The sequence below is a fragment of the Paenibacillus albidus genome (genome assembly GCF_014644435.1).
Lineage (GTDB): Bacteria > Bacillota > Bacilli > Paenibacillales > Paenibacillaceae > Paenibacillus_AQ > Paenibacillus_AQ albidus.
In genome coordinates, this window is record NZ_BMKR01000034.1 from 1 (window position 1) to 57,671 (window position 57,671).

At 52.3% G+C, this 57,671-nt stretch carries 56 protein-coding genes, 1 riboswitch and 2 other annotated features (1 of these 59 running past the window's edge); of the genes, 8 read left to right on the forward strand and 48 right to left on the reverse strand.

Going from position 1 to position 57,671, the window contains the following annotated elements; translation table 11 throughout:
- Window positions 1-485 precede the first annotated feature (485 nt).
- The 26 genes from IEY53_RS26630 to IEY53_RS26755 all read right to left on the reverse strand — a co-directional run bounded on the left by IEY53_RS26630 (window position 486) and on the right by IEY53_RS26755 (window position 23,952).
- Window positions 486-2,039 (reverse strand): LysM peptidoglycan-binding domain-containing protein, encoded by a 1,554-nt coding sequence (locus IEY53_RS26630; protein ID WP_189030415.1) that lies wholly within the window; start codon window positions 2,037-2,039, stop codon window positions 486-488.
- Between the two features lie 283 nt (window positions 2,040-2,322).
- The gene (gene ilvE / locus IEY53_RS26635; RefSeq protein ID WP_189030416.1) at window positions 2,323-3,204 is read right to left on the reverse strand and encodes a branched-chain-amino-acid transaminase; all 882 of its coding nucleotides are present in this window, start codon (window positions 3,202-3,204) and stop codon (window positions 2,323-2,325) included.
- 4 nt (window positions 3,205-3,208) lie between these two features.
- Window positions 3,209-4,096, reverse strand: coding sequence for a prephenate dehydratase (gene pheA, locus IEY53_RS26640; protein WP_189030417.1), 888 nt, complete (start codon window positions 4,094-4,096; stop codon window positions 3,209-3,211).
- Window positions 4,093-5,073 carry a homoserine kinase gene (thrB, locus tag IEY53_RS26645; protein ID WP_189030418.1) on the reverse strand — a complete coding sequence of 327 codons (981 nt, stop codon included), beginning with the start codon at window positions 5,071-5,073 and terminating at the stop codon, window positions 4,093-4,095. The genes pheA and thrB overlap by 4 nt, the downstream gene beginning before the upstream one ends.
- Before the next feature lie 48 nt (window positions 5,074-5,121).
- Window positions 5,122-6,408, reverse strand: coding sequence for a homoserine dehydrogenase (locus tag IEY53_RS26650; protein WP_189030419.1), 1,287 nt, complete (start codon window positions 6,406-6,408; stop codon window positions 5,122-5,124).
- Window positions 6,409-6,465: 57 nt separating this feature from the next.
- Window positions 6,466-6,903: an ACT domain-containing protein gene (locus IEY53_RS26655; RefSeq protein ID WP_189030421.1), complete on the reverse strand. Its 438-nt coding sequence runs from the start codon at window positions 6,901-6,903 to the stop codon at window positions 6,466-6,468.
- A gap of 163 nt (window positions 6,904-7,066) precedes the next feature.
- Complete coding sequence (locus IEY53_RS26660; protein WP_189030423.1) at window positions 7,067-7,852, reverse strand: zinc ribbon domain-containing protein; 786 nt, start codon at window positions 7,850-7,852, stop codon at window positions 7,067-7,069.
- Window positions 7,853-7,929: 77 nt separating this feature from the next.
- Window positions 7,930-8,733: a helix-turn-helix domain-containing protein gene (locus IEY53_RS26665; protein WP_189030425.1), complete on the reverse strand. Its 804-nt coding sequence runs from the start codon at window positions 8,731-8,733 to the stop codon at window positions 7,930-7,932.
- Between the two features lie 20 nt (window positions 8,734-8,753).
- Complete coding sequence (locus IEY53_RS26670) at window positions 8,754-9,920, reverse strand: SPFH domain-containing protein (protein WP_189030427.1); 1,167 nt, start codon at window positions 9,918-9,920, stop codon at window positions 8,754-8,756.
- A gap of 231 nt (window positions 9,921-10,151) precedes the next feature.
- Entirely contained in the window at window positions 10,152-11,462 is a 1,311-nt protein-coding gene (gene obgE, locus IEY53_RS26675) for a GTPase ObgE (protein ID WP_189030429.1), read from the reverse strand.
- 15 nt (window positions 11,463-11,477) lie between these two features.
- Window positions 11,478-12,218 (reverse strand): Spo0B domain-containing protein, encoded by a 741-nt coding sequence (locus tag IEY53_RS26680; protein ID WP_189030431.1) that lies wholly within the window; start codon window positions 12,216-12,218, stop codon window positions 11,478-11,480.
- A 215-nt stretch (window positions 12,219-12,433) separates the two neighbouring features.
- Window positions 12,434-12,745, reverse strand: coding sequence for a 50S ribosomal protein L27 (gene rpmA / locus IEY53_RS26685; protein ID WP_042130564.1), 312 nt, complete (start codon window positions 12,743-12,745; stop codon window positions 12,434-12,436).
- A 19-nt stretch (window positions 12,746-12,764) separates the two neighbouring features.
- Window positions 12,765-13,100, reverse strand: a complete 336-nt coding sequence (locus IEY53_RS26690; protein ID WP_189030433.1) for a ribosomal-processing cysteine protease Prp — start codon at window positions 13,098-13,100, stop codon at window positions 12,765-12,767.
- Between the two features lie 12 nt (window positions 13,101-13,112).
- Window positions 13,113-13,424: a 50S ribosomal protein L21 gene (gene rplU / locus IEY53_RS26695; protein ID WP_189030434.1), complete on the reverse strand. Its 312-nt coding sequence runs from the start codon at window positions 13,422-13,424 to the stop codon at window positions 13,113-13,115.
- A gap of 14 nt (window positions 13,425-13,438) precedes the next feature.
- Window positions 13,439-13,527 (reverse strand) — a sequence feature (ribosomal protein L21 leader region).
- Window positions 13,528-13,595: 68 nt separating this feature from the next.
- The gene (locus IEY53_RS26700; protein ID WP_189030524.1) at window positions 13,596-14,837 is read right to left on the reverse strand and encodes an Rne/Rng family ribonuclease; all 1,242 of its coding nucleotides are present in this window, start codon (window positions 14,835-14,837) and stop codon (window positions 13,596-13,598) included.
- Window positions 14,838-14,892: 55 nt separating this feature from the next.
- Window positions 14,893-15,735 carry a M50 family metallopeptidase gene (locus IEY53_RS26705; RefSeq protein WP_189030437.1) on the reverse strand — a complete coding sequence of 281 codons (843 nt, stop codon included), beginning with the start codon at window positions 15,733-15,735 and terminating at the stop codon, window positions 14,893-14,895.
- On the reverse strand, window positions 15,728-16,594 hold the full coding sequence (locus tag IEY53_RS26710) for a M23 family metallopeptidase (RefSeq protein ID WP_189030438.1): 867 nt from the start codon (window positions 16,592-16,594) through the stop codon (window positions 15,728-15,730). The genes IEY53_RS26705 and IEY53_RS26710 overlap by 8 nt, the downstream gene beginning before the upstream one ends.
- 169 nt (window positions 16,595-16,763) lie before the next feature.
- Window positions 16,764-17,558, reverse strand: a complete 795-nt coding sequence (gene minD, locus IEY53_RS26715) for a septum site-determining protein MinD (protein ID WP_189030440.1) — start codon at window positions 17,556-17,558, stop codon at window positions 16,764-16,766.
- 5 nt (window positions 17,559-17,563) lie between these two features.
- Entirely contained in the window at window positions 17,564-18,226 is a 663-nt protein-coding gene (gene minC, locus IEY53_RS26720; protein WP_189030442.1) for a septum site-determining protein MinC, read from the reverse strand.
- 78 nt (window positions 18,227-18,304) lie between these two features.
- Window positions 18,305-18,835, reverse strand: a complete 531-nt coding sequence (mreD, locus tag IEY53_RS26725) for a rod shape-determining protein MreD (RefSeq protein ID WP_189030443.1) — start codon at window positions 18,833-18,835, stop codon at window positions 18,305-18,307.
- A complete protein-coding gene (gene mreC / locus IEY53_RS26730) occupies window positions 18,835-19,713 on the reverse strand; it encodes a rod shape-determining protein MreC (RefSeq protein WP_189030444.1) in 879 nt (292 codons plus the stop codon). Before mreC ends, mreD begins: the two co-directional genes overlap by 1 nt.
- 57 nt (window positions 19,714-19,770) lie before the next feature.
- Window positions 19,771-20,805 (reverse strand): rod shape-determining protein, encoded by a 1,035-nt coding sequence (locus IEY53_RS26735; protein ID WP_189030445.1) that lies wholly within the window; start codon window positions 20,803-20,805, stop codon window positions 19,771-19,773.
- Between the two features lie 39 nt (window positions 20,806-20,844).
- A complete protein-coding gene (radC, locus tag IEY53_RS26740; protein ID WP_189030446.1) occupies window positions 20,845-21,534 on the reverse strand; it encodes a RadC family protein in 690 nt (229 codons plus the stop codon).
- Between the two features lie 15 nt (window positions 21,535-21,549).
- Window positions 21,550-22,161: a Maf family protein gene (locus tag IEY53_RS26745; RefSeq protein WP_189030447.1), complete on the reverse strand. Its 612-nt coding sequence runs from the start codon at window positions 22,159-22,161 to the stop codon at window positions 21,550-21,552.
- Between the two features lie 34 nt (window positions 22,162-22,195).
- Entirely contained in the window at window positions 22,196-22,441 is a 246-nt protein-coding gene (locus tag IEY53_RS26750) for a DUF4321 domain-containing protein (RefSeq protein ID WP_189030448.1), read from the reverse strand.
- Window positions 22,442-22,614: 173 nt separating this feature from the next.
- Window positions 22,615-23,952, reverse strand: coding sequence for an SPOR domain-containing protein (locus tag IEY53_RS26755; protein WP_189030449.1), 1,338 nt, complete (start codon window positions 23,950-23,952; stop codon window positions 22,615-22,617).
- A gap of 203 nt (window positions 23,953-24,155) precedes the next feature.
- Here IEY53_RS26755 and IEY53_RS26760 point away from each other — a divergent pair, with 203 nt between their 5' ends.
- A complete protein-coding gene (locus IEY53_RS26760; RefSeq protein ID WP_373293942.1) occupies window positions 24,156-25,133 on the forward strand; it encodes a diaminopimelate dehydrogenase in 978 nt (325 codons plus the stop codon).
- Between the two features lie 93 nt (window positions 25,134-25,226).
- Here IEY53_RS26760 and IEY53_RS26765 read toward each other — a convergent pair whose 3' ends face one another.
- The 6 genes from IEY53_RS26765 to IEY53_RS26790 form a co-directional block, all read right to left on the reverse strand.
- Entirely contained in the window at window positions 25,227-26,426 is a 1,200-nt protein-coding gene (locus IEY53_RS26765; protein WP_189030450.1) for a glycosyltransferase, read from the reverse strand.
- Window positions 26,427-26,590: 164 nt separating this feature from the next.
- Complete coding sequence (locus IEY53_RS26770) at window positions 26,591-26,806, reverse strand: GGDEF domain-containing protein (RefSeq protein ID WP_189030452.1); 216 nt, start codon at window positions 26,804-26,806, stop codon at window positions 26,591-26,593.
- The gene (locus IEY53_RS26775) at window positions 26,769-26,906 is read right to left on the reverse strand and encodes a hypothetical protein (protein WP_189030454.1); all 138 of its coding nucleotides are present in this window, start codon (window positions 26,904-26,906) and stop codon (window positions 26,769-26,771) included. The genes IEY53_RS26770 and IEY53_RS26775 overlap by 38 nt, the downstream gene beginning before the upstream one ends.
- 373 nt (window positions 26,907-27,279) lie before the next feature.
- Window positions 27,280-28,656 carry a UDP-N-acetylmuramate--L-alanine ligase gene (murC, locus tag IEY53_RS26780; protein WP_189030456.1) on the reverse strand — a complete coding sequence of 459 codons (1,377 nt, stop codon included), beginning with the start codon at window positions 28,654-28,656 and terminating at the stop codon, window positions 27,280-27,282.
- A 7-nt stretch (window positions 28,657-28,663) separates the two neighbouring features.
- Window positions 28,664-30,040 (reverse strand): bifunctional folylpolyglutamate synthase/dihydrofolate synthase, encoded by a 1,377-nt coding sequence (locus IEY53_RS26785; RefSeq protein ID WP_189030458.1) that lies wholly within the window; start codon window positions 30,038-30,040, stop codon window positions 28,664-28,666.
- Window positions 30,041-30,045: 5 nt separating this feature from the next.
- Window positions 30,046-32,682: a valine--tRNA ligase gene (locus IEY53_RS26790; RefSeq protein WP_229696380.1), complete on the reverse strand. Its 2,637-nt coding sequence runs from the start codon at window positions 32,680-32,682 to the stop codon at window positions 30,046-30,048.
- A 417-nt stretch (window positions 32,683-33,099) separates the two neighbouring features.
- Window positions 33,100-33,381, reverse strand: a binding site (T-box leader).
- Window positions 33,382-33,556: 175 nt separating this feature from the next.
- Here IEY53_RS26790 and IEY53_RS26795 point away from each other — a divergent pair.
- Together IEY53_RS26795 and IEY53_RS26800 are read left to right on the forward strand one after the other, a co-directional pair.
- On the forward strand, window positions 33,557-34,147 hold the full coding sequence (locus tag IEY53_RS26795; protein ID WP_189030462.1) for a TetR/AcrR family transcriptional regulator: 591 nt from the start codon (window positions 33,557-33,559) through the stop codon (window positions 34,145-34,147).
- A gap of 1 nt (window position 34,148) precedes the next feature.
- On the forward strand, window positions 34,149-34,853 hold the full coding sequence (locus tag IEY53_RS26800) for a YqeB family protein (RefSeq protein ID WP_189030464.1): 705 nt from the start codon (window positions 34,149-34,151) through the stop codon (window positions 34,851-34,853).
- 79 nt (window positions 34,854-34,932) lie between these two features.
- On the opposite strand, the gene IEY53_RS26805 is transcribed toward IEY53_RS26800, so the two are convergent.
- The 3 genes from IEY53_RS26805 to IEY53_RS26815 form a co-directional block, all read right to left on the reverse strand.
- Window positions 34,933-36,300, reverse strand: a complete 1,368-nt coding sequence (locus IEY53_RS26805) for a LysM peptidoglycan-binding domain-containing protein (RefSeq protein WP_189030466.1) — start codon at window positions 36,298-36,300, stop codon at window positions 34,933-34,935.
- A 117-nt stretch (window positions 36,301-36,417) separates the two neighbouring features.
- Window positions 36,418-37,281: a glycosyltransferase gene (locus IEY53_RS26810; protein WP_189030468.1), complete on the reverse strand. Its 864-nt coding sequence runs from the start codon at window positions 37,279-37,281 to the stop codon at window positions 36,418-36,420.
- A 5-nt stretch (window positions 37,282-37,286) separates the two neighbouring features.
- Window positions 37,287-37,862: a glycosyltransferase family 4 protein gene (locus IEY53_RS26815; RefSeq protein ID WP_189030470.1), complete on the reverse strand. Its 576-nt coding sequence runs from the start codon at window positions 37,860-37,862 to the stop codon at window positions 37,287-37,289.
- A gap of 215 nt (window positions 37,863-38,077) precedes the next feature.
- Between IEY53_RS26815 and IEY53_RS26820 the strand changes: the two genes are divergently transcribed.
- Window positions 38,078-38,608: an NAD(P)H-dependent oxidoreductase gene (locus IEY53_RS26820; RefSeq protein WP_189030472.1), complete on the forward strand. Its 531-nt coding sequence runs from the start codon at window positions 38,078-38,080 to the stop codon at window positions 38,606-38,608.
- 61 nt (window positions 38,609-38,669) lie between these two features.
- Here the strand turns inward: IEY53_RS26820 and IEY53_RS26825 are convergent, their stop codons facing one another.
- The 9 genes from IEY53_RS26825 to hemA form a co-directional block, all read right to left on the reverse strand.
- Window positions 38,670-39,029: a winged helix-turn-helix transcriptional regulator gene (locus IEY53_RS26825; RefSeq protein ID WP_189030474.1), complete on the reverse strand. Its 360-nt coding sequence runs from the start codon at window positions 39,027-39,029 to the stop codon at window positions 38,670-38,672.
- Window positions 39,030-40,017: 988 nt separating this feature from the next.
- Window positions 40,018-40,953, reverse strand: a complete 936-nt coding sequence (locus tag IEY53_RS26830; RefSeq protein ID WP_189030528.1) for an RluA family pseudouridine synthase — start codon at window positions 40,951-40,953, stop codon at window positions 40,018-40,020.
- A 53-nt stretch (window positions 40,954-41,006) separates the two neighbouring features.
- On the reverse strand, window positions 41,007-42,311 hold the full coding sequence (gene hemL / locus IEY53_RS26835) for a glutamate-1-semialdehyde 2,1-aminomutase (protein WP_189030476.1): 1,305 nt from the start codon (window positions 42,309-42,311) through the stop codon (window positions 41,007-41,009).
- Window positions 42,312-42,346: 35 nt separating this feature from the next.
- Window positions 42,347-43,345: a porphobilinogen synthase gene (gene hemB, locus IEY53_RS26840; protein ID WP_189030478.1), complete on the reverse strand. Its 999-nt coding sequence runs from the start codon at window positions 43,343-43,345 to the stop codon at window positions 42,347-42,349.
- A gap of 58 nt (window positions 43,346-43,403) precedes the next feature.
- Window positions 43,404-44,957, reverse strand: a complete 1,554-nt coding sequence (gene cobA / locus IEY53_RS26845) for a uroporphyrinogen-III C-methyltransferase (RefSeq protein WP_189030480.1) — start codon at window positions 44,955-44,957, stop codon at window positions 43,404-43,406.
- 5 nt (window positions 44,958-44,962) lie between these two features.
- Complete coding sequence (gene hemC, locus IEY53_RS26850; protein WP_189030482.1) at window positions 44,963-45,943, reverse strand: hydroxymethylbilane synthase; 981 nt, start codon at window positions 45,941-45,943, stop codon at window positions 44,963-44,965.
- 2 nt (window positions 45,944-45,945) lie between these two features.
- Window positions 45,946-46,593 (reverse strand): precorrin-2 dehydrogenase/sirohydrochlorin ferrochelatase family protein, encoded by a 648-nt coding sequence (locus tag IEY53_RS26855; RefSeq protein ID WP_189030484.1) that lies wholly within the window; start codon window positions 46,591-46,593, stop codon window positions 45,946-45,948.
- A gap of 6 nt (window positions 46,594-46,599) precedes the next feature.
- Window positions 46,600-47,427, reverse strand: coding sequence for a cytochrome c biogenesis protein CcsA (gene ccsA / locus IEY53_RS26860; protein ID WP_189030486.1), 828 nt, complete (start codon window positions 47,425-47,427; stop codon window positions 46,600-46,602).
- A gap of 5 nt (window positions 47,428-47,432) precedes the next feature.
- On the reverse strand, window positions 47,433-48,824 hold the full coding sequence (gene hemA / locus IEY53_RS26865; RefSeq protein WP_189030488.1) for a glutamyl-tRNA reductase: 1,392 nt from the start codon (window positions 48,822-48,824) through the stop codon (window positions 47,433-47,435).
- Window positions 48,825-49,292: 468 nt separating this feature from the next.
- On the opposite strand from hemA, the gene IEY53_RS26870 reads away from it, so the two are divergent.
- Complete coding sequence (locus IEY53_RS26870) at window positions 49,293-50,471, forward strand: YhgE/Pip domain-containing protein (protein WP_189030490.1); 1,179 nt, start codon at window positions 49,293-49,295, stop codon at window positions 50,469-50,471.
- Window positions 50,472-50,519: 48 nt separating this feature from the next.
- Complete coding sequence (locus IEY53_RS26875) at window positions 50,520-51,128, forward strand: TetR/AcrR family transcriptional regulator (RefSeq protein WP_189030492.1); 609 nt, start codon at window positions 50,520-50,522, stop codon at window positions 51,126-51,128.
- A 36-nt stretch (window positions 51,129-51,164) separates the two neighbouring features.
- Here the strand turns inward: IEY53_RS26875 and IEY53_RS26880 are convergent, their stop codons facing one another.
- Both IEY53_RS26880 and IEY53_RS26885 read right to left on the reverse strand, forming a co-directional pair.
- The gene (locus IEY53_RS26880) at window positions 51,165-51,917 is read right to left on the reverse strand and encodes a hypothetical protein (RefSeq protein ID WP_189030493.1); all 753 of its coding nucleotides are present in this window, start codon (window positions 51,915-51,917) and stop codon (window positions 51,165-51,167) included.
- Between the two features lie 27 nt (window positions 51,918-51,944).
- Window positions 51,945-52,868, reverse strand: a complete 924-nt coding sequence (locus tag IEY53_RS26885; RefSeq protein ID WP_189030494.1) for an ABC transporter ATP-binding protein — start codon at window positions 52,866-52,868, stop codon at window positions 51,945-51,947.
- A 640-nt stretch (window positions 52,869-53,508) separates the two neighbouring features.
- Window positions 53,509-53,611, forward strand: a riboswitch (purine riboswitch).
- Between the two features lie 141 nt (window positions 53,612-53,752).
- Here IEY53_RS26885 and IEY53_RS26890 point away from each other — a divergent pair.
- Together IEY53_RS26890 and IEY53_RS26895 are read left to right on the forward strand one after the other, a co-directional pair.
- Window positions 53,753-54,319, forward strand: coding sequence for a phosphoribosyltransferase family protein (locus IEY53_RS26890; protein WP_189030495.1), 567 nt, complete (start codon window positions 53,753-53,755; stop codon window positions 54,317-54,319).
- 41 nt (window positions 54,320-54,360) lie between these two features.
- Entirely contained in the window at window positions 54,361-55,872 is a 1,512-nt protein-coding gene (locus tag IEY53_RS26895) for an IMP dehydrogenase (protein WP_189030496.1), read from the forward strand.
- 333 nt (window positions 55,873-56,205) lie between these two features.
- Here IEY53_RS26895 and IEY53_RS26900 read toward each other — a convergent pair whose 3' ends face one another.
- Together IEY53_RS26900 and IEY53_RS26905 are read right to left on the reverse strand one after the other, a co-directional pair.
- The gene (locus IEY53_RS26900; RefSeq protein ID WP_189030497.1) at window positions 56,206-56,679 is read right to left on the reverse strand and encodes a hypothetical protein; all 474 of its coding nucleotides are present in this window, start codon (window positions 56,677-56,679) and stop codon (window positions 56,206-56,208) included.
- Window positions 56,676-57,671, reverse strand: partial view of a S9 family peptidase gene (locus tag IEY53_RS26905; protein WP_189030498.1) — the final stretch only. The gene runs 1,035 nt beyond the window's last position; only the last 996 of its 2,031 coding nucleotides appear in the window; the start codon falls outside the window, past its right edge — the gene reads right to left on this strand; its stop codon occupies window positions 56,676-56,678. The genes IEY53_RS26900 and IEY53_RS26905 overlap by 4 nt, the downstream gene beginning before the upstream one ends.

Genomic DNA, 57,671 nt, shown 5'->3' on the forward strand with positions numbered 1-57,671 from the left:
TTTTGAAACATCTGACGAGAATTTGCATTCTCTACCGATTCATCTCCAGCATTTGCATGCGATGAGAATCCTCTTTGTTTGGATTTCACTTTCGTGAATTCCCACTCACTCGTTGTTCAGTTTTCAAAGATCAAGCTCGTTGTTAGCGGCGATTAGCTCGTCACCAGCAACTCTTATAATATATCATGTCCGGTTGATTAATGCAAGACTTTTTTTTCAGAAGGCCTTTGAATTCTTCAACCAACCCATTCGTAATTAAGCCAAATTATCTTCAGCTCATTTCGACTGGATGTATAATATAACATGTTTACTCTCACATGCACAACCCTTATTTATTACTATTTTTTTACATGGTGCATTCAACCCAAATTATCGCTTTTACAAGCCCTTCTGCCTACTCCAGGGAAATAAAACGTACAGGACCTGTATCGCGATGATACAAGCCTGCACGCATAATCAGCTCTGAATTCCCTATTGGATATCGTTTAGTTCGAGATCCATGGATTTTTACGTTTTTTTGCCGGAGCAAGGCGTGCATTATGATTTGCCTGTTTTGCTTTTGCATTTTTAAAGGTGGAGTTCTCACTTTGACTTGAGATTTTAGCTTTTGGAGCAGTGCTCTTGGCGGTCCCGCGTTTGGTTTTTGCTTTCCCTTCGCTTGCCTGGCCTGAGGCTCCTGGTTCACTCACTCCCGAAACACCCTCCGCAATGCCTGCGGGCTCTTGGAATTCAGGTACACGGTTGTGATGGCCGGAGTTCATCATAGCAGGATATTCAGGTATAGGCAGAATATTGGATACCATGGGGCTGCCATACATTCCGGCCTGTGGCATTGGAACAAATCCCTGGTTCGGAAATCCCTGGTTCGGTTGAGGCATTGAGGCAACGTAAGGGGAGATCATACCAGGAGCCGCATTACCCGGAAGCTGCCCGTATGCAGACATTTCATGTGAATAGGGTTGAAAAGACTGCATCGGCATCCCGCTGCCGCAACCGCAAGAGGGCCAGGGAAGATTCGGCTGCCCCCCGCCATATTGCGGTGAAGTATTTTCCGGAAATCCATGGTTTTCATTCATGCCGGCTATTGTCCCCGGGTAGCCAGCATTAGCCGCATACATATTATCAGGGTAGTAATAAGGAGCGGAGTAATCAGGCATATACGCCATAGGCTGCACAAAATGGGGAGCGGAATTCATGTTCATGTTCATATTGTCTGGCATGGACTCATAAAAAGGGTAGGTAGGCGGGCAATCATAGAAATTAGGGTTTTCCGCCAACCCTGGATACCCGGCATTGCTGCCACAATACGGCTTCTTCTCCTCGGCCCAGCTCACAGGACTATTCTCAGTCTTGGGTGCCTCCTTGTAGGCAACAGCCTGCTCGGCAGGAACAGAGATTTGTACAAACAGGCTTTGCGTTTCCATGTGCATCTTTTCTTCAACCGGAGCTATCTCAACCGGAAGATTTGGCATTGGCTCAGGCATAGGCACGGGCACAGGAGCTGGGGCAGGTTTGACCTCCATCGCCTCTACTTTTGGAACCGGAGCCACTTGAACGGGAGCCGGTGGCGGTGCGGGAACTGGAGCAGGAGCAGGGACAACTGCCGCTTCCGGCTGTTCCTTGGGACCCGTGTACACTTTTCCTCCCGGCAGAATTTTAGCGGAACCCCCAGGTGAAACACTTTCTGCCTGGAGTGGAGAAGGCGAATTTTTTTTAGGAACATTCACTACTTCTCCTACCAATAGCGCATTAGGATTCTTTAACTGGGGATTGGCATCAATCATTTCCTTCAGTGCAATGCCCCAAGCTTTGGAAAGCTTCCACAAGCTGTCCCCTTGTTTTACTGTGTGCTTGTAATACACTTCACTGCTGTCAGGTACCGGTACGGGGACTGTAGGAATTTTCACTTTGGCGCCTACCGACAACACATCCTCGTTACTGATCTGCGGGTTGGCCTCAATCATTTTGAGCAGCGGCACTCCGTACTTTTGCGATAATGCATACAGCGTATCTCCTTGTTTAACAATGTGTATTTTCACGCAGCATTAACCTCCTAAAGTTTTGTGGAGTCTTGCATTCTTTACAGCTGAACCAGTACCATACACCCAAAAACATCACACTCTGGTAAATATCGCTTTTGGGCATAGGTATATGCGGTACAGCCGCCTCCTTCGTTACTACATCTTATGCAGCCCATGGGCGATTGACATCCCTGGAATAAAAAAAATCCTTTCATGGTTGCATGAAAGGATTTTTGGTGCGATTCAAAAACTCATTTCATGATCTGCATGAAAGGATTTTTGGTGCGATTCAAAAACTCATTTATTCCCAAACCTTATAGCCGTCTTTATCCACAATGTTGCGGAATTCTTCGAGCAGCTTCAGGGTGATTGGACCCGCATGGCCTTCGCCGATAATCCGTCCGTCAATCTCCCGTGCAGCTATAACCTCAGCCGCTGTGCCTGTGAAGAAAACCTCGTCTGCAATATACACATCGTGCATCGTGAACGGCTCTTCCTTCAGTTTAATGCCCAGCTTCTCACACAATTCTATAATAGCCAGGCGTGTGATTCCTTCGAGTGCTCCCAGGTAGCAAGGAGGAGTGAAGACCACTCCATTCTTGATAATGAAAATATTATCGCCCGAGCCTTCTGTAACATATCCCTGAGCGTTCATCATGATCGCTTCATCAGCCTCTGCCAGATTGGATTGAATCTTGACGAGGATGTTGTTCAAGTAGTTCAGTGATTTGATCTTCGGATTGAGCGCATCCGGGATATTGCGGCGCTGCGAGACAGAGACGGCACGCAGTCCATTCAAATAAGCCTGTTCAGGATAGATGGCCAGTTGCTCCACAATGATGATTACGCTCGCTTTGGGGCAGCGGCGCGGGTCCAGACCCAGGTTGCCGGGGCCACGGGATACGATCAGGCGGATATAGCCGTCACGCATCTCATTCAGGCGGATCGTCTCAGCCATGGCTTCAAGCATTTCGTCGTAGGTCAGAGGAATATCCAGCATAATGGATTTGGCCGAATCATATAGCCTGTCCAGATGCTCCTTGCACTTGAATATATTGCCGCCATAAATACGGATGCCTTCAAAAATACCATCACCATACAAGAACCCGTGATCAAAAACGGATACCTTTGCATTTTCTTTCGTTACGTGTTGCCCATCCAAATAGATCCATTGCTCAGCCATGAATTTACTGCACCTCCGCTTTCTCTTCCTCATAGGTGTATGTGGGATACGATCCCAGAATCCGCACCTGACAGCCCAAAGCCTTGATTTCTTCAATGGCTCCCGGCAGCAGGACCGATTCTATCGGTTCCAGCACATCAATATAGAAATAATAAGTACCCAACTTCTTTTTCGTCGGCCGTGACTCAATCCGGGATAAGTTCAGCTTCCGCCAGGAAAAAGCGGCAAGCACCTGATGCAGCGCTCCAGGAAAGTCCTCAGGCAGCGTCACCAGCAGACTTGTCTTGTCCCCGTTGCTTTTACGCGCCAGTGCAACAGGTTCAGGACCAACCAGCACAAACCGTGTGAAGTTATTGTTGTGATCCGTAATGCGGCGGGCCACAATCTCAAGGCCGTGCGTAGCTGCCCCCAGTGTGGTGCCAATGGCCGCCCAGCCTTTGCCGGGGTTGTCCTTAACAATCTCCACAGCTCCGGAGGTGCTTCCCGTAGGCTCAAGCTCCGCCCAAGGAGCATGCTCGCGGATATACTGTCCGCACTGTGCCGTAGCTACCGGATGCGAGAGGATTCGGACGATCTTGGAATAATCCGTCTTACCGTCAGCACCCTTGAACTCCTGGGGATGACCGATCAGATTCTGGATCGAGGGGAATATCCACTCCGCCTGCATCGGCAGATTGACTTCATTAATAAGCCAGTCAATATGCAAGCTTACAGATCCTTCTATGGTATTCTCAATCGGGATAACGCTGTAATCCGTTGTGCCGCCGGCTGTGGAGAGAAATACCTCTGATATCAGCTTATGATGCACCAGATCAACAGACTCTCCGCCCAACAGATGCAGCAGCGCTTCGTGCGATACCGAACCCTGCGGCAAAACCGCTATTGATTTCATGGCCGTAGTTCTCCTTTTATCATATCCAAAAATGATTCTTTTTGCATCCCGTTTCTTTCAAGCCGCTCTGCTGTCACACCGGAAGTATCCGGCAACAGCCAGCAGGTCCGTGCCGTGATCCCCTGCGCCAGCATGCTCTCCTTCAGAAAAGCTTCAAGTTCGCCCTTCCGGCTCTCGTTGCGGTCGACCAGACACAACAGTGTAGGGCCGGCGCCACTGAGTGCAATGCCCAGCGCTCCATGGTCAGGCGCTTCGGCGAGCAGCTTTTCCATTCCAGGTACCAGAGGAGCACGGTAGGGCTGATGCAGACGGTCCTGCATCGCTCTGCCGATCAGATCCAGGCGCCCGGTGGACAGCGCAGCTGTCAGCAGCGATGTACGGCTGATATTATATACAGCGTCACTGACACTCACCTCACGCGGGAGAACTCCCCTCGCTTTGGAGGTAGACAGTTCGAACTCGGGGATTACCACCAGCACTTCCAGCTCTGTCGGCGGCTCTATCCGGATATAATCCGCGTGCTCTCCGTCCCACACCGCAGTGATAATGCCTCCGAAGAGGGAAGCCCCCACGTTGTCGGGGTGTTTTTCAAGTGCGGAAGCCATGTCGAACAGCTTGGCATGGCTAAGCGGAGAACCAATCAGTGCATTGGCCGCAGCCAAAGCGCCTACAATCGCCGAAGCACTGCTGCCCAGGCCCCGCGTAAGCGGAATCTCCGAGTACATGGAGATGGACAGCTCAGGCACAGATACCCCGGCTTCCGCAAACACCAGTTGAGCCACCTGATAGAGCAGGTTGCTCTTATCCCGAGGCAATCCGTTCATCTCATCGCCATGCAGATAAAATACCGTCTCCGCCGCTTCCTCCATCTCAATCCAGGCGTAGAGCGAAAGCGCCATGCCCAGCGTGTCAAATCCCGGACCGAGATTGGCGGTGCTGGCCGGAACCTTAACTCTTGACCTTCCATAGTTGCTCATAACAGGTGCGATCTCCTTATGATTTATTGCCGAATAGCTCTCGCTGATCTAGCCTTCCACCCGATAGTGACTCTTAACACGGCGGATAACACTGAGTTCCTCAAAATGCTTCAGCACTTTATTCATACTCGCTTTGCTGGCATCATGTGTAACAATTATAATCTCGGCATTGGTATTATTGGGATTGGCTTGCTGGACAACCGAATCCAGACTGACGTCATACTCTGCAAATACCTGCGTGATTTTGGCGAGCACCCCTGCCTTGTCGTCTACATGGAGCAGCAGGAAATTTTTGAACAGGATATCTTCGTCACTCTTCAGCTTCTTCTGCTTGTAAGGCACTATCTGCTTGAGTCCATTAACGCCCAGCTTCAGGTTCTTCACAACAGCCACCAGATCGGCCACCACCGAGGTTGCCGTAGGCATCGCTCCCGCTCCTGCACCATAAAACATCGTCTCCCCAACCGCTTCACCGAAAACATAAACGGCATTGAACACGCCATTGACGGAAGCAATCGGATGACTGTTACGAATCATGGTTGGCTCTACACTGATGCTAAACTCCTCATTCTGGCGTTCGGCAATGCCAAGCAGCTTCATTTCATAACCCAGACGTTTGGCAAAAGCAATATCTTCCTTGCTCACGCCGGAAATTCCCTTGACGCTGACATCACTCAGTTCTACATTGGTCCGGAAGCCAAGGGTGCTGAGGATCGCCATTTTGCGCGCCGCATCCAGTCCCTCTACATCAGAGGTAGGATCTGATTCTGCATACCCCAGCTCTTTCGCTTCTTTCAGCGCATCGTCATAGGACGCGCCTTCCTGGCTCATCTTAGTCAGTATGTAGTTAGTGGTTCCATTAACAATCCCCATGATCTTCATGATTTTGTCCGAGGAGAATCCCTCAATAAGTGTACGGATGATTGGAATGCCCCCGGCTACACTGGCCTCGTAAAACACATCGCATTGCTTCTCCTGCGCCTTAGCCAGAATTTCCGACCCGTGCAGCGCCATTAAATCCTTGTTGGCGGTTACGATATGTTTGCCGCGCTCCAGCGCCTCCAGAATATACTCCTTCGTCCCCGCAATTCCGCCCATCACCTCAACAATCACATCAATCTCAGGGTCACGGATGACATCCCAGGGATCTGTTGTGATTTTGGAAGGATCAACTTCAATATCCCGCGGCTTCTCGGTATTCTTCACGGATATACGCTCAATAATGATGGGAGATCCGACCTGGCTGCTTAAATCCTCCTGATTTCCCTCCACAATACGGACCACGCCCGTACCTACTGTTCCCAGACCCAGCAATCCAACTTTAACCGGCTTCATCTGTATCCTCCTTGTAATGTTGCGAAGCAAAGGGCTTCGTAAGATAACATTTAGTGATTAGCCCTGCCCTACGATTAGGGCCCGTTTCACCCCGGAAATCTCCTTGAGGCTGTCCAGCATATCCCCGATTTCTTCATTCAGATGGGAGATTTCTACGGACAAGACCACATTCGCCCGCCCTTGCAGCGGAATACTCTGATGGATGGTCAGCACGTTCGCGCCATGTCCCGCCACAGAGCCCAGCACCTTGGACAACATGCCGGATTCATGCTCCAGATCAAGGGAGATCGTAACGATACGTTCCCGCTCCAGCTGGTGAATCAGGTGAATTCCATCCTTATATTTATAAAAAGCGCTGCGGCTGAGCCCTACCTGCTCAACCCCTTCATGCACCGTCTTCGCATCTCCGGCCTCAAGCAGCTGCTTAACCTGCATTGTCTTGAGTACGGCATCAGGCAAAATGTCCTCCCGGACCAAATAATAGCGTTCTTTCACGAACGTCCTCTCCTCAAAGACTTATGTGTTTTCATAGTGGACATTATAAAGGAAGAGGGTTGTAAAAAGCAATAACTTTTATATGGGTCTGCGGGGAGCGGGGGGTTAAATGCAGTAAAACCCCCGCTATAGGCAGGGGGCATTAAGGTATAAGCTGCATCTCTTAACTGTAAGGGATCGTTGTCCCACAATAGTCACAGATCTTGGAGGCGCCTGGAGATACTGTGTTTGGGGCACCGCAGCCCGGGCAGGTGATCGACTTGGGCAACTGCGGTGATGCCGGAGAAGACGGCTGCTGACCGGCGGACTGACCGCTTCTCTGGGCCGCAGAAACCTTTGTTCTTCCCCGGTGAACAAGATTGAGAGGTTTTGTCCCCAATGGGTTGGCTATACGGCCTTCATAATACACAATGTCCCGGGTCAGCAAACCCCACTCTGTCAGGTACTCCAGATCTCTGCGGACATCGGTTTCATTCTCCTTGACGATATCGGAGATATTGCCGATATGTCTAACCTCTTGGACTGTAACCAGCATGAGATACTTGTCACATAGAAACTTGAATCTCCCTTTGGCCAAGGCCGACCGGCCGGAGAAACTCTTGGCGGGAAGCACGAAGATAACGTAGAGGACCACCAGGATGATCAGCAAGATCTTCCAGGTGAAATCGCCTTTGTAGGCTCCCACGGCAAACAAGACAACAAGTTCCATGAAAGCCCCAATCAATACATGAAACAGCAAATCGAAGTTAATGGATTTCCGCTCATTCCTATAATGCGTACTCACAAAACGAATGAGCGCCAGGATAAATCCAAGCGGTGCGAATATGTAAGCAAACCCTATAATGATATAGTCAAACGCCGTCCGGTCGTGCCTGATCCGGTAGCCGAAGTCATTCTCAGCTGCGCGCTTTGGCGCAGGCGGCGCCGGTTGTATCTTCAATCTGCCCATCTAGCCTATTACCTCCTACTCTAAACTCCGCCGTCTCGCGGGTCATCAGGCGCAGCTTAACCCAAGGCCGTATTGAATTAACTGTTCGAGAGCATCGTCCCGCAATATTCACAGTTCCTGGATTGGGCCGGGGCCACCAAATTACGGGCCCCACAGCCTGGGCAGCTGACGGACTTCGTCTGTTGTCCGGAAGACTTGGGCTGAGCCTCCGGCCGCGCAGCGGAGGTTTGCCCGCTCTGCGCCAATTCAGAGGTCTGCCCGCTCCGAGGTGCGACTGAGGGATCTGTCCTTCCCGAATGATCAAGCTTCGGCGGCACTTTTACGAAGGGATTGGCTACGCGGCCTTCATAATACACAATATCCGGTAACAACAGCCCCCGCTCTATTAAATACTCCAAATCCCTCCGCACGCTCTCTTCACTTTGTCCGCGAATATCGGACAGGCTGCCGATATGTCTGATCCCATCCACGAGAATAAGCGCGATATAGTCATTGCAAAGAGTCGTAAATCCCTCTTTCTGTCCAACGGCCCTGACTGAAAATTTGATTGCCGGTATCCTAAACAGGAAGTAGATGATCACCAGCCTGATCAAGAGTGCAATATAATTAATTTCACCGGTGAGCTTGGTGATAATGAAATAGATGCCAAGTTCTATGAAGGCGCCCATGCATACATGATACAGCAGACTGAAATTGCTTGCTTTGCGCTGGTTTTTGGAATGTGTAGTTGCCATTCGAAAGATAGCCAAAACGAAGCCCAGTGGCGCAAACAAATAGGCAAATACGATTGTAGTATAATCAAATGCCGTCCGCTCGTACTTATGTTTATATATAGGCTTGCCAGTTGCCGGCGGTTCTCTTCGTATATCTAAATTGCTCAACTTGTCTATATCCCCCTATACTAGTTCGCTTTAGTCCCGCACTCCGCACAGAATTTCTGGCCTGGCTTCAGCTCATGGCCGCAACCCGAGCATTTGATAACCAGATTCTGGCCGCAAGGAGGACAGAATTTGGCTCCCGGTGCCAGGGCCTTCCCGCAGGCATGGCAGGCTGACGTTGCTCCGGCCGCTCCGTCTTCGGGCGCAGACTGGAGTCCATGGCCGCAGCCGCTGCAGAATCTGGCCTCTGCCGTATTCAGTGTACTGCATTTAGAGCATGGCTTGGATGCGCCTGAGGCTCCGGTATCCAGACCCATGCCGCGGGTCATCTGGTTCACCATGTTTATTCCAGGTCCTACAAACCCCATCCCTAGCCCCAGTCCCATCCCGGCATTCATCATGCCGGCTCCCATGTTGCCGGGATTTCCGGCAGCTTCCTCCAAGGTATCGAAACTGCGTTCCTGCTGATACGTGAAGCCGATAATATCCATCTCCGCCTTTTTGGCTAAAGCTTCCTTCAGCCGGACCGTTGCCGGATCATCATCCGGAATATTGATCGAGTCGATGTAAAAGTTATTCAGTTCAATGCCATTCTCCCAGAAGGTCCCTGCCAGGCGGCCTTGAATATGCTTGGAGATTTCGACGATGTAGGCATTGATCTCCAGGATACTGATTTTTTTGTGCACCAGGTAGGAGGAGATCAGCTCATTGATGTTCGTCATCAACAGACCGCGGAAATAACTCACCATCGTCTCCTGATCGAACTGAGGCAGTGTTCCCACCAGCTTGAGCAGAAACTTGCGCGGATCAGCAATCCGTATACCAAACTGCCCAAAGGAGCGCACCGAAACGATAATCTTGTATTTGGGGTCTTGGAGCTGAAGCGGTGAACTTGTCCCCCACTTCACATTCATGGAGTTCACGGTATTCACATACCAGACCTCTGCAGTAAACGGCGATCTGCCGCCGAACGGCAAATTCACTAGATTCGATAATACAGGGATATTCGCTGTACTAAGCGTATGCCGGCCGGCCCTAAAGGAATCAAGTGCCCGCCCTCCCTTGAACAATATGGCCTCTTGGGCTTCATTCACTATAAGCTGGGTCCAGGTACCCAGTTCCTGGTTCGGATATTTCCAGGCAAAAACGCCCGGAGGCCCGTCATATTTAACCACTTCAATAATTGCCATTTGCCGTTCCCTTCTTTCATAAAACATCGCTATGTAGTATTTATCGGAAATTCAAGCTGGAAATAAGTGCTTTTCCGACTTTTATTGTATACGATTTATAACCGGTTTTGGATTCTTTTTAGGTAAAATAGGGAAAGTGTGCAGAACAACGCAAAAAAAACGCCCACGGGATTCCTTGTTCAGAAGGAACCCTGCGGGCGTCTCATGTCCATACCTATAGTTAATTAACTCTTAATAGTAGCTGCTGTTCTCCACGAATTCGAATTCGAAATCGGCAATGCGCACGATGGTACCCTCTACCGCACCACGTTTGCGCAATTCTGCATCTACACCCATATGGCGCAACGTCCGGGCCAGCTTCAGAATAGCATCATGTGTGCTGAGCTGCATCCGTTTGAGCATCCGCTCAATACGCGGGCTGCTGACCACAAAGGCCTCATTATCACGGGTAATAGTGAAGGAGTTGTCCTCTTCCGCCTCCAGCTTGTAGACTTTCCGCTCAGAGGTTTCTGCCACCTCTTCGACCACCGGCGCTACCGGAATGCTGTCGAGGATGTCCGTCGCCCGGTAGAGCAGCTCCTGCACCCCTTGGCGGGTAAGCGAGGAGATCGGCATGATTTCAAGATCCGGTCGGATCTGTGCCACACGTTCCCGGAAAGTGACCAGGTTCTCTTCCGATTCCGGCATATCCATCTTGTTCGCCGCCACAATCTGCGGACGATCAATCAGATTGGCGTTATACTGCTTAAGTTCGTCATTAATGAGGACCCAATCCTCGAATGGATCGCGGCCTTCCGAGCCGGACATATCCACCACATGGATAATAATGCGGGTACGCTCTACATGGCGCAGGAATTCATGTCCAAGCCCCACACCTTCGCTCGCCCCTTCAATCAATCCAGGCAGGTCAGCCATAACAAAACTCCGGCCGTCCCCCACGTCCACTACACCCAGGTTAGGGGTAATGGTTGTGAAATGATACGCACCAATCTTCGGCTGGGCTGCAGAGACCACCGAAAGGAGTGTTGATTTCCCGACACTGGGGAAGCCCACAAGCCCAACGTCAGCCATAACCTTCAGCTCCATGACCACATAACGTTCCTGGCCTTCTTCGCCGTTCTCAGCCAGTTCAGGCGCGGTGTTCGCCGCTGTTGCAAAACGGGTATTGCCCCGGCCTCCACGCCCGCCCCGCGCTACAACTACCTGCTGCCCGTGACGGGTCATATCGGCAATGATCTCTTGTGTATCATCGTCAATCAGAACGGTTCCGGGCGGAATACGCACGATCATATGCTCCGCGTTAGCACCATGCTGGCTTTTGTTTCGCCCTTTAATGCCTTTATCCGCCTTGAAGTGGCGTTGATAACGGAAATCCATCAGGGTACGAAGCCCTTCATCAACCCGGAAAATCACGTCACCGCCGCGCCCTCCGTCACCACCGGCAGGTCCACCCTCCGGTACATATTTCTCACGGCGGAATGCCACGAGACCGTCGCCGCCGTCACCGCCTTTGACATAAATCTTAGCTTTATCCACGAACATTTAGATTCACCTTCCTCACATATCAAGCGGCAGACGCAAAGCTACAAATGAGTCATTTGTGCCAAACTGCTCTGCTTTCATGATTTTTCCTTGCCCTATATTATAAATTTGCCCTTGAAGCAGCTCGGGATTGCCATGGGCTCCCTCACCTTCAAACGAGATGAGAATGTCTCCACCATCCTGTGAAAAGCCAAGCCGAAGCTTTCGTGTGTCGCCTGGAGAGCTAAGTCCGCTATATTGGTAGGTCCGAACCGTCTGCATTATCACTGAGGTCAATTCATTCCCCATTTCGGGAGTCAGCTTGTCCTCCAGCTGCAGCCCTTCTTCAACCTGGACATCCAATTCCAGGTTGGTTGCGTACGTGCGAAATGATTGAATATAGAACACCAGTGAGGGAATGCCGAGTTTGGCAATTCGGCTGTCCAGCGCAATCCGTTCCTTTATTCTTTCCACACATTGCACGGATTTATCAGGCTTGCCCAGCTGGATATATCCGTAAAGTACTTGCAAATCATTCATCCAGTCGTGTCGATGATGATTCAGTGTCCGAATCGCCGCCTGCTGCAGACTTTTCTCCTGTATGCGCAGTTCCTTTTCAAAATGACGCCGGTTGTAAATCAAGCTGAATGCAAGCACAGCCGCTACCCAAACTCCGAGCAGCAGACATGTGAAAAGGTTGGTGCACCAATACACGAGACCTAAAGGAAGCGATACGGATACCATGACTGCCCAGATTGCACTTTTCCAGGATTTCATTCTTTCTCCCCGTCCCTCAGTTCGCAAAATTCATGACTTATTTGATGGAGTGTACTCGTCTTTCACCATTTTCCAGTATACCACAGGCTTTCCCGGAAATTCACCGGCTGCCGCTAAAACCAAGGCTCTTATTTGTTTTTAGGCGTTCATTATTTCAAAAAAAGCCCCCGGCACTCATGCCGGAGGCTTCTACTTGCAATTATGGCTGCGTAAGCTTACGCTTCCAGTGCCGCTGCTACCGGAGCGACGTCCACCGGATACACGCTCACTTTCTTGCGATCGCGGCCCCAACGTTCGAACTTCACTACACCGTCCACCAGAGCGAACAGAGTATCGTCCTTGCCGATGCCCACGTTCGTACCCGGGTGAATCTTGGTTCCGCGTTGGCGAACCAGAATGTTACCGCCGGTAACTGCTTGACCGTCAGCACGTTTCACGCCAAGACGTTTGGAATGGGAATCCCGTCCGTTTTTTGTGGAACCTACACCCTTCTTGGATGCGAACAATTGAAGATTCAATTTCAACATTGTTGTCAACCTCCTTCTGTTAAATATTGACCTGCTGTACTGCTATATACTTCCCGTAGGATTCTGCGATATCATTCAGCATTACGACCATGGATTCCAGCAGCAATTGTACTTTGGCGGAGGTTCCGGGATCTTCAATGGCGCCTACGGCCCCACTTAGAAATCCGTTCTTCATGGAAGTATCCATGATTACTCCGGTCAAGGTCTCAATCGAATTGACAGTGCCAACCGTTACAGTGGATACACCGGCACAGACGATATCCTCACCGCGTTTCGCATAACCCGCATGCCCTTTTACTTCAAAGCCAACAATAGTACCGAGTTCCAAAGAACGAGTAATCCGGACGTTAATCATTCACGCACCTTCTTACGCTTGAATCTTCTCGATCGTTACTTTTGTGTATGGTTGACGATGACCTTGTTTCTTGTGGTAGTTCTTCTTAGGTTTGTATTTGTAAACTACAACCTTCTGACCTTTACCATGTTTCTCAACCTTGGCTGTTACAGACGCGCCACTTACCAGCGGAGTTCCTGCATTCAAACCGCCTTCAGTGGAAACAGCCAAGACACGGTCAAACGTTACGCTTGCGCCGTCTTCAGCTTCCAGCTTCTCAATGAACAACACGTCGCCCTCTTGGACTTTGTATTGTTTACCGCCAGTTTCGATAATTGCATACATTGTACTTGCACCTCCTCATGTCTCAGACTCGCCTAGTCTAGGTGGCAGATTCTCAAAATAGAAACTGCGCTTGTGTACCCGATCGGAGCGGTTACAGCATGTGCAGGAACAGTTGAACCAAACACATACTTGAAGATATTATCATACTTACCCGCATTAGTCAACGTTAACTCAATCAAGCCAACTCCCGGATTTACCGGTCCCCCCGCAGCACGGACAAAGGCCGGGAGCGAAGCCGGCGGAATCATGCCGGGCCTTCTTGCGGGTCATCTCCAGCAGTCCGAGCCGGGTCCAGCCCAGGATATGCGTTTTGGTGCGGTCAAGCAGGGTGATACTCTCCAGCTTGTCCGTCACCAGCCTGCGGTTCGATTCCTCCTCCATATCTATGAAATCGACAATGATGATCCCTCCGGTGTCCCGCAGCCGGATCAGACGGCCGATCTCTTCAGCGGCCAGCAGATTGGTGCAGGTCACCGTATCTTCCAGGGAAATACCGCCGGTATATTGAGCAGTGTTGACATCAATAACAGTAAGGGCCTCCGTCTGATCCCAGATCAGCGTGGCACCGCCCTCGAGCGTGATTTTGCGGCTGAAGCTCCTGTGCAGTTGTTCCTGGATGTGATAAGCGGTAAAAATAGAATCAGGCCCTTCGTACAGCCCCACCGGCTTGTAGCCTTCAGGCGCCATATCGTTCAGAAAAGCTTCGGCTTCCTGAACCGCCGCAGGAGAGTCAATCACCAGCTCGTCACGCTGCGGATTGAACGCATCCCGGATGAAGCGCTGGACGATGCTGAGATCCTGATGCAGCAAAGCAGGAGCTTCTGCACTTAAGGCCCGTCTTGTAATGTTCTCCCACTGAGCCCGCAGGAAGGCAAGATCGCCTTCTACCGCTTCCGGAGGCTCGTCCTCGGAAACGGTCCGCATAATCAGCCCTTCTTCCTTGCGCCGGAGCCGTTCGCCAATAGCTTTGAGTCGGTTCCGTTCGGCCTCGCGGCCGATTTTCTTGGATACCCCCACATACTCGGCAAATGGCATATAGACCATCCAGCGCCCAGGCAACGTATAATGGGTGGTTACTCTGGCCCCTTTGCCGCCGTGCGGTTCTTTTCTAACCTGAACCATAATCTCCTGACCCGGCTGTAAAAGCGTCTCAATGGAGGGCTTGATCTGCGACTGCTTCTCCAAATGGGGATGAAGCACATCATCTACATATAAAAAAGCATTCTTCTTCTGTCCAATATCAACAAAAGCAGCCTGCATGCCCGGAAGGACATTGATTACCCGGCCTTTATAATAACTTCCAACCAGCCCTTGCTGCTGATCGCGTTCAGCCGCGTATTCCACCAGCCTTCCGTTCTCCAGAAGAGCCATCCGGGTCATGTGCTGCGTGCAGTGAACGATCATTTGTTTCATGGCTTCACCTCTGGTTTCAATCATCCTGGCGTTCTGTCCGCCGCACCCACGTGCATCAAATCTTAAAATAGGAGGCGATGAGCCGCTGCTCCGGAATCGCGGCCACCACGCTGCCGCTGCCGCTTAGCACGTATATCAAATGATATTGATTACGTCTTAATAGACGCAATATCTCGTCCAAAGGTTTCGTTGAATGGGCAACAATCGGCCGCGCCACTGCTCCGGTCCACAGATGCTGCTGGTATACCGTCTCACGATTCATCAGAAAAGCGACGAAACGGTACGGAAGATTCCGCTGATCCGTCAGGTTCGAATACAGCAGAAACGCCCCGATCATCAGCAGGTTCAACCGAACCCCTCCCCCGGCTCCCAGCGGCCACAGGGCATAGGCTGTAACCAGAACACTCGCAGCAATACTTACCCGCCCACTCCATAACATTGTGAAGTAATAGGGCAGCAGCAGGCTCACAGTAGCCTGAAGCACCTTTCCCCCATCCAGCGGAAGAATCGGCAGAAGATTAAACAGCGCAATAATGGCATTCGCCTGAATGAAATAGGTTAAAAAGGCCTCGTTACCCATACCGGTCTGCAGCAGGCCCCATGCAGCAGCAATCATGATTCCATTCTGCAGCGGACCTGCCAGTGCAATTCCGATCTCTCTGGCAGCCGTAAGCTGTCCATGGTCCTCAATAACAGCAACTCCGCCGAACGGCAACAACTGAACGGATCTTACTGTAACTCCGGCCAGCAGCGCTGCGCAGACATGTCCGAATTCGTGAATCAGCACAATAGCAAACAAAGTAAGCAGCTCCAGGAATTGACCGGTCAGCACGGACAAAAGCATCACAATCACAAACAGCGGATGCAGCGACAAGTCAATTCTCCCGATCCTAATCAAACGAAATCACATCAGCCGGATCAATATAGGCCTTGTCATGCATGACTGCGAAAAAGAGTGTAGGCAGCGGAGAATCCTCCTCTGCCAGCATCCACCCCACGGCCTCTCCACTCTGGACCCAATCATCCGCCTTCAGCTTGGTTCCGCTCAAATGGCCGTATTCGGCTGTCATGCTCCCGGTATGCCGGACCGTAATCCGGATTCCGCCCTGCAGCTCCCTGGATACTGACAGCACACGTCCCACATCTACACTTTTCACCGTGACACTGCCGCTTGAATCGGTTACGGGCATGATTTCCACCCCTTTCAGGGTGGCCGCAAAAGACTGGACAATGCTCCCGGCTACCGGGGCACCAAGCTCATGTGGGGCTGCCACCTTTTCAGCAGGCTCTTCTTTGTCGCCAAATATTGGGATAAACGCAGGTGCTCCGTTAAAATGTTCTTCATACCATACCCTTGCCGCCTCAAAATCCATATCCTTGTTCAAAGCTTCCATGACAAAAGCCTGTACTTTCAGCGACCAGGGCTGCTGGATTGCAAAAACTCCCCACACCGCTGCAAACACCAAAATGCTGGCCACTGTACGCTGGATGAAGCCGGACAACAAACTTGGCCGGTTCCCTCCGCCATACTCTTCCCAACCTCCACGCTGCTTTTTCCACATCACTTCGGGGTCCGGTTCGGGAGAAGACGGCTGACCCTGCCTGTGGCCTGTCCCCCATTCTATAAAAGCTTCAGGCTTCTCCGTCCCGGGCGTTGCCGGGAGCGGAGAAACCTCGGAGTTGTCCACGACCTCCTGCAGCAGCAAACTGCGGATGCGCTCCTTGCGGCGGCCTCTGATATCTGATTTTCGCTCCATAGTGATCCCTCCGGCGGGCTTGTTTTACTTCCATTTTATGAACAGCGGAAGCTGCTTTAGAACAAGCCTCGGCAAAAGGCGGAGCTTCTCCCCCGGAATAAACAGAACTCCGCCCGTAGATTTCTCTATTGGCGGAGTCACTTATACAGCAATATGAGGAGTACCCAGACTAACCCATACCAAAAAATTTCTTAAGCTTCGAGAATGCACCCGGTTTCCGGTCCAGCTGCATCAGCGGAACCGCATCACCAAGAATACGGCGGGCAATATTCCGGTAGGCAATGGCTGCGGCCGAATCCGGATTCATAACCGTAGGTTCGCCGCTGTTGGCGGCCTTGATGACCAGTTCATCATCCGGAACAATGCCGATAAGATCAATATTAAGCACCTGCAGAATATCCTCAATATCAAGCATATCCCCGGACTTCACCAAACCCGGACGTATCCGGTTGACCACCAGCTTCGGCGATTCCACATGCGATTGCTCCAACAGACCAATGATGCGGTCCGCATCCCGTACCGCAGCGTGTTCGGGCGTCGTCACAACGATGGCCTTGTCCGCGCCGGAGATCGCATTACGGAAACCATGCTCAATCCCTGCCGGACAATCGATCAGAATATATTCATATTCTTTTTTGAGTTCAAGAATAATATCTCTTACCTGCTCAGGGGTCACCGAGGTCTTGTCCTTGGTCTGTGCCGCAGGAAGCATGTACAGCTCATCAAACCGCTTATCCTTGACAAGCGCCTGATTCAGACGGCATCTGCCCTCAGCCACATCCACAAGATCATAAATAATGCGATTCTCCAGCCCCATAACTACATCCAGATTACGCAGTCCAATATCGGTATCGACCAGACATACTTTTTTGCCCTGCAAGGCAAGTGCGGTTCCAATATTGGCTGTTGTGGTTGTTTTGCCAACTCCGCCTTTGCCCGAGGTAACGACTATCGCTTCTCCCATGGAGGCTACACCCCTTTAAACACATTTAAACCCTGACGTAATTTGACTATATTATGAATTTTATCAATCTGCATAGCCCCGTTCGTTAAATAGGCAAACTCCATGCTGCTCTCACGGGTTCCCCACTCATCGGGAGGCCGGCTGATAATATCAGCGATACGCAATTGGGTCGGAGACAGCAGCGAAGCCGCGATAATCGCTTCCTCATTCCCTTCTACCCCGGCATGGGCCATCCCTCTAAGGGCACCCAGAATGTAGATGTCACCTGAGCAGGTAATGGTCCCTCCAGGGTTCACATCGCCCAGAAACAGCAGATTGCCCTGGTGATGCAGCACTTGTCCGGAACGCAGCATACCGCTCATCAGAAATAATGCCTCGTCGTTCTCCTTGCTTCCCGGAGCTTCCAGCGCATCTATAGAACGAATCAGCAGATTGCCCTGACTCTTAAGAATCTCCAGCACAGCCTCTTTGTCTTCCTCAGTTACAATACGGCTGCCGAGCTTGATATCCACATGCACAATCGGTCCGGTCAAAATATTTTGATGGCTGTGCTCCAGCTTATAGCGGAGCTCGCTCAGAAGATCCTCAAAAGGACACTTGTCGTCTAGCAGGAAAACGAGGCCGTCTTTGATGCCCTTAATCCTTACATGCTTGGATTTCACTGTCATATGCCCTGTCCCCCTATCCTCATTCATTCGTGCCGAACCCCTCAAGTTCCTGCTTGGCGGGAAGAAAATCCCGAAGAATCACGCATTGTCTTCCTTAAGCGTCTCTTTCTTCAGATATTCAAGCTGGCGCCGAAGCGGAACGTACAGGAGTAAAGCCATGGCAAAGTGAAAGAGCATGGTAGGCAGCATATGATACATAATCGCCCAGCTGTAGGGCTGTTGGTTCAGGTTGAATACGTTGTAGATTCCGAACAGCATACTGTCCGCCAGCAGGCTGCCAAGCAGCACTACACTCAGCATCATAGGCAGCGGGGCGCGCGGGATTTGAAAAACCAGGCCGATGAGGTAAGCAGACAGCCCCATTGTAAAGGAATGCGCCCCCAGAATCCGCCCGTAAAAAATAACATCATGCAGCATCCCGAAGGTTAATCCAAGCACCAGGGCAGTATGGCGGTGATGATAAACCGTAACGAATAAGATAACTATAAAGACCAGGTTAGGAACAATTCGTGTCTGCCAGGCATCCGGGATTATCCACGGAAGAATGGTAGTTTCCAGAATAGACAGGAGGAACAGCAGCAGAATAAGGATGGATCTGCGCATTTTCACTATTCAACACGCTCCTCCGTATACACAACGATCAGTTCTTTCCAGTCCTCAAACTCTGCTGCCGGAGTGATGACGGCGGAAGAGGTCAGGCCAAATTCCCCTACATCCACACTGTCAACCTTGCCGATAACCAGCCCGCGCGGGTACAAACCGCCGATACCGGAAGAAATAATTTCGTCTCCGGGCTTGATTGGGTCCCCTGGCGGAATTCTGTTCATGATAAGTTTCTTGGTCTCCGGATCATATCTTTCAATCATGCCGAATGTTGAATTCACTTTCTCAATGGCCGTGGCTGCAATCGCAGGCTGCGAATTTGGATCATTCACATCCATCATAGTCATCAGCTTCACCGTCGAGGTGAAATTGCTTACCTGGCTGACAACCCCTACCAGCCCCTTGTCGGAGATGACAGACATGTTCAGCTTGACCCCATCCTTGGAACCGAGATTAATCACCAGCGTACTGTTGCCGGGCTCTGTGGTGATGCCAAGCACCTGGGCCACATGATATTCGTATTTGTACATATTTTCTTGAGCTTTCGTGAACTTGTTCAGCTTCTCCAGCCGCACGTTCTCGGACTCAATGAAGTTGTATTGTGCTTTATCACGGGCATATTGTGCCGCCAGAATCTTCAGCCGCTCATTTTCCTGGGCCAAATCCTTCAGGTTTCCAATATCTTCAAAGAAGCCCGCTATATATCCAGCGGGCTTGTAGAACAAATTTTGCACGAAACCGGTCGTGTCGCGGAGAAAATTCTCCGGCCAGGTCAACGCTTTGCGAGGGCCCAGGCTGAATCCCATCAAGACAATGAACATAACCAATGTAATCAACAAAATAAACAGACGTTTATTGTTAAACATCTTAAACAGTTTCAACACCCTCTAACAAACGTATTTCTCCCATGACAGGGGTTGACGTTCACAACACATTCCGTTCTATCGCTTGGAGCGAAGACTTGTGCTGCTGCGGCTCTTGAACAAATGTATGTTCTCCAATGCCTTGCCAGTACCAATCGCTACGCAGTCCAGCGGATTCTCGGCGACAATAACCGGCATTCCCGTCTCGCGAGCAAGCAGCTTGTCCAGGTTGCGCAGCAGGGCGCCCCCACCCGTCAAAACAATACCGCGGTCCATGATGTCGGCGGCAAGCTCCGGCGGACATTTCTCCAAAGTCACTTTGACGGCTTCAACAATGGCATTCACCGTATCGGACAATGCTTCACAAATTTCATCGGAAGTAATCGTTAATGTCTTGGGCAATCCGGTCACTAGATCGCGGCCGCGGATCTCCATGGTTTCAGCTTTTTCCAGCGGCAGGGCAGAACCCACATCCATCTTGAGCTGCTCCGAGGTGCGTTCACCAATCATCAGATTGTACTGGCGTTTGATGTACTGGATGATGGACTCATCGGCATCATCACCAGCCACACGGACGGAACGGCTGGTCACAATCCCGCCGAGCGAGATCACAGCTACTTCCGTTGTTCCTCCGCCAATATCCACAACCATACTGCCGGTTGGCTCCCATACCGGAAGATCGGCACCGATGGCGGCGGCAAAAGGTTCTTCGATAATATAGGCTTCCCGCGCTCCGGCCTGCTTCGTAGCATCTTCCACTGCGCGTTGTTCTACAGCCGTGATGCCGGAAGGAACGCATACCATGACATTCGGATGACGCTGGAACATCGAACGCTGCTTCTGGGCCTGGCGGATAAAGTATTTAATCATCGTAGCCGTTGTATCAAAATCGGCAATAACCCCATCCTTCATCGGACGAATGGCACGGATGTTGCCCGGTGTGCGGCCGATCATTTTTTTGGCGGATTCGCCTACGGCTTCAATGGTCTTGGTATCTGTATTAATGGCCACCACGGAAGGTTCTCTGACTACAATCCCCTTGCCGCGAACATAGACAAGCGTATTCGCTGTCCCCAGGTCAATCCCTAAATCTTTCGTAAAACCACCTAACATGCTGTATTCTCCTTTTCCTAGTGAATCTGTACGATTATATTACATGTATCCCTTTTCTTTCAAACTTACAAAACTGCTATCACCGATAATGAGATGATCCAGAACATCAATGCCGACGATTTCGCCTGCCTGCTGCAGCCGTTTCGTCAGTGCGATATCTTCCGGACTTGGTGTAGGATCACCGCTCGGATGATTGTGTGCGCATATAATGGATGCACTGCTGCATTTGATGGCTGCCCGGAATACCTCACGCGGATGCACGATCGAAGCGTTAAGACTGCCCATGGACAACGTCTCCTGTGCCAGCACATGATTCTTCGTATTCAGGAACAAACACACAAAATGCTCCTTCTGCAAATACCGCAGCTGCTCGGTCAGAATCTCCGCCGCGTCCTGTGGACTGCGGATGGTCACCGGCTCGTTTAGCCTGGAATTCGCCATCCGTCTCCCCAGCTCTATGCCTGCTTTCAGTTGCACCGCCTTGGCAGGGCCGATGCCTTTGATTCCTGTCAATTCTTCGATGCTAAGGTCCGCCAGCCCGCGGAGGCTGCCTATCTGCTTCAGCATCCGTTGTGCAATATGAATAGCCGATTCACGGCGTGTTCCCGTACGCAGTAATATAGCCAGCAGCTCCGCTTGACTTAATGATTCCGCCCCATAATGCATCATGCGCTCTCGTGGTCGTTCTTCATGGGGGAGGTCCCGCAGCATAAACGTTTGCGACTCCATCCCTATCCCTCTTTCCTACTCTGCCTGCAAGTTCAATACGGAAATTCCGTAACCGGACAACATGCCGCCAAGCAGTGACAACGGCAGGCCAACTACGTTAAAATAACAGCCCTCGATATGGTCCACGAGTGTAGCGCCAAGCCCTTGTATCGCATAGGAGCCGGCCTTGTCAGCAGGCTCCCCGGTAGCTATGTAAGCCGCGATTTCGACATCGTTCATCGCTCGCATGGTTACGGAGGTCACCCGGTGATCCACTGACGTTCTGCCATCCTGCAGCCCGATACATGCCACTCCGGTGTATACCTTGTGGGTACGGCCTTGCAGAGCGGCGAGCATGGTCTTGCTGTCCAGCTCGTCCACCGGCTTGCCGAGCACCTTATCGTCCAGTACGACAATCGTGTCGCTGCCAACGATAACCGCATCCCGTTCACCGGCAGCGGCTCTGACAGCCTCTGCCTTGCGTAAAGCCAGGTTGCGTACAATCTCTGCCGGAGTCCACTCCGGCGGAGTACTCTCGTCGGCATCGCTGGCGATAACCTCAAACGGCAAGCCGAGGAGTGATAACAGCTCCCGGCGGCGCGGCGAACCCGAGGCGAGGATAATGAGGCGCGAATTGTAATCGTCCACGTTACAAACGTCCCTTCCCTAACAGTAACGAAAGTTACAGTCTGCGGTACAGCCATACAGCTGTAATAATACCGGCAAGACTAAGCATACACAGTTTCAGTTCAATAGTGATGTCGTAAGTAATGATGTCCAAATCGGCTTGCGGCGACCATTTAAGCATGGTCGATTTCGTAAGAAAAGACAGTCCTTTTACAGGCTCCAGCAGCTTGGCAATCCACGCTCCCGCCAGCCAACCCAGAATTAGAAATAACAGCAATGTACCTACATTTTTCTTCTTCATGTCCGTCTTCCCTCGCCATTTTTTGACACCCTAATTATTATACGGGGAAACGGGGTGCAATACAAACGCAAAATCTGCTTCGGAAATGATTACCAGCCGTAAACAGTAAAAGCGGCAAGCTCTCCGTAACGGAAGCTTGCCGCCTTCTACCTGGATGATGCCCCCGCTTTCGGTCAATTCAGAACAGAGAGCAGCTGTTTCTGGCCGGTCAGGAAGCTCATCATCGACGACTGCACTTCCCACAGCAATGCGTCCACTTTATTCTTGCTGTATTCCTCCATAGCCGAGATGCCCTGGCTCATGGATTTCTCCAGCTGCGCGCAGATCTCTTTGGCCTCCGGCGTTACCCCCTGCTCCAGGGTTTTGGCCGCTTCCTTCCACTGCATATGGAGATCGCTTACAGCCGAACGATCCAGAGCGGTGCCCGGCCCCCCCATGCTCAGCCAGGAGGCTGAAAGGCCGCTCAGCTTGCCGAGCAATTGACCGCTGACCGCGAAATAATGGTTCACCGCTTCCCCTTGCCCATTGTACGCAAGCTGTTCCACAGAGGGCAGCGCCACCTCCCTCACATACAGTTCAATACCCTGGCTCTTCAGGTTGTTGCTTAACAGCTTGGCCGCCTCACGATCCGGTGAAATACCGGCATATACCCGATTGCCGTCTGCAGGGTCCAGTCCGGCGGCCAGCCCCTCTGCCAGCAGCTCCTGCCGGGCCTGCTCTGCCCCTGCGGGTGCGCTGAACACGCCGTACTGCAGCAGATAGTAGCTTTGGGAAGCCACCTGAACCGGGATCGGCTTCACTCCCGCCGGTTCCGTACCGGTGATCGGCAGGCCGGATGTCCCTGTTCCGGCCTGGCCTTCGGCATTGCCGCTATTCAGGTTCTGAACCGCGGCTGTGTCCGTCACGCCTGTCCCCGCAGGGCTCCCCGCCCCTCCTCCTTCAAAAAAAGACAACGCCGCGTAGCCAAGCAATATTCCCGTGCCCAAAGCACCGGCTACAGAAAGTGCAAATTTCCACCAGTAGGAAGGACGGCGGGAATGATAGGAGCCGCCGTACTCCTCTTCGGAGCGGAGTCCAGACCCGTATGATTCCTGTATCAGATACGGCTCCTCTTGAGGCAGCAGCCGGTTATCCCCTTCTTCCTCATCATTTCCTGCCGGCCGCCGGGGGCGGCCGGAGTCCCTCCACAGATCAGGCGTAACCTCGGACCTGAAGAACGATATACCGGGAGAGGCCGCTTCCCTGTCCGGCTGGTCCCACCCCCGGCCTCCCGGGTCTTCCCGCTCCTCGTCATAGCCGTAGAACTCGGCCTCCAGCGGTTCTCTATAGACAGGCTGCAGTCCCGCTCCATCATTCCCCTTATGCTCCAGTGCCCCGGATTGCGGCCACAGATCGGCGGCTTCATAGTCCTGCGCCGCAGCCGCTCCATGGTCTGCCCGGCGTTTCTCCATTTCTGACGGCGATTTATCCTTGTCCACGTCAAAGCGGAATGTCATTCTCCCGTTATTCAATTCGCACACCTCACCTTGTCTAATCTATAAGCCAATATATGATAGACAAGAGAGAGCTATGCTATTTTTAAGAATTACTGATTATTTCCGGGCAAATCTTCCCGAATTAGTTTACATATCGTGTGACTTTTATATACTATAGAACAAGAACTGAGAGAATCGCGGTTCACTTTTACGATAGAGGAGGGCTTCTTCTGCCACAGATTATTCAAGCAGCCATTGTAGGCTATGGAAACTTAGGAAAAGGTGTACGCAAAGCAATCGCCCAAAACGCGGATATTGAACTGGTTGCGATATTTACCCGCAGAGAGCCTGATCAGGTGGAGGCCGGGGATACCGGTGTCAAATTCGAGCATATTTCTGCCATTGAGCAATATAAAGGCAAGGTGGATGTCATGATTCTCTGCGGAGGTTCGGCTACGGATCTTCCGGAGCAAACGCCGGCCATCGCCAAGCTTTTCCACACCGTGGACAGCTTTGATACCCATGCCAAGATCCCCGAATTCTTCGATACGGTTGATGCCGCAGCCAAGCAGGGCGGAACACTTAGCGTCATCTCAACGGGCTGGGACCCTGGCTTGTTCTCGATGAACCGTCTGCTGGCTGAATCCATTCTGCCAGAGGGCAAAGAATATACATTCTGGGGAAAGGGCGTCAGCCAAGGCCATTCCGATGCCATCCGCCGTGTGGATGGAGTAAAAGCCGGTGTTCAATACACCGTTCCCGTGCAGGATGTAATTGATGCCATCCGCGCCGGTGAAACGCCGGAGCTGTCTACCCGGGAGAAACATCTCCGGGAATGTTATGTTGTCGCCGAAGAAGGCGCGGATCAGGACCGCATCCGCGAAGAAATCGTGAATATGCCCAACTATTTTGCGGACTATGATACCACCGTTACTTTTATCACCGAAGAAGAACTGTCTGCACAACATAGCGGCATTCCGCATGGGGGCTTTGTCATCCGCAGCGGAATCACCGGGGAAGGCACCAAACAGCTGATCGAATTCGGTCTGAAGCTGGAGAGCAACCCGGAATTTACTGCCAGCGTCCTGGTCGCTTACGCCAGAGCAGCTTATCGGTTGGGCAGCCAGGGACAAAGCGGTGCAAGAACCGTGTTCGACATCCCGCTGGGACTGTTGTCCCCGCATTCGCCGGAAGAACTGCGCCGCAACCTGCTGTAATTCCGTTTACCCTTGAACCTGATATAACCCGCATGAGGATCTCTACGGAAATCCTCTGCGGGTTGTTTGGGTAGGAGAGACACCTGTCACATGTCAGAAGGTTACCGCTTCTTCAAGCAAACGGAACACTTTGTCCCTGACGCTGCCCGACTCATAATACTTCAGCAGAGTGTCATAGGCCCGCTGCGAGAGGATGGAGCCCAGCTCGGGTTCTTGCAGCAGCGCCAGCGAATAATCAGCGATATCGGTTGCAGTACGGGCCAGCAGGATATTGCGGTTATGCTCGCAGACCAGCCCTTCGGAGCCTTTGAAGCTGGTTATGACCGGTGTCCTTAGTCCCCAGGCTTCCAGGATTCTTACCGGTGCTCCGCAGCCCTCAAGCAAGGGGGCAATTACCGCCTTGGCCCGGCCGATAATAGAGGCAGCCTGCTCCATATCCCAAACTATGGTTACGGAGTCCTCCTCCTTAACCAGCCGTTCAAGCTCCGGATGGACTGCAGCGCTCAGCAGCCAGCACTTGACATCCGGGACCCGGGCCTTGATCAGCGGATAACTCTTGTGGAAAAATACAACCGCTGCATTTTTCCCCTGGACCGTTGCCAAATCCAAGTAAAGCACTATTTGATTCTCCTTTTGTACACAACTTTGCCGGGGGTACTGGCTGAGGTCAAGGAAATCAGGGACCACATGTACCTTGCCGGCATCTGCAAAGGACATGGCTTTGTAGCCAAGCGCAGCCCACTCCGAATGGGCCAGAAGCAGTCCCGTCTTGCGCAATAATCTCCGTTCCTCCCCACGCACCATCGCCTCACTCAGCCGGTGATACGGCCTGCCAAGCCCTCGCTTCCTCGATACCTTCATTGAAACCGGGACGCCCTGTGCCCGGTATCCGTCCATAATCAGAACTGCTTCCGGCAGGCATTGCCGGACCACATTCATACAGCTCTCTGCCAAACTACGGGCAATGAATACATGACTATACGAGATATTTGCGCAAAGCTTCTTAAGCAGATCACTCAGCTCTTTATCTGCCTTGCCCACATAGGAATCATTAGGCAGCTTGTAGAGGGATCGCAGCATCGTCCGCCCCGGAGCGCCCTTTCGTTTCACGCTGTGCACAGTAAGCGCACTATTTTCAGACCATCCGCACTGGGCCCCAAGCTCTCCATAAAAGATCAGATCCACTTCATATTTCTGCAATAGAATCCCCAGCATCTTTGCGCTTCTGCTTCGGCCTTCAGATCCTTCTGCCGGATCCTTTCCGGCTGTCAGGAATAGTATTTTTTTCAGCATTACTTTAGCTCCTTGACTTTTAAATAATCATGCAAATCCACAATAAATACGAATTAACAAGACTTTAGTCTCAGAACAATAGTAGCCTGTTTTTCGCAAAAGCGTTGTCGATTTATGGGGTAAAAAATGTTATATTCTCACTTGTCCCAACAATATTCATAATTTCACCGCCGCCCATCCCGTTCCCTCTTGCTTCTTACAACACAATTCCTGCCTTGCCGTTTGGCCTGATAAAGTGCGTCATCGCTTAATTTGTAGAGGGTATTCAGGGGAGTTCCGTCTCCGGGATCAACCATAATGATTCCGATACTGACGGTATAATGCAGCGGTGCACCGTAAATTTCAGCCCCTAAAGTGGCGGTACGCAGCCGTTCCGCCACCTCGCCGCAGCGCCACAATCTCCAGACAGCCGCCGGCCAGTAACAGGGCGTTGCACAGCGGAACAATCAGAATATGGGGAATATAGTCCCATAGCAACATCAGCGTCCAAAACAGAAGCTGCAGCCACTTCGAGAGGATAAATAACGCAGAGGCCCGTGTCTTGGCTTCCCGATGTACGATAAGCTGAAATCAAACATACGGTGAACAGATTTCCTAAGACAAACATCAAGAGCAGTGTTTTGATATCAAGCTGAAAATCCATACATGCACCACCATATATATCATTAGGAATTAGATTTATCTTTCAGGCAGATCAGGACCTTATGCCTTTATCGGCAAAACCCGGAGTTCATTTCAGCTTTGTATCGAATAAAAAGACCCGAAAACATCAAAAAACCCCCTCCGACATTCCAGCCGCCGGACCCGCTAGGGGGCACGGCTGAAATCAGAGGGGGCTGCCAAAAAGGTTGAATTACCGCTGCTTCAAAATGTCTGCCAGCGCATAACCAACCTTCCAGATGTCGCCTGCGCCCATTGTAATGACCAGATCACCGGGCGCAATCCGGTTCTGCAGGTCGGCGAGTACATCTTCCTTCGCAGGCAAATGTCTTGCACCTGCGTTGCTGTTCTGTACAATCAGCTCCACCAGCTTTGCGGAAGTGACGCCTTCTATCTGTTTCTCCCCGGCCGGGGAGTAGATATCGGTAATAATGACCTCGTCGGCTTCGCTAAATGCACGGCTGAATGCGTCCAGCAAGAAGAAAGTGCGCGTGTAACGCTGGGGCTGGAACACGGCAATAATCCGTTTGCCGGTTGCCTTGGCTGCGCTTATGGTAGCCCGAATTTCGGTAGGGTGATGTGCATAATCGTCAATGACGAGAATATCGTTGACCTCACCCAGCACCTGGAACCGGCGTTTGGCCCCGTGAAACTTCACGATGGAGGCAGAGATCTCCTCAAACGGGATCCCGGCTTTCAGACAGGCAATAACGGCAGCCATCGAATTGTAAAGATTGTATTGTCCGGGAACCGACAATTCGATGCGGCCCAGCACTTCGCCGTATCCGTTCATGGTATACGAAACCTGGCGGTCACCGAGCACAATATCAGTGGCCGTGTAGTCTGCGTTCGGAGACTTGATGCCGTAGGTGGTGACCTTTCCGGTCACCTCAGGCAGCAGAGAAATAACGTTCTCGTCGTCGCAGCATACTATATTCGTACCATCTTCACGCAGCTGATTCATGAACTGCACATAAGCCGCCTTCAGACGGTTAAAATCGCCGCCATAATTCTCCAGATGATCCGCTTCAATATTCGTCACAATGCCCAGCCACGGGTGATATTGCAGAAAAGAGCCGTCGCTCTCGTCGGCTTCCGCCACCACAAACTCGCCTTGTCCCGCCTTGGCATTGGTGCCGACATTCATAATCTCTCCGCCAATGATATAAGTAGGGTCCACACCGCAATCTTCCATCACCAGAGCGATCATCGACGATGTGGTTGTTTTGCCATGCGCCCCGGCGATGGCCACCCCTTTGCGTTCATTGAGCAGCCGGGCCAGCATCTGCGAGCGGTGCAGAATCGGAATTTTGAGCCGCTCTGCTTCCACCCACTCCACATTGTCAGCAGCCAGAGCCGTAGAGTACACGACCAGGTCCGCGCCTTTCACTTGTTCCGCCGTATGCCCGATATAGACCTTGGCACCTTTGGCAATCAATTTCTCGGTCAATTCCTGAGCTGCCACATCGGAGCCCGTAACCGTAAATCCCATCTCCAGCATTACCCGGGCAATCGCGCTCATTCCGTAGCCGCCGATCCCTATAAAATGCACACGTTCAGTAGTATCCAACAGTTCGTCACCAGCCTTTTTCAGAATCGGGTTGCTGCAAAAGTGTACCGCGTACGTCAGATATTAAATACAGCGTACCCGACACCACCGCAAGGTCGTTGTCTGTCGTCATCGACTTCAGCAGCTGCAGCGCTTTGCCCCAATCACGTTCTACTATAATTGCCAAATGCTCTTTGGCATATTTCTCCCGCAAGCTTTCTGCGATCGCCTGCAGTTCTTCCGCGTCCATTTTCTTCCGAAAGTCCGGTTCGGTCAGAATGAGCGTATCCACTATAGGCAGTATATGCTTGAAATACGATTCATGATGCTTATTTGCCAGCATACCCATCAGTAAATTTAATTGGTTGTATTTATAGATCTGCGGCAGGCTTCGGGCCAAGCTTTCGGCACCTTCGGGATTATGGGCCCCATCCAGTACTATACGCGGGGAAGTTACCACTTCTTCCAGTCTCCCTGCCCAAAAGGTATGGCGGAAACCTTCCAGAACATCCTCATCCTCCAGCATAAAAGCCATATACTGCCGCAGCACCTCCAGCGCCATCATGGCTCCCGCTGCGTTGCTGATCTGATGCTCGCCTTTCATAGCGATTTCGAGGGGAACATTGCGGAAAGGGCCTTTAAAGGTAAAGGTCTGCACACCGCCTCGGCTTCCGGTAGATTCATAGCTGAATCCTTCACCGGCCAGGTAGAGGGTAGAGTTGCATTCCGCCGCTTTGGCCTTCAATACTGCGACCGCCTCCGGCTGGGACACGCAGCTTACCGCAGGTACGCCAGGCTTGATGATTCCGGCCTTCTCTGCGGCAATCTTCGTCAGCGTATCTCCCAGAACATCGGTATGATCATAGCCGACATTCGTAATAATGGACACTATCGGGGTTACAATGTTCGTTACATCCAGCCTTCCCCCAAGCCCCGTCTCCCATACGACTACATCGGGATAGGAGAATTCCGCATAATAAAGAATGGCCAGCGCAGTTGCTACCTCGAACATCGTGGGTGAACCCAGCTCACTTTCGGCAATTTCCTCCACCAGCGGACGCAGCCGGTTGGCAATCACGGTAAGCGTCTCTTCAGGGATATCCGTACCGTTGTATTGAAACCGGTTCGTGAATTTGGTGATGTACGGAGAAGTGAAGGTGCCTACCGAATACCCGCTTTGAAGCAATACACTTGTCAGAAAAGCACAGGTCGAACCTTTCCCGTTCGTTCCCGCCACATGAATAAATTTCAGGCGGCGCTGCGGCTCTCCGAGACGTTCAAGCAGCAGAGCAATCCGTTCCAGTCCCGGACGGATGCCGAAAGGAATGAGACTGTTAATCCAGTCGACGGCTTCTGTATATGTCGATAGCGGGGCGGCAGTGCCGCCCCCGAATTGTTCTTCCATATCCCTTATCCTCTCAGCTCTGCGATGCGGGCCAGTACTTTCTCCCGTTTGGCAGTGTAGTCCGCCTGCTTGGCCCGTTCCTCTTCGATGACTTTAGCCGGAGCTTTGGCCACAAAACCCTGGTTGCCCAGTTTTTTCTCCACACGCTCGACTTCACTGTTCAGAGACAACACTTCTTTTTCCAGACGGGCGATCTCCTGATCAATATCAATGAGCCCCGACAGCGGCAGCAGCAGCTCCGCGCCAGTTATCACAGCGGACATGACCTTGTCCGGCGTCTGCGGATTCATCCCCGCTTCAAAGGAAGAGGTGTTGCAGAAACGTCCGATGTAATTGTCGTTGCGGTTCACGATGCGCAGCACGTCTTCATTGCCTGCCTTCACCAGCAGCTCAACCTTTTTGCTCATCGGCACATTCACTTCCGCACGGATGTTGCGCACCGCACGGATAATATCCATAAGCAGGTTCATTTCTGCCACTGCTTCAGGATTGGCCAGCGTCTCGTCGTATTCAGGCCATGCCGCCAGTGTAATCGTATCTCCCTCATGCGGCAGATGCTGCCAGATTTCCTCGGAAATAAAAGGCATGAACGGGTGAATCAGGCGTAGTGTTCTGTCCAGCACATAGGCAAGCACCGATTGGGTCTTGGCTTTGGCTGCAGTATCCGAACCATAAAGAGACAGCTTGGCAAATTCAATGTACCAGTCGCACAGATCATCCCAGATGAAGTTGTACAGGAGACGGCCTGTCTCACCGAACTCGTACGCGTCAATTAGACGCGTAATATCACGAGAAGTTTCGTTCAGACGATGCAAAATCCAGCGGTCCGCCGTGCTAAGCTCACCTGTGATGTCAATATCTGCAAAATTTACCCCCTCCAGATTCATGAGGGCAAACCGTGATGCGTTCCAGATCTTGTTGGCAAAATTGCGCGCCTGCTCTACCTTCTCCCAGCGGAAACGCAAATCCTGGCCAGCAGTGCTGCTGGTTGAAATCATATAGCGCATCGCATCCGCGCCGTATTTCTCAATAACCTCCAGCGGGTCCACGCCGTTGCCGAGGGATTTCGACATTTTTTGCCCTTCCGAGTCACGAACCAGACCGTGCATCAGCACATCGGAGAACGGCTTCTTCCCGGTGAACTCCAGGGCGGAGAAGATCATCCGCGCCACCCAGAAATAAATAATATCATAGCCCGTTACAAGCACATTATTGGGATAATAACGCTCATAATCTGCTTTGCTCTCATCCGGCCACCCCAGCGTAGCGAATGGCCACAGATTCGAGCTGAACCAGGTATCGAGTACATCCTCATCCTGCTTCAGGTCGGTAAGCCCGCTGATGGCACGTGCTTCTTCCTCATTGTCCGCCACTACCAGCTCACCTGTAGATTCGGAATACCAGGCAGGAATCCGGTGACCCCACCAGAGCTGGCGGGAAATACACCAGTCGCGCACATTTTCGATCCAGTTCAGATAGGTTCGCTCAAAGCGTTCCGGCACAAAGTTGACGCCATCTCCATCTTTCTGGGCCCGAATGGCTTCTTCGGCGAGCGGCTGCATTTTGACAAACCATTGCGTGGACAGATACGGCTCAACCACCGCTCCCGAGCGCTCGCTGTGCCCCACCTGATGTACATGATCTTCAATCGAGATCAGGACTCCCTGCTCTTTCAGGTCAGCTGTAATTGCCTTGCGGCATTCGCTGCGGTCCTGGCCTTGGTATGGCCCGGCTTCTTCGTTCATAGTGCCGCTCTCGTCCATGACATTAATCTGCGGCAGATTATGCCGCTGGCCTACCTCGAAATCATTCGGGTCATGCGCAGGAGTAATCTTAACCGCCCCGCTGCCGAACTCCTTATCTACATACTCATCGGCAATAATCGGAATCTCGCGGCCGATAATCGGCAGAATCAGAGTTTTGCCAATCAGTGCCTGATACCGTTCATCCTCGGGATGTACCGCCACCGCCGTGTCGCCCAGCATCGTCTCAGGACGTGTCGTGGCAACAGTGATATAGCCGCTGCCATCCTTGAGCGGATAACGCAGATGGTACAGATGCCCGTTTACTTCTTTATATTCAACCTCAATATCGGAAAGCGCCGTACGGGCCGCAGGGTCCCAGTTGATAATACGCTTGCCGCGATAGATCAGGCCTTTCTTGTAGAGCTTCACAAACACCTGACGGACAGCCTTCGACATGCCCTCATCCAGCGTGAAACGCTCGCGGGAATAATCCAGGGAGAGCCCCATTTTGGCCCACTGCTCATGGATCGTTTCCGCATATTGCTCTTTCCAGTCCCACACCTGCTCGAGAAATTTCTCGCGGCCCAGGTCATGGCGGGAAATCCCCTGCTGGCGCAGCTTCTGCTCCACCTTGGTCTGGGTGGCGATCCCTGCATGATCCGTCCCCGGCAGCCACAAGGTATCAAAACCCTGCATCCGCTTGGTGCGGATCAGAATATCCTGCAGCGTGAAATCGAGTGCATGGCCGATATGCAGCATGCCCGTAACGTTCGGAGGAGGAATGACAATGCTGTACGGCTTCGCGTCCGGGCGTTGCCCGGCGCGGAAATATCCGCCCGCTGTCCAGTAGTCATACCATTTCTGTTCCGCCGCTTTTGGATCATATGTAGTCGGCATATCAGGGTTTGCCTTGTTCACAGCGGAAGGGTCTCCCGCCGTATCTTGCAGATTCGGCAGTTCTGCCGCCGTTAGCTTCTCTTGATCATCCATTGTCTGATACCTCCAGTGGGTTAGATGTTCTGCTTCGTTCTATATAAGTTGAACAAAAGAATCACACAATCAGCACAAGCGTAACTACGGTGAATGTTTGGACTTCCGGCCGCTGCCCGTCTACAGATTTCTTTGATTAACTGCTTATAGCAGTTGAAATCCGCAGACAACATATGCTTACGATGCGAGCTTTCCTCCGGAAAGCTTTCGGGCGGACGCTACCGCTCCTACAGTTCCAAACTTCCCCTACGTTCCTCCTGCTTTTTTGGAGAGTCTACAGTTCAAGATATATAGGAATAAAAAAAACAAAAAGACCCCTCGCCCTCAAAGGACGAAAGGTCATTCTTTCGCGGTACCACCTTTGTTTCGCGCCAATAAAAATAACCCCTGTCTCTGTAACCTCACGGCTCCAGAAACTTAGCGCGACACTCATGCAGATAACGGCTGCGTCCGGCCACATCCTACCTTGTTCATCCATGATGAAGACAAGCTCAGAGGGGCGACTCCGGGGCGACTTCGGTGGCTGTATCCTGCGGAATTTCACAGCACTTGCAATTCCGCTCTCTGAAGGGCTGACCGCCTACTCTTCCCGTTCCCAGTCTTTCATTAGATAATGCTTACTCCATAATACATTCAGTGTCAAACGGAGTCAACCGGATACGCCGCAGCTTACCCGATAAATCATCCAAAGGATGTCCAGGCAAGGGAATTAAGGGATTGACGTTAGCCTTTGTTCATAATTATATTTTACCTAACGATAGTTAGAAAAATGGAGGTTGTGATGAAGAAAAAGGATCTTACCCACAGCCAGCTGATCGACGCCGCTTTTCTCTTGTTCGCAGAACACGGAATCGATAAGACCAGTCTGGCCATGATTGCCAAGGAAGTCGGAATATCCAAACCTTCGATTTATTATCACTTTTCTTCCAAGGAAGAATTGATTGAGCGGATTTTTGATTTTGTATTCAGCGATTACCGATTTGAGCATGATTTTGATCTGGCCGAGTTCAATGCAGACAACTTCCGGGAGAAATTGCTGGCAGGCGGATGGGCTATGCTGGCCGTCGACAAGGAGAACCAGCGTGTCGTGTTAAAGGTACTGAACGAATTTATTCTATCTGCCTTGCGGGATGAGAAATACAGGGAGCGCCTGATTGCCATGCAGCAGAACTACCTGGACGGCTTCCACAGGCTGCTTGTCAAAGGAGCGGAATGGGGAGTGGTGCCGCCCGTAAATCTGGAAGCCAAGGCGCATATGCTGGCCCTCGTGTTCGACAATATTACCAGCTACCTCTTATTGGGGCTTGAACTGAAATATCAAGCCATTTGGCAAACGGCTGTCGACAGTATTTTCATAAAGGAGGCCAACTGATATGCCATTTACCCCCTCCTCGACATCGGCCGGATTATCCCGCTTGGAACAGATGCTTCTCTGGGCCCTTATATCGCTTGCCGGTCTCGCCTTGGGCTGCTTCCTGCCTGCCATTGCCCGGTGGGCCGCTGCCCTGTCATGGATTCCCTTTCAAGGTCCGCTGAAGCTGATTGCCTCACAGGAAGGTCTATGGCTGCCAATTCTCACGGGGGTTCTGGGACTCGGCGGCGGTCTGTATTTAAGTCATTATGTAATAAAAGAATGCCTGATCGCTGAAGTTACCGGCCTTGAGGTTGCCATCAGGATTAACGGAAAAGAAATGACCTATGACAAAAGCCAGCTTCAGGCCTGTTATCTTGACGGTAAAGAGCTTGTCCTTACAGGCATTAACGGGCATGAGCTGTTCCGTGAACCCATGAGCAGTTCTTCTTCCAGGCTCGCTTCCGCTTTCAGGGAACATCATTTTCCATGGACGGAAGAGGACCCCTATAAAGACCAGTTCACACTGTGGGTGCCGGACGCCCCAGGCCTTGACCCGGCCGTGAACGCCTTGCTGAAAGCCCGTAAAAAAGCCCTGAAGAAGGAGGAGACGGAAGATGCCCGGGCGTTCAGACAGGAACTGGACCGGCTCGGAATTGCCGTCCGTGACGAGGGCATCCGCCAATATTGGCGTTCCTTCACAGCGGAGAATCAAAAACTCCGGTAACGGGTTTTAGCGGAATAGGCAAAAAGAGGCAGCCCCTGCAGCCGTACAGCGGCTGGGGCCCCCTCTTGCAAATGGGATTTTACGGGATATACAGTACCTGGCCTTCTTCCACATTCTGGCCGGACAGCCGGTTATACATAACCAGCTCGCGTGCGCTGAGCTGATATTTCTCGGCAATGGTATCCAGCGTTTCTTCACGCTGCACGATGCAAAGCCTGACTTTACGGAACAGATTGGCCCCGTCTCTTGCGCCGATGAACCGGCTTTTCCATTCCGTATCATTCCCCGCTTCAGGCACCGTCTCCGCTAGGAGGGGAGCCTCCTCTTCGGCATTTAGAATCTCCTGTTCCTTATGGGCACGGCTGGAACTTAGCAGGGATGAGAAGGTAAGCGGCTCTTTTTCTTTAGCCTCCGCTTCTTTTTTGCTGCCTACGCCAATCTTGAGATCCGGCTTCTCCTCGGAAGCGGAAGCATCCACCGGCTCCTGGAGATCGTTCGTTTCCCCGGCGTATGTCCCATTATCCAAGGGAGGGTTCTCCTCCTGAATAAAGGAATCGGCAGGCGGTTCGGAGCTCATGGCCGCAACCGGCTCTTCCTGCCTGACCACAGGAGCAGGGGGGGCAGAAGGGGCCGCCTGTTCAGGGACAGCAACCCGCTCAGCCGGTTGAAACGATTCTCTGGCAGCCGTATCTTTTACAGCAGTCTGCTGCTGGTTCCACTCTTCTGCTTTTTGCCAGTAATCCGTCAGCTCAGACTTGCCTTTGTCTGCAGGAGACTCCAAAGAGTGTGTGCGGACTTTGAGCTCCTTGTCCTTCCGCTGCCCGGATTCGGGATCTTGTCCGGAGCCGCCTGTTACAGCATGAGCCAAGACCTGGCTCTGATCCGCAGCTTCGGACAGGGCTTCGGCTACCTCGCGCTCTTCCTCGGACCCTTCAGCCGCACCCTCACCAAAAGTCCACAGCGAGTTCTCATACAGTACATCGTTCTCCGGTTCATGGATTTCTTCAGAAGCTTCCGGGGCTCTTTTGTCCTCCGCAGGGGAATAAGCAACGGTATATTCTTCCTGCTGCCAGGCCGGCTGAGCCTCAACGCCTCCAATGCCGCGCAGCGAGAGCACCCCTGTTATATTCACCGTACGCATAGTCAGCAGATCAATATCGAAATTCTCAATCTCCACCCCTATGTCTTCAAGCGAGTTCACCCGCGTCAGCGGGACTGTAATTTCAACGGGAATAGCATGCTCCAGGCGTTGTGTCCGGTCATCTTCACCCCGGTAGAGCCCGGTGAGCAGCAATTGGCCATACAGCTCAGCGCGGTCTTCCCGCTGAATCACCTGGATCTCCGGAAGCAGTTCAACTTCCTCCAGCTCAGCGATTCCCGGAAGCTCTGCAGGCAGGTGAATGCGTTCATAAATATCAAACCGCAAGCCGTGGGACTGGTCAAACACGGGAAATGTCCTCCTTTTTGGCATAATCTAACTCTGAGACAAGCCCAGAGCATAAGCCCAAAATGTTACTCCACTAATGTATATGCTCCAAATAGGGAGGCATGACAACTTTGACCTTCATTCGTGGACAGAAGGCCTAAAGCGGGCAAGTATTCGGGCATCCGGAATGAAATAGTCAGCAGGAAGACGGTGCCGCAAAATAGACGCCAATATCTTCCCCTGCTCGGTGGGCTGCAGCACCTCAGCAGGGTGAAAAGCACCGGGAAGGCTGGCAGCCCCGGCTTCCCCGGCCATCCTCAGGCTATTGTGATAAATGCCCTCCGCCTGCTGCAGGGCGTGCCATGCAATCGTATCGTGGTAGGCCTGCAGCGTACGAGCCGTCATAACATCCAAGGAACGGCAGGAGGCCGCCCATTTCCGTGCGCATCTGCCTGTGCGGGCCCGCAGCTGGTCATCGGCAAGCAGAGCTGCCAATCGCTCTGCCAGCGCAGCGGCATCTTCCGGGGGAACAATCCATCCCGTCTCACCGGGAATAACCATTTCCGGCATGCCGGCGGTGCCTGACACAATAGGCGCAATGCCCGCAAGCTGGGCTTCCGTTACCGAATAAGGCTGCGTATCCTGCAGACTCGGCTGCACATAAAGATCAGCCCCGGCCAGCGCAGCCGGAATATTGTCCACCTTGCCGGCAAAAACAACCCGCTCCGCAATCCCGAGTTCTATTGCCTGCGCCTTTAATGGCTCTTCCAGACTGCCGATTCCCGCCAGGACACAGATCCAGTCCTGCCGGAGGTTGTGCAGCATACCCAGCGCAAGCATCAGCACATGAACTCCTTTGATGTACTCCAGACGCCCGGCGTACATAATTACCTTGCAGCCGGTAGCCGGAATTACGGAGGACACCATTTGGGCCTTAGCATCATATTGACTCACATCAATGCCGTAAGGGATCGTCCGGACCCGCTTCTCCAAAGCCCCCAATTCATTTACCAGCTGGCCGATCCATTGGGAGGGGAGACCAGCACCATGTCGGCAGCCTCCGCACCAAGCGCCTCCATCCGGCGAAAATAGCCCCAGATCGGCCGCCCTGCATACTCTTCGGGCGTCAGCTCCGGCTCCAGCGCTTTATATTCATAATACGCTTCGCGGGCCAGTGCTCCATGCACACTGGTGATCAGCGGCACAGGCTCCTTCAGGATCCGCCGCACCGCATAAGAAGCAATGGGGTCCTGGGCATGGATGATATCGTACCCGTCCAGCCCCAAATACGCAGCCCCGCCCTCAAAAACATAACGGCCCAGCTCAAAGCTGAAGATGCCATGCTCCGCATGCAGGTGCGGATAGTTCAAGGGGTCCAGATGCGGCAGCAGCGTGGAGTAGAATGCTTTTTTATCAAAAGAAAAATTGTTGTCCAGCAGGTACAAGGTCTGATTCTCGGCGTTGCTGCCCATCAGGGTAACCGTATGGCCCTGTTCCCTCAACTTGGCGGCCAATTGGCTCATATACGTCCAGATTCCTCCCATATTCGTGAGGCCCCAGTACGTAACCAGCAGTATTCTCATGAATATCTCTCCCCGGACCCTTGAATTCGTCTGTCGAAGCCGCAACCCGGCTCCTTAAGAATAAAGTATTATATGACAGCCCCGGCCAATTGGACATGGGTATATAGAGGGGACACTAACCTTTTTGAAAGTACCTGTACTAAAAGTGCATACTTACCTATTTGCAATATCTACTCTATACTCAAAAATAAATATTCCTTAAGGAGGACAAATTCTTGAACAGTCTTGTTGTCGTAACCCATCCAACCATGGAAAGCTCCGCTATAAACAAACGGTGGGTAGAAGAACTCAAAAAATATCCGGAAAAGTATACTGTACACGAATTGTATAAGGTTTACCCTGACGGAAACATTGATGTGGAAAAAGAACAGCGATTAATTGAAGCGCATGGCAATCTTATTTTACAGTTTCCTGTCTACTGGTTTAATTGTCCGCCGCTTCTTAAAAAATGGCTGGATGATGTTTTTGCTTATGGCTGGGCTTATGGTTCAAATGGAGGGGATCATTTAAAAAACCGCAAAGCCGCTTTAGCTGTATCTGCGGGAATTAAAAAAGAAGATTATAGTGAACAGGGAAAATACCGTTATACACTCGAAGAGTTATTATCTCCTTTTGAAACTACCTTTCTATACTGCAAGGCAGATTACCGTTCGTTTTATGCGTTTTATGGTACAGAAAATGAACAGCCTGCAAGCGAAATTGAACAAAGCGCACAGGATTATTTGAACTTTATCGACAACCTGTAATATAAAAAAACAAGCAGTAAGTCTCCAATAACCGGGGACTCGCTGCTTTTTTGTAGTTATGCTACGGCTGTACAGCCTCCTGAGCCGGCAAACTGTTTTCCTCCCCCCACTCGCACATCATATTTAACAAGGGCATAAGAGAACGGCCGCGGTCAGATAATGAATATTCAACTTTAGGCGGGATTTGGGGAAATTCCTTGCGTATAATCAGTTTTTCTGCCTCCAGCTCTTTTAACATAATACTAAGCGTTTTAAAAGAAATGGTACCGATACTTCGCTTCAGCTCATTATGCCGCATAACCTTATTTTCAGACAGCCAATACAGAATGATCATTTTATATTTACCGCCTATTAAGGACAACGTATATCCAAAGCCAGTGTCTTTTAGTTTCAAGCCCGTCGGAACACAGGTATCACTCATTTGCTACACTCCCCTTCTTCTGATGTGCAGATCATATAATTATGTATCATTAACAATAGACCATCAGGCCAATTATTGAAAGGCACACTGTAAGCCGAGGGCGGAGATCGCTAGAGTGCACTTTATACATCAGGATGGGCAAAAGTAGGCTCGTTTTAGGATTTCAGTATATTTGGTGCAGCAGGAACCGCAGCATTCGCCGAAAAGTGCCTTACGGCTATCTTTTAAATGTACAAAATACATCAGTATGGAGGTTTGAGCCTCGTTTAAACCATTCTGAGGTACTTTATACATTAGATCAGCTCGAAGGCTGGTGACGAACGCTAATCCATATCAAACTGCCTTCAGGAATCCCTTATTTTAATCTGATGTTGTACTCACGTACCAGAACAAAATCACCCTACGGGTGAATAACAACTCGGAGCTACGAGGCACGGATTGTTATACAATAGGCAAAGATTATCGTCATTTGGCTTGCTTTGAGCTCACATTGTTGTACAACGTGCACAACTCTCGCCCATATAGCGTGGTTAGGACATGCATTGTTGACCGTGCGATTGTGCATGGGTCCCTCTGCGGACATGATGCGTTCCCTTCACGATCTATCCGCGGCTGATGCGGACAGGAGATCTATTGGGGAGGATTCGGCTATTTAGCAGGACAAACGGACTGAGATTCCGCTATTGGGGAGGATTCGGCTATTCAGCAGGATAATCGGACTGAGATTCCGCTAATTGTCCTATCCCCCCTCATTCTAAGCTCAATCGAACATTATAACGGCTCCTGAGTCCGAATCCCCCAGGAAATCACACTTTTTCGCAAAATAGGGTCTTCTCTTTCCGCTTCACTCCGCGGATGGAGCCCAATCCCACTGCAGCGCTAGATCATCTGAAGGTTCCAAGATATCCACATTTTTTACATTGTATAATTTCCTATACAACAAAAAAGCCGTTCCACCGGAATCCGGTGAACGGCTCTTTAAGATGGCTTAGGCCAGCGGACCCGAGGCAAGCTGCTCCCGCAGCCGCAGCATATCCTCCGGCCAAGGATCGTTTACGGTCAGCTGCTCGGCGCTCCACGGATGGCGGAACACCAGCGACTCCCCGTGCAGCGACTGCCGGCCCGGCCTTGTGGAGGCTCCGCTGCGGGTTCCGGGCAACGTCCCGGCAGCGGAACCCAGGCTGCCACTCTCCAGCCGCCAGGCCGGGCCGCCATACAGGTCATCCCCATACAGCGGATGCCCCATATGGCTGAGATGGACGCGGATCTGGTGCGTGCGTCCAGTCTCAAGCTCTACACGCAGGAGGGTGCCCCCTCCAGGCAGTGTCTCGCGCCCGGTGATCCGGGTCAGCGCCGCCTGACCGCCGGGAGAGACTCTGCGCCGCGCGGCATGATGGCGGTCGCGGCCAATCGGGGCATCGATCACCTTGAGCGCAGGCGGCACGGTCCCCTTAACAATCGCTGCGTACAGCCGCGAGATGTCTTTCTGGCGCATAGCCTCGTCCAGAGACAGCTGCGCGAACTCGTTCTTGGCATACAAGACAGGTCCCGTCGTATCCTTGTCGAGACGATGGATATGGCGGACTGCCACGCCTCCGCCGGAAGCAGCATAATGGGCCGCCACCAGATGATCCAGCGTGGCTTCCGCTCCGCTGCCGTCCGGGTGAACGGCCATCCCGGCCGGCTTATGGACGACCAGACAGAAGTCGTCCTCGAACAGCACCTCCAGCGGCGACGCGATAGGCTCGATTCCCGCTTCCCGCCAAAGGAACAACGCCAGCCGCAGCCGGTCGCCTTTCCACTGGATTCCCCCTTCGCGGCGCAGCCGCAGGTGGAGCTTGGCAGGCATTCCGGCGGTATCCAGCAGCCACTGGTCAATCGCCGCTTCCCTGTCGGCGGCACCGGTCAGGACCCGCCCGGGCATGGCCTCCAGCCATTCTCCGCGCCGGGTCCAGGCGCCGCCGCCGCCCGCCTGGGTCACAACAGTGCTTTCAGGGCATGGTAATGGCCCTCAAGCGTATCGTCAATGTCCTGCTCGCTGTGCGCCGCAGAGACGAACATGCCTTCATACTGCGAAGGCGGCACACTGATCCCCCGGCCCAGCATTTCGCCGAAATAGCGGCGGAACCGGTCCAGATCGCTCATTTTGGCCGTATCGTAATTGGTTACCGGCCCTTCGGTGAAGAACGGGCAGACCATGGAACCCACACGGTTGACCGTCAGCGGAATGCCAACTTCCTGCGCATTGCGCTTAAGTCCTGCTTCGAGACGCGCTCCAAGCTGTTCCAGACGTGTGTACACTTCCGGGGTCAGCAGCTTCAGTGTGGTCAATCCGGCGGCCATAGCCAGCGGGTTGCCGCTCAGCGTGCCGGCCTGATAAATAGGACCGGATGGAGCAATCTGCTCCATAATATCTCTTCTGCCGCCGTAGGCTCCCACTGGCAAGCCGCCGCCGATGACTTTGCCGAAGCAGGTCAGATCCGGCGTGATTCCGAATAGTCCCTGCGCGCAGCCGGCATTCACACGGAAACCGGTCATCACTTCATCAAAGATAAGCAGTGAGCCGTATCCGGTCGTTACTTTGCGAAGCCCCTCCAGGAACCCTTGCAACGGGGGAACCACACCCATGTTCCCGGCAATCGGCTCAGCAATGACGCCCGCAATCTCATTGCCGTAGCGTTCAAAGGCCACCTTTACCGCTTCCAGATCATTGTAGGGAACCGTAATCGTGTTGACTGCCACACCTTCGGGGACACCGGGACTATCCGGAAGACCCAGTGTCGCTACCCCGGAACCGGCCTTGATCAGCAGGCTGTCGGCGTGGCCATGGTAGGAACCTTCGAACTTGAGAATTTTGCTGCGTCCGGTAAACCCCCGGGCCAGACGAATCGCACTCATGGTAGCCTCAGTTCCCGAGTTGACCATGCGTACAATATCTACGGACGGGACACGTTCCACCACAAGCTTCGCCATCTCCGTCTCCAGCAGTGTCGGTGCTCCGAAGCTTGTCCCTTTGACAGCCGTTTCCTGAAGTGCCTTAACTACCTCGGGATGGGCGTGGCCCATAATCAGCGGTCCCCATGAGCAGACATAGTCGATGAAGCTGTTGCCGTCGATATCGTAAATACGCGAGCCTTCGCCCCGGTCTACATATATCGGCGTCAGCCCTACAGATTTGAACGCCCGCACCGGGCTGTTCACCCCGCCGGGAATATATTGCTTTGCTTCTTCAAAAGCCTTCCGGGAAGCTTCTTCCCGTCTTGTAAGCGGCACATTGCCCATCCGTTCTCACTCCTGTTCTGTTCCTGATGGTTGTCTTACGGGCGCAGCCAGCGGGCTGCATCCTTGGCAAAATAAGTGATAATAATATCCGCTCCGGCGCGTTTCATGCCGGTCAGCATCTCCAGCACTACCGCCTGCTCGTCAATCCAGCCCTGCAAAGCCGCCGCTTTGACCATGGAATATTCTCCGCTCACATTGTAAGCCACCAGCGGCAGATCAAACTGGTCGCGGATAGTGCGGATGACATCAAGATAAGCCAGTGCAGGTTTCACCATCAGCATATCCGCACCTTCCAGCACGTCGCTGTCCGCTTCACGGATGGCCTCCCGCAGATTGGCAGGGTCCATCTGGTAGGTCTTGCGGTTCCCGAATTGCGGAGCGGAATCCGCCGCCTCGCGGAAGGGCCCGTAGAAGGCCGAAGCATATTTGACCGAATAGGACATAATCGGCACATGCTCGAATCCGTTCGCATCCAGACCGGCCCGGATCGCCTGCACGAAGCCGTCCATCATATTGGAGGGCGCGATGATATCCGCCCCGGCTTTGGCCTGGGAGACCGCCGTGCGGGTAAGCAGCTCCAGAGAAGCATCATTGATCACATCTCCGTGCACCACACCGTTCACCGTGTGGGTATGTACCATTCCGCAGTGGCCGTGGTCCGTGAATTCACACAGACAGGTATCTGCAACGACAAGCAGCTCCGGATACCACTGCTTGATCAGCCGCGTAGCTTCCTGCACAATGCCATCCTCAGCGAAGCCGGAGGAACCTACCGCATCCTTCGTCTCAGGAATCCCGAACAGCAGCACAGCCGGGATGCCCAAAGCGGCAATCTCGTCCACTTCCGCTTTCAGCGTGTCCAGTGAGAAATGATACACCCCCGGCATCGAGCTGATCTCTTTTTTGACTCCGGTTCCATAGGTCACAAATATCGGCTGTACAAAATCCAGCACATTCAATACCGTCTCGCGCACCATTCCGCGAATGCCGGCCGAACCGCGCAAACGGCGGTGCCGTATTATCGGAAAGCTCATCTTACATCCCCCTAATATTTATGATTTCAATCTATAATTTCACCCAAACCGGCCCGTTTCAACCGAGACTTGGCCTTGTCGTCTCATTCCAGCGGCACAGCTCCTGCACCAGCGCCTCGATCGTCGCCTCACCAGGCAGAAGTCCCGGCGTCAGCCCGGCCTCTACAGCGGTCTGCTCGGTCACCGGTCCGATGCAGGCAATCTTCACCTTCTCCAGCAGCGGCAACGGATCGGAAAGACCCATACGGCGCAGGATATTCAGGAAATTGCGCACCGTGGATGAACTGGTGAAGGTAACCGCATGAATGCGTCCCTCCTCCAGCAGCTTCAGCAGTTCGATATCGTCTTCACCGGTGACCACCGTCTCATACGTATCGGCCTCCGTCACATGGAGACCCAGCTCCGTCAGCTGCTCCGGCAGCCAGTCACGCGCCAGATCGCCGCGCGGCAGCAAGACCTTCTCGCCCGGCCGCAGCTGCGGTCCGAGCTGCTCCAGCAGACCTTCCGCCTGGAAACGCTGCGGAAGCTCCTCACAGATCAGGCCGTGCGCCGCCAGCGCTGCAGCCGTTGCCGGCCCCACCGCGGCGATGCGCGCACGGTGCAGCCGCCGCACATCCGCCCCCAGCTCCGCCAGGTGGCGGAAAAAGAACTCCACGCCGTTCGCGCTCGTGAAGAAGACCCAATCATAAGCCTCCAGCGCACCCAGCGCCTCGGCAATCCGGGCCTTCTTCTCAACATCTTCCGGCATGACCGTCTCGATCACCGGGAACTCGTACGGCTCGCCGCCGAGCTCCTCAATCATCTCCACCAGCCCGCTCTCCTGGCTGCGCGCGCGGGTAACCACGATACGCTTGCCGAACAGCGGCATCGCTTCGGCCCACTTCAGCGTCTCGCGCTGCAGCACCACGTCGCCGACAACAATCACCGCGGGCGGCTTGAAGTCCGCCGCCGTCACCTTCGCCTCAATATCGGCAAGTGTGCCCGTCAGCGTCTCCTGCTCGGCGCGTGTGCCCCAGCGAACCAGCGCTACCGGCGTTTCCGGCGGCCGTCCATGCTTGATAAGCTGGGTGCTGATATAGCCGATTTTGGCTACGCCCATCAGGAAGATCAGCGTGCCGGTCGCATTGGTTACTTTATCCCATTGAATGGAATGGTCGAGCTTATCGGGACTTTCATGCCCGGTAATGATGGACAAGGAGGAAGCATAATCCCGGTGTGTCACCGGAATCCCCGCATAAGCCGGTACGCTGATCGCAGAGGTAATGCCAGGTACAATCTCATAGGCAATGCCATGTCTGCGCAGCAGCTCCGCTTCTTCACCCACCCGGCCAAAAATCGTCGGATCGCCGCCTTTCAGCCGCACCACAGTTTTCCCCTCAAGTGCCAGGTCTACCAGCAGCTGGTTAATGTCCTCCTGCTTCATGGTGTGCCGGTCCGGCAGCTTGCCAACGTAAATTTTCTCACCGCCGGACTTCATCCATTTCAGGAATCTTGGACTTGCCAGCCGGTCATAGACCAGCACATCCGCTTTCTGAATACATTCCATACCTTTTAGGGTCATTAATTTTGCGTCCCCTGGACCTGCGCCTACCAAATAAACCTTCCCCGCCATCTCACTCATCCCCTTACATCTGCCAAAATCTGCTCTGCACCCTTGTCGATCAGCCGCCGCGCAACCTCTTCGCCTAAGCGAACCGGGTCGTCTCCGGTGCAGGTTTCTTTAAGAATCGTCGAACCATCCGGCGTACCTACCATCCCGGTCAAGGAAACCAGCCGCTTCGGCTCCGCTTTCACGTTCCCGGCACTTTCCGCGTCTGCCGGTTCCATAGTCGAACCCAGCACGGCAAAAGCCCCAATCGGGACCTGGCAGCCGCCGTTCAGAACACCGAGAAACCGGCGTTCCGCTGCGACGGTCAAGGCCGTATCCGTGTCATTATAAAGATCCAGCAGCTTCCGCAGCTCGTGATCATCTTCACGGCACTCAATCCCGAGTGCCCCTTGGCCTACGGCAGGCAAACACAGCTCAGGCGGAAGATATTCGGTTACGCGGTCTTCCCAGCCCATACGCTGCAGACCGGCAGCCGCCAGCAGAATCGCGTCATATTCGCCGCTTTCCAGCTTCCGCAGCCGGGAGTCGATATTCCCCCGTACCGGCTCAATGACCAGGTCCGGACGCAACGCCGCGAGCTGGCTCGAACGGCGGAGGCTGCTGGTGCCGACACGCGCCCCTTGCGGCAGATCCGCAAGCGCCACTCCTCCGGCCGAAATCAGGCAATCGCGCGGATCCACCCGTTTGGGTACAGCGCCGTTAATCAGACCCTCCGGAAGTTCGGAAGGCATATCCTTCATACTGTGTACCGCCATATCAATCTCTCCCGCCAGCATGGCTTGCTCGATTTCCTTAACGAACAGGCCTTTGCCGCCGACTTTGGAGAGGGTGACATCGAGAATACGGTCTCCTTTGGTGACGATTTTTTGGACTTCGAAGGTGAAATCGAATCCGTGTTCTCCGCTCAGGCGCTGCAAATCGGCAATCACATGGCCGGTCTGCGTGAGCGCCAGCGCACTTTGTCTGCTGCCAACTATAATTTTCCGCATTATTATTCCTCCCGGTTGTCGGCAATCCAGGCGTCAATGACCTCCGGACCCCATTTCTTAAAGGTTCCCTGTCTGATCTCATCAAGCACATCCAGGGCCGCAAGCTTCCGGAGCAGGCGGCCCCGCACCGCTGCCGAGGATTCCCGGCGTTTGATCTCAGTCCTCATATCATACAAAAAATCCAAATAAGGCTCATATTCCCCGCCCAGCATTTCTTCCAGCAATCCTTTGATCTGCGCCGCAGCAGCGGGACCTGCACCGGAGGTGGAGACCGCCACGGTCAACCGGCCCCGCCGGAGAACGCCGGGCGTAATGAAGCTGCCCGCTTCAGCCTCGCTGGCTACATTCACCGGAATGTTAAGTTTCCTGGCTTCCCGGGCCACCTCCATATTCACCGCCGCATCACTTGAGGCTGCATATACGAGAAAGGCCCCGCGGGTATCTCCGGGAGCAAACAGACGTTTGAGCCATTTCAAGCTTTGATTCTGCGCAAGGGCAGTCAGCCTGGGGCTAAGCTCCGGGCTGATCACAATAATGGCGGCCCCGGCTTCCAAAAGGCCCATGATTTTGCGTTCTGCCACCGCCCCGCCGCCAATGACGATGCAAGGCTGCCCCGCGCATTCGAGCATGATCGGCAAATACCTCGACATCTCTGCCTACCCCCCATCCCAGCGGTGAAAGTCCGACCAGGAATTCAGCAGGAAATTCAGGATAATGAAGGCATATCCCGAAATGACCCAACGGGCCATGGAGACCCCGCTTCTGCGCCCGGACCGCTTCAAGATCAGATAGGAGAGATACACCCCAAGTCCTACAAGTGTAGTTAGCACCTTCAGGTCCTGGAACAGCGGCAGCCGTCCTTCCACGACAATGGAAATTCCTGCCACCACAAGTGACAACGCCAGCAAAGGTGTGCCTGCCAGCACCGAATAATAGGAGTATCTGTCCATGATCTCAAGACTCGGGAAACGCCGAATGCGGTCATTCCAGCGTTTGCTCTTCAGGCGGGTGTGCAGGAACAGATACATTATCGCAAATACCGTACCCAGTGTCAGTGAGGCAACACTCAAATTGGCCAAAATAATATGCGTAGCCAGCCAACCGTGCACCGCACTCCAGCTCTGCAGGGTGTGATCCTCGGCCGTCAGCCACACACGGTTAAGCAGGAATACGCTGTATCCGGCCACACTCAGCAGAAGAATCGCAAACTCTGCTCCCCGGGTGAACGCCAGCGCCAGGGAAGTCAGCACAATGCTGAGCGAGAACCAGAACAAAAAATCATAAGGTGTGAAGATCGGCAATCCGCCCTCCTCCAGGAAGCGGATGGTAATGCCGGCAATCATGAGCAAACCCACGACGACAAGAAGCCCCGAACCTAACCGCTTTCCGCCCGGATTCCGCCGAAGGCAATCCGAGAAATAAAACAGCAGGCTCAGGGCATATAAAACCAAGGCGGCATCATATATTCCGTTCAGAAGTTGCATGTCGTTCACCCGCCCATAACGCCTGCCGGAGTAAGGGAACCCTTGGGCAGAAGGGATTCGGAACTGCCGGCAGCACGTTCAGCATGAAGCTTGGACGGTGCTTGAGCTCCTCCTTGCGGACCGGATTCAAGCTGTTCCTCCAGGGCGAAGATTTTGGAGAAATACTCCAGGGCTTCATTACCCTGCTTCCCGCCGGACATTTCCTTAATCACATTAATCGGGTCATGCATCATCTGGTTCACAATACTTTTGGTAAGACGGCGGATCACCTTGCGCTGGTGCTCGTCGAGCTCCGGCAGCTTGTTGAACAGGCTCTCCATCGTTTCTTCATGAATGGCATTGGATTTGTCCTGAAGGGCGCGGATCACCGGGCGTACCCCCAGCGTCTTCAGCCAGAGCTGGAACTCATCCATTTCCTCGCTGATCATAACCTCGATCTTGGCAGCTTCGCTGCGGCGCATTTCCAGATTACTCTCCACGATGCCTTCCAGATCATCAATATCATACAGGAACACGTCCGGCACACTCGCCGCAGCCGGGTCTATATCCCGCGGAACAGCGATGTCGATCATGAACAGCGGCCGGGAAGGACGGCGTTTCATGCCCTCGGCAACCTGATCTGCTGTAAGGACGTAACCCTCGGCTCCCGTCGAGCTGATTACAATATCCACTTCATCCAGGTGTTTCAAGGCTTCTTCAATCGTACTGGGTCTGCCGGAGAATTTCTCTGCCAGCTCGATTGCCCGGCTTAAGGTCCGGTTGGCGACGATAACCTCTGCCGCACCACTGCTGTAGAGATGTTTTACGGTCAGTTCGCTCATCTTGCCGGCACCGAGAATCAGCACTCTCTTCCCGGTGAACATGCCGAATATTCGCTTGCCCAGCTCTACGGCCGCATAGCTGACCGACACGGCGCTTTCGCCGATCGACGTCTCACTGTGTGCCCGTTTGCCCAGGGTTACCGCTTGTTTGAACAGGCGGTTGAACCAGGTGCCTGTTACCCCTTCGGCTTGTGCCGTCAGGAAAGCGCTGCGCACCTGACCCAGAATCTGGGTCTCGCCGATAACCATCGAATCCAGACCGCAGGTCACCCTGAATAAATGGGCAATGGCCTGCTCGTCTTCATATATATACATATGTTGTGTGAATTGTTCGCTTTTTACTCCAAACCACTGCTCCATGAAGCTGCGGATGAAATATCCGCACATATGAAGCCTGTCTACCAGCACATAAATTTCCGTCCGGTTGCAGGTGGCAACAACTACGCCTTCCAGAACGCTCTTAGTTTGCATCAATTGATGGAGGGCTGCGGGCAGATCCTTCTCCGCAAATGCGAACTGTTCTCTCACCTCTACGGGCGCCGTGCGGTAATTCAGGCCAACGACGACGATATGCATCGCAAGTTCACCATCCTAGTCTCTTTTCACTTCTATAACCACTCTCAGATCAATAGCTTCATTCACTGGTATACATTCATAATGTCTCAAATCTCTGTGTTAAGTATATCACACCAAAAACCGACTTTTTACAAAACCTTTGAACTATTTATGAAATACAGATGATAATTATTATAATTAAAAAAACCAAAAATCTCTATAGGTATGGCAGGTTCATTTTCAATTATTTCTGTCCTTAAGGTTTGGCAGACGCCTCATTCCTAGTCATTTGTGACTAAATCTTCACAGATCGTTTGGCCTGTCCCGAAAATGACATAACAAATGCCTCAAACCATGTAACTTACCTTTCTTTCAGAAAATTGTCACACTTCCATTGACAGCAGGCTTTGGATCTTTTATATTTAATCAAACGTTTGATTAAAACACTTGTTCAATTTAAATTTTAACTTTATTTAAGGAGGCTCCCCCATGTTTAAAGCTTTACAAGCACTGCTCAAAAAACCGCAAACGATCATCGGTATTGTCACAGCATTAATGTTCCAGGTGATTTTCAGCGTAATCTGGATGACTGCCTATAGCGGTGTAAATGACCGAGCAAGTGAATTAACGATAGCCATTGTGAATGAAGACGGAGCCCAAGCCGAGGAACTTACTTCCCGTCTCGCAGCCTCCCTGCCTTTCCACACCGTATTGACTCTTTCACCGGAGCAAGCAGCCGGACAGCTCGAGCAGCGTGATCTTCACATGATCCTGCAGATTCCCTCAGGCTTCACGGAACAGCTCAGAACTCCTGGGGCAAAGGCAGCCATTAACTATACTATTAATGAAGCGAACCCTGTCACTATCAAAAGCATAATGCAAGGTGCCGCTGCCAACATCACCTCCTCTGTCAACAGCCAGGCAGCTGCGCAAGGGACTCAGGCAATCCTGATTCAGTCAGGCACTCCGGCTGAGCAGGCCGCCGCCGCCGCAGGTTCCCTCATCTCCAAAGTTGAAGGAACAACTACATCGCTGCATCCGGTAAACGGTATGAACAACCAGATGGTACCGATGATGGTTGTGCTGGCCTCCTTTGTAGGCTCCATGATTATGGGACTTAACCTCCAGGTAGCCACCGGCATGCTGTCGGCTGCTTATTCCCGCTGGAAGCTCTTCGGCGCACGTTTCTTCATTAATATCGGATCTGCTCTGGCCGTGTCCCTGCTGGGCTCCTCGCTGATCGTGGCGCTTGGCGGACAGACCCAGCAAGGTTTCCTCGCGTTCTGGCTGTTCCAGGCCTTGTTTGTTGCCACCTTTATGTTCTTCTCGCAGATCTTTCTGATTGCGTTCGGAGCAGCGGGCAGCCTTTTCAATATTATTATGCTGTCGCTTCAACTGGTTTCTTCAGGGGCTATGGTGCCAAGAGAGCTGCTGAGCGGATTCTACCGTTTTATCGGAGATGTTCTGCCTGCAACCTACGCTGTCAAAGGAGTGCTCAGCGTGCAGCTTGGCGGTCCTGGCGCTCAATCGGCAGCCGGTTCATTGGTACTTGTACTGGCTGTAGCCATCGGTGTGTCGGCTCTGATTACCCTTCTTAAAAAAGCACCAAGTCCCGTAGAGGCCCCGGCTGCTTCCGCTTCCCCGTCCGCAGCTGTGCAGTCCGTCTAATTTCGCGATATAATATAGCTATAGAACGGACCAGAGGAGCGTAAGCGAATGACCGAACCGGAACTCGATATCAAAATGCGGATATTGCTGGCAGCCAAAAAGCTGTTTGCCAAGCAGGGATATGATGGCACCAGCGTCCGCCAGATCTGCCAGGAGGCAGGGGCGAATGTTTCACTCGTTTCCTATTATTTTGGCGGCAAGGAGAAGGTGTTCGAAGCCCTGTTGGAGAATTTCTTCCCTTCCTATCTCCTGGACGGCTTTAATGCCTACGAGGTAGACCCGGTTACCGGTATCCGGCAGCTGGTCGGCGAAGTGGTCAACTTCACGCTGCAGGACCGGGAAATGAGCGACATCGTGCAGCTTGAGGTCATGCTGCGCTCCTGCCGTACGGATATCGTCATGCGTTGCCTGCATCCGGTCTGGTCCAATGTACGGATTGTGCTAAAAAGAGGGCAAGAGCAGGACCTCTTCAGCTTTGATTCCATCACCCATGCGATGCTGCAGGTGATGGGGGCAGCATTGGCCCATAAACGGGCCGTTGCCTTTGAGCCTTTGCTTGCGTCAGACCCGCTGTCCGAAGAGCAGATTGCCGATCAGACCATTCAATTTGTTCTCTCGGGGCTGGGGGTACCGCAAAAAGCAGTGATTCCGGAATAACCGGGGAATCACTGCTTTTCTTTATACAGCTTATTCTTAAACGACTTTTTCTACCCTGAACAATTTCATCAGAAAGTGGGAAACGACTACGGCTATAACCCCCAGAACAGCGCTGGCAACAGCATAACGTAAATCTAAAAAGCTGAAATCCATCTGCAGATAGTTCACCGCCGGAAAGGCGGCGACAATCCCCACCAGGATCAGCATTCTGAATATTTTTAACACAAGTTCGCTGCCATTAGTTGCCCATACAATGGCATTTGCCACATACAGGAATGCCGCTATTACCAGAACTATGGTTACACTGGAGGATAGCAAGCTAGACGACCAGACAGAACGGAAACCAAGAACCGAAAAACCAATCCAGATCAGAGCCCCGTTTATTATCGCCATCGCAATAACACGGAGCAAAGCAAACAACCACACGGAAATCATAATTTTACAAGGACGGGACACCACAGCCAGCATAAAACTCAGGTTTTTCTCAGCTTTTTCTTTAGTGAAGAACTGCAGGACATGGGGGATTCCCACATATAACGAAAACACCAGTGCTGAGACATGAAATCCCACCGCAATTAATGTATTGGTAAACATGAGCCGGTGACTACCGGTTTCATTTATTTTGTCCAGAAGGGGTCCCATCCCATCTATAGCCAGCCCCAGCCTCTGCTCCAGTTCACCCAATTGGCCTATCGCAAAAACAAGGAAAATGCCCAGCATCAACAGTTGCATAGTAAGTGATCTTTTCCAGTTCAGCGTATGCATATCTTTTCTTAATAAAGCCAGCAAGAATAAGCCCTCCCTCTCTCCCAAATACTATGAATTTCGCGCTGCAGTTTGTTTGGTCTTCCGGTAGAAATCTTCCAAAGAGTCTTTTGCCTTAAAGAACTCATTCACTTCAACCTGACGCTCCAGAAGGGTTTGTAAGGGATGATGGATGATGTCGGAATTAATAATGAAAACTACAGAATGCTGATCATGGCTCACCACAGTCATTCCCTCAATTTGCCGGATAACCTCCGCAACTTCCTTAGGATTGCTGCAAGTTACAATATAATGTTCACTAGTTCCTGTAATTTCCTGCAGCGTGTTATTGGCCACAATTTCTCCTTGCTGTATCATAATCACCTGGTCTGCAATTTTCTCAATATCGAACAAATCATGCGAACTGATCAGGATAGAAGTCCCTTGTGTTAAACAGATTTCTTTTAATTGATCACGCAGAAAAATCCTGGCATCCGGGTCAAGCCCGTTAAAAGGCTCATCCAGAATAAGCAGCTCCGGCTCGTGCAATAATTCACGTATAACCATCAGCTTCTGCTTCATTCCCTTTGAGAACCGGCCCGCTGGCAGATTTGATTTCAGTTCAAAATGATGTGCAAGCTTCTGGAACTGATTCGCTATGGCCGATCTGTCCAGCCCGCGAAGCCGGCCAAAAAACAGCATATGCTCCCACGCAGTCATTTCACTGTAAATACCACCTTCATCAAACACAATGCCAAAGCGGTTTCTGTTATGCTGACTCATGCCATAGGAGGGTTCACCAAAGATAGTACACACTCCCTCAGATGGAGGATATAAACCAGCAATACAACGGATTGTTGATGTTTTGCCCGCTCCATTCTCCCCGATAAAGGCACAAATTTGCGCCTGATGGGTAACCAAATTAACTCTTTTGAGAATAGACTTGCCTTGAAGGCTTAAGCTTAACTCCCGTACCTCAATAATTGGAGATTTCACAGGTGCTTCCTCCTGAGATCATTTCAAATTTTATAATAAAACCCATATTTTTCTTATTCAATTATCCAACTAGTCTCGCAGATTTACAACCCCATCTTACAAAATAGTAAATTTGGACCCAAGAAGAAACGGCTTCGCCGTCCTCTGGAAGAGGAGGGTATCCGTTTCTCGTAGAAATATAAGGCTGATTTATGGCGTAGAACATATAAGTCCTTATATTCTAAAAAATAGCCATGTGTCCATGGCTACTCCTTTACACTACCGATGATTATAAACATAGAAATGTAAAGGACAAATAGAACGGCAAGTATAAGACTCCTCCTGCTTTTGTACTTAACTCTTCTATTGAGCAGAAGGGTCATTATACTGATTGCAATCATACTCACAGCCATAATCACAGAGTTCATTCACACACTCTCCTTAACTCGTCCCCCGGCAGCATTCCATAATCATTCTATTCAAAAGGAACAGAAAGTAGAAGAGAGAAGAAATTGATAGTTACAAATATAACCTGACACAAAAAGGGATATTGACAGGGAGAAGACACGATGATAGCATGAGTAAAAATAATTAAAGTAAAGTTAATTAACACGAATTATACATTTCTTAAATCAAAAAAAGGATATTCGTCATATTATGTAATTATATATAACATTTCTCTTGTATAAGCCCGTTAATGTGGAACGGGCGTTTCTACAGGCAACCGTAAATTGCCCCAGGCTACGAGAGGCGCAAGACTCGTAAGGACTACCGGTATCGGATTTATAGCAGAATGCTGCTGTTCTCCCTCTCCGGCCCCCTTTTGACGCGTCTACGCCTCTATAGTTTGGGGCTTTTTGCTATATCATAAAGCAGTTAGTACTAAAATTTGGGGAGTGAAGATGATGTCTGCATCCAGTGTGAGGCTCTATGAGTCCATCAGCAAGGCTAAGAATGTGAGGATCTGCAAGGATAAAACCAAAGAAAAACCGTATGACTTCAAACTTTATCCTTTTGGGGAACGCGGGACTTTTATTGACCCTGAGTTGATCCGCGAAATTACGGATAGCCTTGCGGCAAGCATTGCCGCACAGTTCTCGGACTATGATTATATCGCCTCACCCGAGCCGGGAGGGCATACCTGGGGCATGCTGACTGCCTACAAGCTGATGAAGCCGCTGAACATCCTCAGGCTGAGCACTGAGCTGTACGACAACTATGAGGTCTCCATCAAGCGGGAGACGGCGTATAACGAAAATTATATTTATTTTGACGGCTTCAAGCCCGGAGATCGGGTGCTGCTGGTGGATGATGTGATCAGCTCGGGCGCGACCATCCGCTGTATTGCCGATCAGATGGAGAGGATGGGGGTCCAACTGGTTGGAGTGCAGGCCATTCTGGTCAAAGGGGATTATTATCAGGCGCTGGAGAGGGATTATACGGTTCCGGTACGCTTTTTGTCCAAAGTCTAAGGATACAATCTATGAATTTATTCTTAAAGGAGTGGCGCCCAATGGCTTTTTATTATGAGCAACCATCCAGAACATTCAGCGAATTCCTGCTCGTTCCCAGTCTGACGACCAAGGAATGCATTCCGGCAAATGTTAATTTGAGCACGCCTGTAACCAAGTTCCGGACCGGTGAGCAGCCGGCATTGACCATGAATCTGCCGGTGGCTTCTGCCGTGATGCAGGCCGTATCGGACCACAACATGGCCATTGCCTTGGCCAAAAGCGGCGGAATCTCCTTTATCTATGGCTCCCAGTCTGTGCAGCAGCAGGTCGAAATGGTGCGGAGAGTCAAGAAGTTCAAAGCGGGTTTTGTGATCAGCGACTCCAATCTGCGGCCAGAAGATACGCTTAAAGAGGTCCTGGCACTCAAAGCGCGGAGCGGACACTCGACCATCGCCATCACGGATAACGGACTCCCCACCGGCAAATTGATGGGTATCGTCACAAGCCGTGACTACCGCGAGAACCGGACATCGCCGGATACGCTGATTACGGAATTCATGACTCCCCTCTCTTCGCTGATTTATGCCCGGGAAGGGATATCCTTGTCGGAAGCCAACGATATGATCTGGGATCATAAGCTGAATTGTCTGCCGGTGGTGAACACCAGCGGCCACCTGATGTATCTGGTCTTCCGCAAAGATTATGACAGCCATCAGGAGTATCCGCTGGAGCTGCATGACGGCAACAAACAGCTGATTGTCGGCGCAGGCATCAACTCCAGAGACTACAAAGAGCGGGTCCCGGCTCTGGTTGAAGCAGGGGCGGATGTGCTTTGTATCGACTCATCCGACGGATACTCGGAATGGCAGGCGGAGACGATCCGGTATATTAAGGATACTTTTGGCGAGAAGGTTAAGGTGGGTGCGGGCAATGTCGTAGACAAGGATGGTTTTATGTATCTGGTAGAAGCCGGAGCGGATTTCATTAAGGTGGGGATTGGCGGAGGTTCCATCTGTATTACCCGTGAGCAAAAAGGGATCGGCAGAGGGCAGGCTTCCTCCATCATTGAAGTAGCGGCGGCGCGCCAGGAGTATTTGGAGCAGACGGGAATTTATGTGCCCATCTGTTCGGACGGCGGAATCGTGCATGATTACCATATCGTGCTGGCCTTGGCCATGGGTGCGGACTTCGTGATGCTGGGACGATATTTTGCCAGGTTCGACGAAAGTCCGGGCCGCAAGCTGCTTGTCGGCGGAAACTTCGTCAAGGAATACTGGGGCGAAGGCTCCAGCCGGGCCCGCAACTGGCAAAGGTATGACTTCGGCAATGCCGACAAAGAGAGCAAGCTTGAATTTGAGGAAGGCGTGGATTCCTTTATCCCCTACGCCGGACGTCTGAAAGACAACCTGGACCTTACCATCAGCAAAATCAAATCCACCATGTGCAATTGCGGGGCCTTATCCATCCCGCAGCTGCAGCAGCACGCCAAAATCACACTCGTCTCCTCCACCAGCATCGTCGAAGGCGGCGCACATGACGTGATCCTGAAGGAGAAGGACCGCTCGTCCTGATGGCGGGGCAGGCGCTGAGTCTCGCACGCGATTGCGGTGGCGGGCGGGGGGTCTAAGGCATTTTTGCCTTTCAGTCGGCCCATTCCGCGCACACAGGCCGATTCTAAGGCATTTTTGCCTTCCAGTCGGCCCATTCCGCGCACACGGGACGATTCTAAGGCATTTTTGCCTTCCAGTCGGCCCATTCCGCGCATACGGGCCGATTCTAAGGCATTTTTGCCTTTCAGTCCTACTGGTTCCAGCTCAACCGCGCGGATTCGCGCGGCTCCCAGCACCAGGTGCCGTATGTGCGGTGAATCGCCGTCGCCCCTGCCCCCTTACCTTAACAGCATGTTACTTATACTTAAGTTCCACGCTAACTTGAATAAGTGGACTGTTCTGCAAGGTATCACTGTCAGAGGGTCTGGTTCCTTCTTCTTCGTGAACCAGCCACTGTCTGCCAATCAGGGCACGCAGGGCCGTGATTTCTTCCGGACGAAGCCACAGCTGCCGCAGAGTAAGGTCGTCCTGCACATAATCCTGGTCTAAGACACGGCCAAAGCGAAAGGTCAGCAGCCGCTTGAGTCCGCCGATATGCAAGAATTTGTACTCATATCCGCTGCGGATCGCCTCTTCCCATGGCTCACCCATCTCAGTTGCTGTAGCCAGCCGCTCGCCGAAAGGCATCTCCGGTTCCTTCACCTTGCCCGTCAGGCCTTCAAAATCCCCCCGCTGCAAACGATCGATAATAACTTCCTTTGACTCTCCGCTGGTCAACATATTCTCGACCAGCATCCCTACAGGGATGGATAACCGCACAATGCTCATTCCAAATCCTCTCCATTCTGCAAGTTTTGTTGAAACCAGGCATTCACCTGTTCAAAGCTGTCCACACGAAAAGACGGTTTACCACTCTTCAGCAAGGAGTGGCCCGAGCCGGGATAACGAATCAGCCGGGTGGTCTTTCCGAGCCGTTTCAGCGCAGTATAGAACTCCTCCGCCTGAGTGATCGGGCAGCGGTAGTCATTTTCGCCGTGCAAAATCAACAGCGGCGTTTCGACCCGGCGGGCATGGGCGAGCGGCGATTTGGACCATAACAGCCCCGGATTCTCAGCCGGATTCCCTCCAACAATCCCCTCTGTGTAGGAAATACCGATATCACTCAGGCCATAAAAGGACAGCCAATTGGAAATACAGCGATGCGTCACGGCGGCGCGGAATCTGGAGGAATGCGAAATGATCCAGTTGGTCATTAATCCTCCATAGCTGCCGCCTGCAATCCCGAGCCGGGAGGCATCGATACAGCTGTACTTTTTTAAGGCCCCGTCCACGCCATCCAGCAGATCCTGGCAGTCTCCGCCACCGAAGTCCCCCCGGCAAGCTTTGGCAAAATCCTGCCCGTACCCGAAGCTGCCCCGCGGATTGAGCAGAAGCACAGCATATCCCTGCGCGGCCAGCGTCTGCATCTCATGACTGTAGGTGGCAGTCGCCATGGCATGCGGGCCCCCGTGAATCTGCAGAATCATCGGCACCTTCTCGCCCGGCTGAAGTCCGGCCGGCCGGATGAGCCATGCCTGAAGGGCTTGCCCGTCCGTAGAAGTATAGGTGAATTCTTCCGGCAGGTTCACCTGAAGGGACGCCATAACCTCATCATTGCGAGTGGTCAGCCGTTTTTCTTCACCCGTCTGCAGATCCAGCCGGTACAGCTCGCCGGGCCGCTCCGCCTCAAGTGCAACAAACACCAGATAACGTCCATCCGGAGAGAGGGCGTATTGATAAATATCCCGGTTTCTTCCTTTGGTTATTGCCGTGTAAGCTCC

Coding starts and splice junctions, on each gene's coding strand:
- ilvE (WP_189030416.1), bottom strand. CDS start 3,204: ATGGCTGAGCAATGGATCTATTTGGATGGGCAACACGTAACGAAAGAA.
- pheA (WP_189030417.1), bottom strand. CDS start 4,096: ATGAAATCAATAGCGGTTTTGCCGCAGGGTTCGGTATCGCACGAAGCG.
- thrB (WP_189030418.1), bottom strand. CDS start 5,073: ATGAGCAACTATGGAAGGTCAAGAGTTAAGGTTCCGGCCAGCACCGCC.
- IEY53_RS26650 (WP_189030419.1), bottom strand. CDS start 6,408: ATGAAGCCGGTTAAAGTTGGATTGCTGGGTCTGGGAACAGTAGGTACG.
- IEY53_RS26660 (WP_189030423.1), bottom strand. CDS start 7,852: ATGGGCAGATTGAAGATACAACCGGCGCCGCCTGCGCCAAAGCGCGCA.
- IEY53_RS26670 (WP_189030427.1), bottom strand. CDS start 9,920: ATGGCAATTATTGAAGTGGTTAAATATGACGGGCCTCCGGGCGTTTTT.
- obgE (WP_189030429.1), bottom strand. CDS start 11,462: ATGTTCGTGGATAAAGCTAAGATTTATGTCAAAGGCGGTGACGGCGGC.
- IEY53_RS26680 (WP_189030431.1), bottom strand. CDS start 12,218: ATGAAATCCTGGAAAAGTGCAATCTGGGCAGTCATGGTATCCGTATCG.
- rpmA (WP_042130564.1), bottom strand. CDS start 12,745: ATGTTGAAATTGAATCTTCAATTGTTCGCATCCAAGAAGGGTGTAGGT.
- IEY53_RS26690 (WP_189030433.1), bottom strand. CDS start 13,100: ATGATTAACGTCCGGATTACTCGTTCTTTGGAACTCGGTACTATTGTT.
- rplU (WP_189030434.1), bottom strand. CDS start 13,424: ATGTATGCAATTATCGAAACTGGCGGTAAACAATACAAAGTCCAAGAG.
- IEY53_RS26700 (WP_189030524.1), bottom strand. CDS start 14,837: ATGAAACAAATGATCGTTCACTGCACGCAGCACATGACCCGGATGGCT.
- IEY53_RS26710 (WP_189030438.1), bottom strand. CDS start 16,594: ATGGAGCGAAAATCAGATATCAGAGGCCGCCGCAAGGAGCGCATCCGC.
- minD (WP_189030440.1), bottom strand. CDS start 17,558: ATGGGAGAAGCGATAGTCGTTACCTCGGGCAAAGGCGGAGTTGGCAAA.
- minC (WP_189030442.1), bottom strand. CDS start 18,226: ATGACAGTGAAATCCAAGCATGTAAGGATTAAGGGCATCAAAGACGGC.
- IEY53_RS26735 (WP_189030445.1), bottom strand. CDS start 20,805: ATGTTAGGTGGTTTTACGAAAGATTTAGGGATTGACCTGGGGACAGCG.
- radC (WP_189030446.1), bottom strand. CDS start 21,534: ATGGAGTCGCAAACGTTTATGCTGCGGGACCTCCCCCATGAAGAACGA.
- IEY53_RS26750 (WP_189030448.1), bottom strand. CDS start 22,441: ATGAAGAAGAAAAATGTAGGTACATTGCTGTTATTTCTAATTCTGGGT.
- IEY53_RS26765 (WP_189030450.1), bottom strand. CDS start 26,426: ATGCTGAAAAAAATACTATTCCTGACAGCCGGAAAGGATCCGGCAGAA.
- IEY53_RS26775 (WP_189030454.1), bottom strand. CDS start 26,906: ATGTTGCTATGGGACTATATTCCCCATATTCTGATTGTTCCGCTGTGC.
- IEY53_RS26785 (WP_189030458.1), bottom strand. CDS start 30,040: ATGGAAGAACAATTCGGGGGCGGCACTGCCGCCCCGCTATCGACATAT.
- IEY53_RS26790 (WP_229696380.1), bottom strand. CDS start 32,682: ATGCCGACTACATATGATCCAAAAGCGGCGGAACAGAAATGGTATGAC.
- IEY53_RS26795 (WP_189030462.1), top strand. CDS start 33,557: ATGAAGAAAAAGGATCTTACCCACAGCCAGCTGATCGACGCCGCTTTT.
- IEY53_RS26800 (WP_189030464.1), top strand. CDS start 34,149: ATGCCATTTACCCCCTCCTCGACATCGGCCGGATTATCCCGCTTGGAA.
- IEY53_RS26815 (WP_189030470.1), bottom strand. CDS start 37,862: ATGAGAATACTGCTGGTTACGTACTGGGGCCTCACGAATATGGGAGGA.
- IEY53_RS26825 (WP_189030474.1), bottom strand. CDS start 39,029: ATGAGTGATACCTGTGTTCCGACGGGCTTGAAACTAAAAGACACTGGC.
- IEY53_RS26830 (WP_189030528.1), bottom strand. CDS start 40,953: ATGCCCGGGCGGGTCCTGACCGGTGCCGCCGACAGGGAAGCGGCGATT.
- hemL (WP_189030476.1), bottom strand. CDS start 42,311: ATGGGCAATGTGCCGCTTACAAGACGGGAAGAAGCTTCCCGGAAGGCT.
- hemB (WP_189030478.1), bottom strand. CDS start 43,345: ATGAGCTTTCCGATAATACGGCACCGCCGTTTGCGCGGTTCGGCCGGC.
- cobA (WP_189030480.1), bottom strand. CDS start 44,957: ATGGCGGGGAAGGTTTATTTGGTAGGCGCAGGTCCAGGGGACGCAAAA.
- hemC (WP_189030482.1), bottom strand. CDS start 45,943: ATGCGGAAAATTATAGTTGGCAGCAGACAAAGTGCGCTGGCGCTCACG.
- IEY53_RS26855 (WP_189030484.1), bottom strand. CDS start 46,593: ATGTCGAGGTATTTGCCGATCATGCTCGAATGCGCGGGGCAGCCTTGC.
- ccsA (WP_189030486.1), bottom strand. CDS start 47,427: ATGCAACTTCTGAACGGAATATATGATGCCGCCTTGGTTTTATATGCC.
- hemA (WP_189030488.1), bottom strand. CDS start 48,824: ATGCATATCGTCGTCGTTGGCCTGAATTACCGCACGGCGCCCGTAGAG.
- IEY53_RS26870 (WP_189030490.1), top strand. CDS start 49,293: ATGTTTAAAGCTTTACAAGCACTGCTCAAAAAACCGCAAACGATCATC.
- IEY53_RS26875 (WP_189030492.1), top strand. CDS start 50,520: ATGACCGAACCGGAACTCGATATCAAAATGCGGATATTGCTGGCAGCC.
- IEY53_RS26890 (WP_189030495.1), top strand. CDS start 53,753: ATGTCTGCATCCAGTGTGAGGCTCTATGAGTCCATCAGCAAGGCTAAG.
- IEY53_RS26895 (WP_189030496.1), top strand. CDS start 54,361: ATGGCTTTTTATTATGAGCAACCATCCAGAACATTCAGCGAATTCCTG.
- IEY53_RS26900 (WP_189030497.1), bottom strand. CDS start 56,679: ATGAGCATTGTGCGGTTATCCATCCCTGTAGGGATGCTGGTCGAGAAT.